This window comes from Streptomyces sp. NPDC008137 (assembly GCF_042957035.1).
Taxonomy (GTDB): domain Bacteria; phylum Actinomycetota; class Actinomycetes; order Streptomycetales; family Streptomycetaceae; genus Streptomyces.
Genome location: NZ_JBIBHN010000007.1, coordinates 227,824 through 284,765, shown reverse-complemented (window position 1 = coordinate 284,765; position 56,942 = coordinate 227,824). Strand labels below are relative to the sequence as shown.

The window sequence follows — 56,942 nt, the reverse complement described above, 5'->3', positions numbered from 1 at the left end:
TCGCGTAGCCGACCTTCTCGGAGCCGGTGAAGGAGATGACGGGCAGGCGCTCGTCCTGGACGAGGGCCGGCATCTTGTCGTTGGCGACGGGCAGGACGCTCCAGGAACCGGCCGGCAGCTCGGTCTCGGCCAGCAGGTCGCCGATGATCAGGCCGGACAGCGGGGTGGCCGGGGCCGGCTTCAGGATGATCGGCGCGCCGGCGGCGATGGCCGGGGCGATCTTGTGGGCGCAGAGGTTGAGCGGGAAGTTGAAGGGCGCGATGCCGAGCACGACGCCCTTCGGGAAGCGCCGGGTGAGGGCGAGCCGCCCCTGGCCGCCGAGGTCGGTGTCGAGGCGCTGGGCCTCGCCGCCGTTGAAGCGCCGGGCCTCCTCGGCGGCGAACCGGAAGACGGACACGGCCCGTCCGACCTCGCCGCGCGCCCACTTCAGGGGCTTGCCGTTCTCGGCCGAGATCAGCCGCGCGATCTCCTCGGTGCGCTCGACGAGGCGCTTGCTGACGTGGTCGAGGGCGGCGGCCCGTACGTGGGCGGGGGTGGCGGCGAACTCGTCGCGCACGGCGTACGCGGCGGCCACGGCCTCCTCGACCTGCGCGTCCGTCGGCACGCTCACCTTGCCGACGAGCCGCCCGTCCCACGGGGAGCTGACGTCGAAGGTGTCCTCGCCGGTGGCCTGGCGGCCGGCGAGCCAGAAGGCGTGGGTGGAAGTCATGTCTGTATTCCGGCCCTTCGGCGTCGGGGGTGGTCCTGTACTGCGGGTTCCCACGGTAGGGGCGGGGTGGCCGAACGGTGTTTGTACGGGGTGTAGCAGTGCGGGCCGCGAACACTACGGTTTGGCGGGCGGGGCCGGTTCCGTGGTCGTCGCCTTGAGAGCCAGCCAGAGTTCCATCCGGGCGTCCGCGTCGTCCAGGGAGCGGCCGAGGATCTCCTCGACGCGCCGCATGCGGTAGCGCAGGGTGTGCCGGTGGACGCCGAGGTCGGCCGCCGCCGCGTCCCACTGGCCGTGCCGGGACAGCCAGGCGCGCAGGGAGGCGACGAGGTCGCCGCGGCCCGTGGCGTCGTGCTCGTACAGCGGTCGCAGCATCCCGTCGGCGAAGGCCCGTACCGCGTCGTCCGCCAGCAGCGGCAGCACCGATCCGGCCGCCATCTGCTCGTGCTCCACCAGGACGCGTCCACGCCGCCGCGCCACCGACAGGGCCTGCTCGGCCTGCTTGTACGCGGAGGAGGCGGCGATGGGCCCGGCCGGTGCCGACAGGCCCACGACCAGCTCGGCCTCATCCCCGCCCGGCACCTTCTCGCGCCCGCCCGCCCGGGCGGTCTCCAGGGCTGCCGCGTACTCCCCGCAGGCAGCGGCGGCGGCACCGCGGTCCGCGGCCAGCACCACCAGCCGCTCCCCCTCGGGCACCACCAGGACGGCCTCGCCGGCCCGGGCCGCCGCGGACTCCATGACGTCGGCGAGCGCCGCGAGGGGGTCGCCGCCGGTGTCGGCCGCCGCGAGCGCGGCGGCGGAGGGCCGGTCGACGGCCGGGACGCCCGCCCAGGTCTCCGCACGGGTCAGCGCGGCCGACGCCGACACCGGTACCCGCTCCGCGACCAGCATCCGGAACGGCGCGTCCAGCAGCCCGCCGTACAGGCTTCCGGCGACCGTGCGCGCGTGATCCGGCTCCCCAGCCAGCAGCATGCGCAGCACCGCCGCGCCGACCCGCTGCTCGGCGGCCTGGAGGGACCGGGAGCGTTCCGTGGTCAGGGTCAGCAGGGCTATGGCCGAGTGGACCGCGTAGCGCTCGGCGGTGCCGAGGGCGGCGGCCGTGCCGACCGCGAGGGCCGCGCGAGGGCGCCGGCCCGTGCCGATGGTGTGCAGTTCGACCCGGTCCTCGTTCTCCGGCCCGCCGGCCACCGAGGAGGCGGGCGCGGGGCGTTCCCGCAGCCGCTCGATGTCGCCGGTGAGCCGCGCGGCCCGCCGTCCGGCCCACTCCGGTGCCGTGGCGACGACGGCGCCCGAGGCGTCGTACAGCGCCGCCCACCCGTCGACCTGCGAGGCCAGCGCGGACAGCAGCCCTTCCGGCCCGCCGGTCTGCGCCTGCCGGGTCAGCTCGCGCTGGGCGGCGAACCCTGCCGTGACGGCCCGGTACTGGTCGGCGGCGATGGCGGCGGACACGGCCTTGCTGATGGCGAGGAACGGGGTGCGGCGCGGCACCTCCAGCAGCGGCAGGCCCTCTTCCCCGGCCGCGTCGACGAGCGCCTTGGGCGTCTCCTCGTAGTTGACGCCTATGGCGAAGCCGAGCCCGACCACTCCGGCCCCGGCCAGCCGCCGCACGTAACGGCGCATGGCCTCCGGGTCCTCGGCGTCCAGCTTGAGCGCGGTGATCAGCAGCAGTTCCCCGCCCTCCATGTAGGGCACGGGGTCGGCCAGCTCGCTGACGTGTGCCCAGCGCACTGGCACGTCGAGGCGGTCTTCGCCCGCCCGCACGGTCAGTTTCAGCGCGGAGTGGTGGACGAGAGAGGCGAGCGTCGGGGGCATGAGGCCTTCATGTCTGCGTCAGGGCTGTGTGGTGCTGTGTGATCTTTGTGCTCTTTTGGCCTTCACGTATGAACGACCTGTGACGATTCTGCCTCACCGTACGGTCCCCGCGTACCGCACCAGCCCATAGAGGTCAGCCCCGAAGGTCCACCAGCAGCGGCGGCGCGTGCTCGCCCTTCACATCGGTCAGCGACAGCACCGCGTGCCCCGCCGGTACGCCGTGCGCCAGTTCGGACGCGGACCAGCGCTCCCGCTCGACCTGCCGCACGGTCACCGCACGCGCGGTCGGCGCCTTGCCGGTGATGACCCGGCGCAGCATGTGCACGGCCTTGCCCGCCGGGGTCTCGGCGATGATCTGCCGGTCGGTGACGTCCCGGGCCTCGATCCACTCCTTGCCCCACACCTCGGCGAAGTCCTGCCCGTCCCAGGGCGTGACCCCGGACAGCGCCATCCGGCAGCCGGTGGCCCCGAGCAGCGGTCCGCGCAGCGGCCGGGCCACGTCGTCCAGCGTCCGCAGGGTGAGCACGACACCGGCGTTGCCGGACCGCAACCGCTGGATGCCGCGCACGGCCTCCGGCGTCACCACACCGGTCGCGTCGTCCAGCACCAGGCAGGCGAACAGCGAACGGTCCTCGCGCACAGCGACACTCGCCGAGAACTGCGCGAGCACCAGCCGCGCCAGCATCCGGGAGGCGTCGGCGTGCCCGCGCTCGGGCAGGTCGATCCGCACCCGCACGGGGTGGTCGAGGGCCTTGAGGGTGAAGGGCCGGGTGGCCCCGGACGTGTCGAAGAACGAGGCGAAGGCGGGCCGGTCCAGCAGCGCGACCCGGTCCGCGAGCACCCCGCCGACGTCTCCCGGCTGCCCCATCTGCCGCTCCCGGGCGTCGAGTTCCCGCAGCAGCGACTCCTGCCCGCCGTCCTGCAGCCCCTGCCGCAGCGCGGCGAACGGCCCGGGCGAGCCGTCCAGGAGCTGCCGCAGCTCCGGTACGGAGGGAAAACGCCCGTGCACGGCCCGGAAAGGGCCGAGCAGCTGGGCGAGGACGGTCGTGGAGCGCCGGGTGTCACTGCCCGGGTGCGGATCGGCGAGGTCCCCGACGAGCGCCTCGGCGAGCACGGCGGCGGCCTCGTCCGGGTCGGCGGTCCCGCCGTACAGGTCGAGGTCGTACTCGGAGTCCTGGTTCCCGATCCGTACGACGACGTCGTACGCGTCGGCCGGCCCGAGCCCCGCGCCCGCCCCGCCGACCACGACGACCGCCGCCCGCCCGGCCAGCGCGTGCAGACACAGCGACTCGGCGAGGGGGCGGACGACGGTACCGGTCTTGCCGGACCCCGCGGGGCCGACGGCCACCAGCGAGGTACCGAGCAGGTCGGGCCCGAGGGCGAGCCCGGCCCCGCGGTAGGCGTAGGGGTTGCGGGAGTCGTCCACGGTGGTCCCGAGCCGCACCTGGCCGGTGAACAGGTCGTGCCGGGCGAGGCGCGCCGGCAGGTCCCGCTCCCCGGAGGGGTGGAGGCAGGCGGCCGCGCCGTCCCGCAGGACGGTGGAGCTGAAGGTGGCGAGGCTGTGCCGTCCGGTGCGCACGCCCTGCCAGGCCCGGACGATCCGGGCGTGGTCGACGTCCTTCATGAGCCCGGAGCGGGCCTCGGCGGCGAGGCGGTCGGCGGCGTCGACGGCTCCGGCGGCGCGGAGCTCGTTCCACTGGGCCGGGTCGTCCTGCGGATCCCGATCGGCCGCCTGGGGCTCCGGGCGGCGGAAGCGGGAGACGACGAAGCGGCGCCACACCTCGCCCCAGCGGCCGAGCCGGGCCACCCCGACCATGATCGCCAGGGCGACGAGCAGTTCGTACCCCTGGTACACGATGAACGTCCCGGTCTCACCGAGATCGCTGTCGCCGCCGCGCCAGGCATCGGGAATGATCAGGTCGAACGGCACCCACCACCAGTTGCCGAGGTATCCGTTCTGCAGCAGCGACCAGATCAGCCACCCCACCAGGAAGGCGATCAGCGCCCCGCTCAGCAACTGCCGGGTGGGGATCTCCTCGGGCTCCTCGGCGGGCCGCGGCCGGTGCCCGAACCGCCAGACGCCGGGTGCCGCGTCGGGCCGGGGCGTGCGCAGCCAGGTCAGGAAGGACGAGCCGTCGGGCACCGGCGACGTCCCGGGCGCCCGCGTGGGCCGGGGCGGCACGGCCGGTCCGTCCGGGGGCGCGCTCCGGCCGCCCGGTGGCTCGCCGGGGCCGTTCGGTGGCACCGAGGGCACCTCCGGCGCCCCCGCCGGACGCGGTACGGGACTCGCATGCGTACCCCGCGCCTCCTGCGTCCCGTCGCTGTCCATCGCCCTTTCCCCCTGACCAGCCGCTCCGTCCACCATCAGCGAGCCAATCTAACGCCCTCCCCGGGGGAGTTCACCGCTTACACGGCCGGGTCGTGGGCAGCAGCCCACCAGAGCGCCATGTCCACCCCGGACAAGCCGCCCCGCCGACAACGCCCACATGGAGCATGCCCACCCCCGTTTCCCCGCCCTAGCCTGCGAGAAAAGAAGCCAAGCGTCCGCAGAATCCCCTTCGCACCACCCAGGAGCCCCGCATGACCTCACTTCCGCAGGAGCGCCGCGTCGTCACCGCCATCCCCGGGCCGAAGTCGCAGGAACTGCAGGCCCGCCGCACCGCCGCGGTCGCGCAGGGCGTGGGCTCCGTACTGCCCGTGTTCACGGCGCGCGCGGGCGGCGGGATCATCGAGGACGTCGACGGCAACCGGCTCATCGACTTCGGCTCGGGCATCGCCGTGACGTCCGTCGGCGCCTCCGCCGAGGCCGTGGTCCGCCGGGCCTCCGCCCAGCTCGCCGACTTCACCCACACCTGTTTCATGGTCACGCCGTACGAGGGGTATGTCGAGGTCGCCGAGGCGCTCGCCGAGCTGACCCCCGGTGACCACGCCAAGAAGAGCGCCCTGTTCAACTCCGGCGCCGAGGCCGTCGAGAACGCCGTCAAGATCGCGCGTGCGTACACCAAGCGGCAGGCCGTGGTGGTGTTCGACCACGGCTACCACGGGCGTACCAACCTGACCATGGCGCTGACCTCGAAGAACATGCCGTACAAGCACGGCTTCGGGCCGTTCGCGCCCGAGGTCTACCGAGTGCCGGTGGCGTACGGCTACCGCTGGCCGACCGGCCCGGAGAACGCCGGCCCCGAGGCCGCCGCTCAGGCCATCGACCAGATCAGCAAGCAGGTCGGTGCCGAGAACGTCGCCGCCGTCATCATCGAGCCGGTGCTCGGCGAGGGCGGTTTCATCGAGCCGGCCGAGGGCTTCCTGCCGGCGATCCGCCAGTTCGCCTCGGACAACGGCATCGTCTTCGTCGCCGACGAGATCCAGTCCGGCTTCTGCCGTACGGGTCAGTGGTTCGCGTGTGAGGACGAGGGCATCGTCCCGGACCTGATCACCACCGCCAAGGGCATCGCCGGCGGTCTGCCGCTGGCCGCCGTGACGGGCCGCGCCGAGATCATGGACGCCGCGCACGCGGGCGGCCTGGGCGGCACCTACGGCGGCAACCCCGTCGCCTGCGCCGGTGCGCTCGGCTCCATCGAGACGATGAAGGAGCTCGACCTCAACACCCGGGCGAAGCACATCGAGGCGGTCATGAAGGCCCGCCTCACCGCCATGGCCGAGAAGTTCGACATCGTCGGCGACATCCGCGGGCGTGGCGCCATGATCGCCATCGAGCTGGTCAAGGACCGTGCCACCAAGGAGCCGAACCCGGAGGCGACCGCCGCGCTCGCCAAGGCCTGCCACGCCGAGGGCCTGCTGGTCCTGACCTGTGGCACCTACGGCAACGTGCTCCGCTTCCTGCCCCCGCTGGTGATCGGCGAGGACCTGCTGAACGAGGGCCTCGACATCATCGAGCAGGCGTTCGCCCGTATCTGACACGGCAGTTGCGCATCCGAGCCGCCGCCTGGGCGAGGGAGCCGTTCCGGTTCCGCTCCGGCGGCGGCGAGCGGCAGAGCGTGTGAAGAAGGTGTGCGAGGTGGATGACAGGCGGCCCTACGGCCTGTCCTCCGCCCCGCCCCTGTCGTAGGTTCTAACCAGATGAGAGATACACCCCCGCCCGCAGGGGACTGTGGGTGACATCAGGCCGGGGCCTCCCCAGCTTCGACCTGGTCGTGCCCTCGCGCACACAACCGGAGCCTGTGGCTCTGGATCTCCTCACCGATCGGACAGTCGCCCGCCCCAAACCCCCCGGGGCGCGCGACGTTCCGGTCCGGACGGCCGCCTCGGAACCACCCCCCCTGTTCCGGGGCGGCCGACCTCCCTCCTCTCGCTCACCGGCCATCGGCCTCCCGCGCCACGCGCTCCAGCCGCCGCCGGTGCTTCTCCCACCACTCCTGATCGCCTTCCGGCAGGTTGTCGCCGCTCTTCGTCAGCCCGGCACTGCCGTCGATGAGTTCCCGCACGATGTCGGCATGGCCCGCGTGCCGCTGCGTGTCGGCGATCACCCGCACCAGGACGTGGTGCAGTGTCACCTCCCGGCGCTCCTCGGGCCACCACGGGACGTGCCCGGTCGCGTCCAGTGCCAGCGCCTCGATCGTGCGGTCGGAGTGCCCCCACGCCGCGCGATAGAGCCCGGCGATCTGCTCGCGCGACTCGGCGGCGGTGGCCCACATGTCCGCGTTGGGTTCGGCGTCCCGCGTGTACCACCAGGGCGGGGGCGGCTCCTCGACGAAGTACGGCCGCCCGAACGTGTCGCCGAAATACCCCAGCTCCACCCCGGCGACGTGCTTCACCAGGCCCAGCAGGTTGGTCCCGGTCGGGGTGAGCGGGCGGCGGACGTCGTACTCGGAGAGCCCCTCGAGCTTCCAGAGCAGGGCGTCGCGGGCGTCCTGGAGGTAACGGAGCAGGTCGGCTTTCGGGCTGGGTCCGGTCATGCCGGGAGTCTGGCACCCGGCACTGATAACACGGCGGCCGTCCGCGCGGCGAAGGGCGTCCGTGCCCGTGCCAAGCTGTGCCCATGCCGATCTCCGGGAACCAGGTCCGCGACGAGCCCACCGTGCCGTACTCGCGCTTGCCGGCCCTCCTGCTCAGCCTCCCGGCCCTGCTCTTCGTCCTGATCACCTGGCAGGTCGTCGCCGACGGCCCGCTCATCCGCCTCGACGAGCGCGCCAGCGCCGAGCTCGTCCACCCGGACCGCTACTCCGAGCTCCTCGCCGACCTCGGCAACGTCCAGGTCGCGGTCCCGGTCCTCGCCGTCGCCCTCGGATACGTCGCCCTGCGGACCCGCCGTACGCGGCGCTGGTGGCTGCCGGTCACCGCGGCGGCCCTCCTCATGGCCCTGGTCCCGGCGCTGATCATCCCCCTCAAGGACCTCACGGACCGACCGGGCACCCCGGCCGTCCCGCCGGGCACCGGCTACTACCCCTCCGGCCACACCGCCACGGCCGCCATCGCCTACGGCTGCGCCACCCTGCTCCTGTTCCCCCGGCTCCGCACGCCCCTCGCCCGCGGCGCCCTGGTCATCGCCTGCGCCGCCCTCGTACTCGGCGCGAGCTACGGCCTGGTCCGCCGTGGCTACCACTGGCCACTGGACGTGGCGGCCAGCTGGTGTCTGTGCGCGGTGCTGCTCTCCTCGCTGTGGCTGTTCCTCAGGCGGGGGACGGCCGGACAGCCGCGGTGAGTCCCGGCCACCGGTCGCATGCTCTAGTCCTCCCGTTCCGTGGCCAGCCGCGCCGCCGCCTCGTGCATCGCCAGTTCCAGCAGCGCCGGGTCCGTCAGCATGCCCGAGCCGTCCGGCGGGATCAGCCAGCGGACGCCGCCGGGTGAGGAGCGGCCCGGGTACGGCACGACGATCCAGGTGCCGGCGCCCGCGGTCCTGATGCCCGTGCCCAGCCAGCGGGCCGCGGTGCCCGGCGGCACGAAGAACCCGATGCGCTCGTCGCCGAAGTCGACGAGCACGGGCCCCGGCCGGTCGAGCACGCGGCTGAGCACGTCCAGCGTGGCGTAGCCGAGGTCGCCGGGCAGGATGAGCACGTCCCAGGCGCCGCCGGCCGGCAGCAGCGCGACCCCGAGCGGGTTGCGCTCCCACTCCCAGCGGCAGGCCTCGGGGTCGGGCGCGGCGGATGCGAGCCACTCGGCCGCCGTCTTCGCACCGGTCATGAGGAGACCCCCTGTTCTCTCGTGAAGCTCGTGGATCTCGGGGGCGCGCGGCGCGTCCCGAGGGCGTCACGAGGGAGAAGGGGGTCTCCGTAGGTCATTACGCGGGTTTCGCATCCTCGTTGGAGTGAACCGGATCGCACCCGCCCGGTCAGCTGTCGAAGCCCAGCCCCAGCCGGTCCATCGTGCGCAGCCACAGGTTGCGGCGGCCGCCCTGGGCGTCCGCGCGGGCCAGGGACCACCTGGTGAGGGCGATGCCCGTCCAGGCGAAGGGCTCCGGGGGGAAGGGCAGGGGCTTCCGGCGGACCATCTCCAGTTCCGTGCGTTCCGTGCGCTCACCGGCCAGCAGGTCCAGCATCACCTCGGCGCCGAAGCGGGTGGAGCCGACGCCCAGGCCCGTGTAGCCGGCCGCGTAGGCGACCTTCTTCTGGTGGGCGGTGCCGAAGAACGCCGAGAAGCGGGAGCAGGTGTCGATCGCGCCGCCCCAGGCGTGACTGAAGCGGACACCCTCCAGCTGCGGGAAGCAGGTGAAGAAGTGCCCGGCGAGCTTGGCGTAGGTCTCCGGGCGGTCGTCGTACTCGGCACGGACGCGGCCGCCGTAGGGGTAGATCGCGTCGTAGCCGCCCCACAGGATCCGGTTGTCGGCGGAGAGGCGGAAGTAGTGGAACTGGTTGGCGCTGTCGCCGAGTCCCTGGCGGTTCTTCCAGCCGATCGAGTCGAGCTGCTCGGGGGTGAGCGGCTCGGTCATCAGGGCGTAGTCGTAGACCGGGACGGTGTACGAGCGGACGCGTCTGACCAGGTTCGGGAAGATGTTCGTGCCGAGGGCGACCTGGCGGGCGCGGATCCGGCCGTAGGGGGTGCGTACGGCCATGCCGGGGCCGTACGGCTTCAGGGTCAGGGCGGGGGTGTGCTCGTAGACCCGGACGCCGAGTTCCACGCACGCCCGCTTCAGGCCCCAGGCGAGCTTCGCCGGGTTCAGCATGGCCACGCCCCTGCGGTCCCACAGGCCCGCCTGGAAGGTGGGTGAGTCCACCTGCTCCCGTACGGCGTCCGCGTCCAGGAACTCGACGCCCTCGGCGAGGCCCCGGCGGGCCGTCTCCTCGTGCCAGTCGCGCAGTTCTGCCGCCTGGTACGGCTCGGTCGCGACGTCGATCTCGCCGGTGCGTTCGAAGTCGCAGTCGATGGAGTGCCGGGCGACCGCGGCCTCGATCTCGTCGAGGTTGCGGCTGCCGAGCTCCTGGAGCTTGTGGATCTCCTCGGGCCAGCGGGCGAGGCCGTTGGGCAGGCCGTGGGTGAGGGAGGCGGCGCAGAAGCCGCCGTTGCGGCCGGAGGCGGCCCAGCCCACCTCGCGGCCCTCCACCAGCACCACGTCACGTGCCGGGTCGCGTTCCTTGGCGATCAGCGCCGTCCACAGTCCGCTGTAGCCGCCGCCGACGACCAGCAGGTCGCAGGTCTCGGAGGTGGTGAGGGCGGGTTCCGGACGGGGCCGGCCGGGGTCGTCCAGCCAGTACGGGACCGGCTGGACGTCGGAAAGCGAATGTGTCCACTGATTCATGGCGCTCGGGGCCATGATTTCAACTCCCTACGGCTATGCCTTTTGCTTGTTCCGGCGGTTTCCGACCGCCATGGAAACCAGGACGAACAGTACGGCGACAATGAACATGGCCGTGCCGATGACATTGATCTGAACGGGCGTTCCGCGCTGCGCCGAGCCCCAGACGAACATGGGGAAGGTGACGGTGGATCCCGCGTTGAAATTGGTGATGATGAAATCGTCGAAGGACAACGCGAAGGCGAGCAGCGCGCCCGCCGCGATACCCGGAGCCGCGATCGGCAGGGTGACCCGGACGAAGGTCTGGAACGGGCCCGCGTAGAGGTCCCGTGCCGCCTCCTCCAGTTTGGGGTCCATCGACATCACGCGCGCCTTGACGGCCGTGACCACGAAACTCAGGCAGAACATGATGTGCGCGATGAGAATCGTCCAGAAGCCCAGCTGGGCGCCCATGTTGAGGAACAGGGTGAGCAGCGAGGCGGCCATGACGACCTCGGGCATCGCCATCGGCAGGAAGATCAGCGAGTTCACGGCGGAGCGGGCCCGGAACCGGTAACGGACCAGCGCGAAGGCGATCAGGGTGCCGAGGAGGGTGGCGCCGAGCGTGGCCCAGACGGCGATCTGGAGGCTGAGCGACAGCGAGCCGCACAGATCGGAGACCCCGCACGGGTCCTTCCAGGCGTCCAGCGAGAACCGCTGCCATTCGTAGTTGAAGCGCCCCTTCGGTTTGTTGAAGGAGAACACCGTCACGATGACGTTCGGCAGCAGGAGATAGCAGAGTGTCAGGAGTCCCGCGATGACCACGAGATTCCTCTTGAGCCAGTTGACGAAGGGCATTTAGACCAGATCCTCCGTCCCGGACCTGCGGATGTAGAGGGTGACCATGAGCAGAATGGCCGCCATGAGAATGAAGGAGAGTGCGGCCGCCGTCGGATAGTCCAGCACCCTCAGGAACTGCGTCTGGATGACGTTTCCGACCATGCGGGTGTCCGTGGAGCCGAGGAGGTCGGCGTTGACGTAGTCGCCGGTCGCCGGGATGAAGGTGAGCAGCGTGCCGGAGACGACTCCCGGCATCGACAGCGGGAAGGTGACCTTGCGGAAGGTCGTCCAGGGCTTGGCGTACAGATCGCCCGCGGCCTCGTGCAGCCGGCCGTCGATGCGCTCCAGCGAGGTGTAGAGCGGCAGGATCATGAACGGCAGGAAGTTGTACGTCAGACCGCAGACCACCGCGAGCGGCGTGGCCAGGACGCGGTCGCCGGCGGTCCAGCCGAGCCAGTTGGTGACGTCCAGGACGTGCAGCGTGTCGAGCGCGCCGACCAGCGGGCCGCCGTCCGCGAGGATCGTCTTCCAGGCGAGGGTGCGGATCAGGAAGCTGGTGAAGAACGGCGCGATCACCAGGATCATGATCAGGTTCCGCCAGCGGCCCGCGCGGAAGGCGATCAGATACGCGAGCGGGTAGCCGAGCAGCAGGCACAGGACCGTGGCGGTGCCCGCGTAGAGCACCGACCTGATGAACTGCGGCCAGTACGCGGACAGGGCGTCCCAGTACGTCGCGACGTGCCAGGTGACCTTGTAGCCCTCCTCCAGGGAGCCCGTCTGCACGGACGTGGAGGCCTGGTAGATCATCGGCAGCGCGAAGAAGACCAGCAGCCAGAGGATGCCGGGCAGCAGCAGCCAGTACGGCGTCCAGCGGCCCCTGCGCTTCGAGGGTTTCGGTTCGGGAGCTTCCGGTGCGAGGGGCGGTGGCGCCTCGGTGAGTGTGGACATCAGGCCGCCTCTTCCACTCCGGCGTCGGCGTCCTGCGCCGCGTCCAGACCGAAGGTGTGGGCCGGATTCCAGTGCAGGACGACCTCGGCGCCGGGCACCAGGCGGGGGTCGCGGTCGATGTTCTGGGCGTAGACCTCGAAGTCGGCACAGACCGGGCTGTCGACGACGTACTGCGTCGAGACGCCGATGAAGCTGGAGTCGGCGATCCGGCCCGTGATGCGGTTGCGGCCCTCCGGTATCTCCCCGGCGTCGTCCGCGTGGGTCAGGGATATCTTCTCGGGGCGGACCCCGACCAGCACCTTTCCGCCGGTCGTGGTGGGCGCGCCGCACCGGGACCCGGGCAGGACGAGCTTGCCGCCGCCCGCCTTCAGCACGATCTCGTCGCCGCTCCTGGAGTCGACCTCGGCCTCGATGAAGTTCGAGGTGCCGAGGAAGTTGGCGACGAACGTGGTGCGCGGGTTCTCGTAGAGGTCGGTGGGCGCGCCCAGCTGCTCCACGCGGCCCGCGTTCATCACGGCGACCGTGTCGGCCATGGTCATGGCCTCCTCCTGGTCGTGCGTGACGTGCACGAAGGTGATGCCGACCTCGGTCTGGATTCGCTTGAGCTCCAGCTGCATCTGACGGCGCAGCTTGAGGTCGAGGGCGCCGAGCGGCTCGTCGAGCAGGAGCACCTTGGGGTGGTTGATCAGCGCGCGGGCCACGGCGACGCGCTGCTGCTGGCCGCCGGAGAGCTGGTGCGGCTTCTTGCGGGCCTGCTCGCCGAGCTGCACGAGGTCGAGCATCTCCCCGACCTGCTTCTTCACCGACTTGATGCCGCGCCGGCGCAGACCGAAGGCGACGTTCTCGAAGATGTCGAGGTGCGGGAAGAGGGCGTACGACTGGAAGACCGTGTTCACCGGCCGCTTGTACGGCGGGAGCGCGGTCACGTCCTGGCCACCCAGTGACACGGTCCCGGCGGAAGGTTCCTCCAGGCCGGCGATCATGCGCAGGGTGGTGGTCTTGCCGCAGCCGGAGGCGCCGAGCAGGGCGAAGAAGGAGCCCTGCGGCACGGTCAGGTCGAGCGGGTGGACGGCGGTGAAGGCGCCGTAGGTCTTGGCTATGCCCTTGAGGCGGACTTCGCCCGTGGCGTCTGTCGTGTTCGTCATGGTGGTCACGCCCCCGTCAGCTTCGCGAACTTCGCTTCGAACTCGGTCTCTTCCTTCGAGCTCAGCGAGCGGAAGGCGTGGGACTTCGCGGCCATGGCCTTGTCGGGGATGATCAGCGGGTTGTTCGCCGCGTCCTTGTCGATCTTCTCCAACTCGGCCTTCACCCCGTCGACGGGGCACACGTAGTTGATGTACGCGGCGAGTTCGGCGGCCGGCTTCGGCTCGTAGTAGAAGTCGATGAGGCGCTCGGCGTTCGTCTTGTGGCGGGCCTTGTTGGGGATCAGCAGGTTGTCGGTCGACGTCATGTAGCCGCTGTCCGGGATGAGGAAGTCGATGTCGGGGCTGTCGGCCTTGAGCTGGACGACGTCACCGGCCCAGGCGACGCAGGCCGCGAAGTCGCCGCTGGTGAGGTCCGAGGTGTAGTCGTTGCCGGTGAAGCGGCGGATCTGGCCCTTGTCGACGGCCTTCTGGAGGCGGGCGATGGCCGCGTCGTAGTCGTCGGCGGTGAAGTTCGCCGGGTCCTTGCCCATGTCGAGCAGCGTCATGCCGACGCTGTCGCGCATCTCCGACAGGAAGCCGACGCGCCCCTTCAGCTTCGGGTTGTCGAGCAGGTCGGAGAGCGACTTCACCTCGACGCCGTCGAGGGCCTTCTTGTTGTACGCGATGACGGTGGAGATGCCCTGCCAGACGTACGAGTAGGCGCGGCCCGGGTCCCAGTCGGGGCTGCGGAACTGGGCGGAGAGGTTGGCGTAGGCGTGCGGCAGGTTGGCCGGGTCGAGTTTCTGCGCCCAGCCCAGGCGGATGAGCCGTCCGGCCAGCCAGTCGGTGAGGACGATCAGGTCCCGGCCGGTGTCCTGGCCCGCGGCGAGCTGCGGCTTGATCTTGCCGAAGAAGTCGTTGTTGTCGTTGATGTCCTCGGTGTACTTGACCTTGACGCCGGTGCGTTTCGTGAACTGCTCCAGCGTCGGGTGGTGCTTGCCGCTGTCGTCGACGTCCATGTACTCGGTCCAGTTGGAGAAGGCGACCGTCTTCTCCTTCGCCGAGTGGTCCTCCGCCGAGACGCCGCCCTGCGATGTGCCCGCCGCGGGGATGCCGCAGGCGCTCAGCGTCCCGAGTCCGCCGGCCGCGAGCGCCCCGCCCGCGGAGGCGCGCAGCAGGGACCGCCGGGTGAGGGCGGCCCTGCCGTTCCTGAAGCTGCGCCGCACGGCGGCCACTTGGGCCGGGGACAGGCGGTCGGGCTCGTACTGCTCCATGCGCGTGGTGCCCTTTCGGAGGGTGGGCGGCCGCGGGTCGGGCGGCCTGACTTCCTGCTATCGGTCCCCGAAGACGGTGCGGTGCCAGTCCTTCGCGGCCACCGCGGTGTTGTCGAACATGACGTGCTTGATCTGGGTGTACTCCTCGAACGAGTACACGGACATGTCCTTGCCGTAGCCGGAGGCCTTGTGACCGCCGTGCGGCATCTCGCTGATGATCGGGATGTGGTCGTTGACCCAGACGCAGCCCGCCTTGATCTCGCGCGTGGCCCGGTTGGCCCGGTACACGTCCCGGCTCCAGGCGGAGGCCGCCAGCCCGTACGGCGTGTCGTTGGCGAGCGCGATGCCCTCGTCGTCGGTGTCGAAGGGCAGCACCACCAGGACCGGCCCGAAGATCTCCGCCTGGACGACCTCGCTGTCCTGGGCGGCGTCGGCGATGAGGGTGGGCCGGTAGTAGGCGCCCTTGGCCAGTTCGCCCTCCGGTGCCTCTCCGCCGGTCACCACGCGCGCGTAGGCACGCGCCCGGTCGACGAATCCGGCGACCCGGTCCCGCTGGACGTGCGAGATCAGCGGTCCGAGGTCGGTGCCGGGGGCGAAGGGATCGCCGAGCCGGACGCTCTCCATGAGCGCGGCGGTCCGCTGCACGAAGGCCTCGTACAGCGGCCGCTGCACGTACGCGCGCGTGGCGGCCGTGCAGTCCTGCCCGGTGTTGATGAGCGCGCCCGCGACCGCGCCGTGGGCGGCGGCCTCCGGGTCCGCGTCGTCGAAGACCACGAAGGGCGCCTTGCCGCCCAGCTCCAGATGGAGGCGCTTGACGGTGGCGGTGGCGATCTCCGCGACGCGCTTGCCGACGGCGGTGGAGCCGGTGAAGGAGGTCATGGCCACGTCCGGGTGCCCGACGAGATGCTCGCCGACCTCCTTGCCGGTGCCGGTGACGATGTTGACGACACCGTCCGGAATCCCGGCGTCCGTCGCCGCCTGGGCGAAGAGCAGCGAGGTCAGCGGGGTGAGCTCGGCGGGCTTCAGGACGATGGTGTTGCCCGCCGCGATCGCCGGGAGGACCTTCCAGGCGGCCATCTGGAGGGGATAGTTCCAGGGCGCGATCGACCCGACCACACCGATGGGCTCACGCCGGACGTACGACGTGTGGTCGCCGGAGTACTCACCGGCCGACTGTCCTTGGAGATGCCGTGCGGCGCCGGCGAAGAAGGCGGTGTTGTCGATGGACCCCGGGACGTCGAACTCGCGGGACAGCTTCAGCGGCTTGCCGCACTGCAGCGACTCGGCGCGGGCGAAGTCCTCGGCCCGGTCGGCCAGGACCGCGGCGAACCGGTGCAGGGCGTCGGAACGCTCGCCGGGGGTGGCCCCCGCCCAGCCGGGGAAGGCCTCGCGGGCGGCGGCGACGGCCCGGTCGACGTCGGCCGTGCCGGCCAGTTCGTAGCGGAGGGCCTCCTCGCCCGACGCCGGGTCGACGACCGCGTGGGTACGGCCGGAGGTGCCCCTGGTCAGGCGGCCCGCGATGAACTGCGCGCCCTCCGCGAAGCGCTCCGCGGCCGGAAATCGGTCCGGGGTGGCGTTGCCCGGGTTGTGCATGTGGCTCTCCTCCGTGTCCCCTGGCGGGGGCCGGCGTGGCTCAGGCTCGATTTGAGTGCCGATCCTGGCAGAGCAATGACACTCCAACAAGGGATTCCGTTGTTGATTTTTGGTTACGCGACGGAATCTGTCGACCAGGTGTCGAGTTCGCCGCGAAAAGGCAGGACGGTGTGTCAGTGGTGCGTGCCAGACTCGCGTGCATGGAGAAGATCACGGGGGCGATCGATTCCCGGGAGGCCCTGATCAGGGCGTCCCGGGACGGGGCGAGGATCAGGTATCTGCACTTCTGGGGGCACCGGCCACGGCCGGACGGCCGTGTCGGACCGAGCTGTCTGAGCCAGTGGTGGCCGGCGCCGTTCACGGTGGCCGGCGTGGAGTACGCGACGGCCGAGCACTGGATGATGGCCGGCAAGGCCCGGCTGTTCGAGGACGCGGCGGCCGAGCGGGCCGTGCTGGCCGCCGCCCATCCCGCCGAGGCGAAGAAGGCCGGGCGGCTGGTGCGCGGCTTCGACGAGGCGATGTGGGAGCGGGAGCGGTTCCGGATCGTCGTGGCGGGCAGCGTCCACAAGTTCGCCGCGTATCCGAGGCTGCGGGAGTTCCTGCTGAGCACCGGCGAGAGAGTGCTGGTCGAGGCCAGCCCCGTGGACCGGGTGTGGGGCATCGGGCTGGCAGCGGACGACGAGGCGGCGTCGGACCCGGAGCGGTGGCGGGGGCCGAACCTGCTGGGGTTCGCGCTGATGGCGGCGCGGGAGCGGCTGCGCGGGGTCTGAGCGCAGGTCATGGGCAGGGCATGAGTGAGGGGCCGGTCCCTGCGGACCGGCCCCCGGTGAGCGTCGGTTTCAGCTCGCCGCGCCGAGCCCGCCCATGATGCTGGCGAAGAGCAGGAACCCCAGCAGCGGCAGGATCACGGTCGCGATGATGCCGCAGACCAGGCCGGCGGTCGCCGCGCCCTTGTTGGTGGCCTCGCCGCGGGTGGCCCTGCCGCGGCCGATGGCGCCGAAGATGATCGCGAGGATGCCCAGGATCACGCCGAAGAACCACATGATGAAGGTCACGCTGCACACCACGCCGATGATGCCCAGCACCAGTCCCGTGGTTCCCATGCCGTTGCTCGGTTGCGCGGGCATTCCGTAGCCGGGCGCCTGCGGGTAGGCGGCGGGCGGCGCGGCCGGGTAGCCGGGGGACTGCGCGGCCGGGTAGCCGGGGCTGCCCTGGGGGTAGCCGTAGCCGGGGGCGGACTGCTGCGGATAGCCGTATCCGGGGGCCGGCTGCTGCGGCGGCTGGGACGGCGGACCGAACCCACCGGGTGTGGGGTTGGTGTTGGACATGGACGATCTCCCCTCGTTGTCAGACCAAGGCATCGTAGTGGCCAACTCCGCCGAGGAGGACGGGTGTTTCAGTGGTGGGACGGGGCGGTGGCCACGGGGCCCCGGGCGCCGTAGTACGGGTCGTCGTCGGACGAGGTGTCGCTGTTGATCGCGGCCGTGATGCCGACAGCGATCAGCACGATCACGGTGATGCCGAGGATGATCCCGATGATGCCCATGATCAGGCCCGCCTGGGCCTGGCCGTGGTTGGTGGCGACTCCGGCCTCGGCGCGCTTGCGGCCCTTGATGCCGAAGACGACGGCGAGGATGCCGGTGACCAGGGAGACCACGCCGTACAGGCAGAAGAGAGTGCAGGAGACGATGCCGAGCACCATCGCCGCTATGCCCATGCCGTTCTGGGGGGCCGGGGGCATACCGGGCCAGCCGTAGCCGCCGCTTTGCGGGTAGCCGGAGCCCGTCTGGGGGTAGCCGGGGTAGCCGTAGCCGCCGGGGGCGGTGGGAGCGGCGGGCGGTGGAGGTACGGCGCCGGTGCCGGAGGTGTCGTACTGGGGCGTGCCGGTCGGCGGGGTGAAGCCCGGCATCGAGGTGACCGTGGCCTGGTCGTGCACGGACGGTGGCGGTGGCGTCTGGTTCTTGTCGAGTGAGGTCTTGTGCTCCGGAGGCGCCCACGGGTCGTGGCTGCCGCCGTCGGGTTGCGTCGCGTCCGTCATCTTGTATCCCCCCGGGATCGTTCGTGCCGTCATGCTACGGGGCGGTGCGGTGCGTGCCATCGTGCGGGTGCGCGGGGTTGATCGCGCCCACGCGGCGGAGCCGCATATCGATACAGCCCCGCGCCCCCGGAAAACGGCGCCGCACCACCGCATACGATGCATCCGAGTCACCGATCAGCCGATCACCCGCGCCCCGCCCGCCTCGTGCCGGCAGGGGCGCCGTTCCGGGGAGGAACCCTTGACCCAGCATCTCGTCGCCCCCCATGCCCCGCGCGACCTCACGGCGTTCATCGCGGAACTGCCCAAGGCCGAACTGCATGTGCACCACGTGGGTTCCGCCTCCCCCCGGATCGTGTCCGAGCTGGCCGCCCGGCACCCCGACTCCAAGGTGCCGGCCGACCCCGCCGCCCTGGTCGACTACTTCACCTTCACCGACTTCGCCCACTTCATCGAGGTGTACCTGTCGGTCGTCGATCTGATCCGCACCCCGGAGGACGTCCGGCTGCTCACCTACGAGGTGGCCCGTGACCTGGCCCGGCAGCAGGTGCGGTACGCCGAGCTGACCATCACGCCGTTCTCCTCCACCCGGCGCGGCATCGACGAGCGTGCCTTCATGGACGCGATCGAGGACGCCCGCAAGGCCGCCGAGGCCGAGTTCGGGACGGTGCTGCGCTGGTGCTTCGACATCCCCGGCGAGGCGGGTCTGGAGGCCGCCGAGGAGACGACCCGGCTCGCCACCGACGACCGGCTGCGCCCGGAGGGCCTGGTCTCCTTCGGCCTGGGCGGGCCCGAAGTCGGCGTGCCGCGTCCGCAGTTCAAGCCGTACTTCGACCGTGCGATCGCGGCCGGGCTGCACTCCGTACCGCACGCGGGCGAGACCACGGGACCGGAGACGGTCTGGGACGCCCTCACGCATCTGCGGGCCGAGCGCATAGGCCACGGCACCAGCTCCGCGCGGGACCCGAAGCTCCTCGCGCACCTCGCCGAGCACCGGATCGCGCTGGAGGTGTGCCCGACCTCCAACATCGCCACGCGCGCGGTCCGCACCCTCGACGAGCACCCGATCAAGGAGTTCGTCGAGGCCGGGGTCGTCGTCATGATCAACTCCGACGACCCGCCGATGTTCGGCACCGACCTCGACAACGAGTACGCGGTGGCCGCCCGGCTGCTCGGCCTCGGCGAGCGGGGCCTCGCCGAACTGGCGAAGAACGCCGTCGACGTGTCCTTCCTGGACGCGGCGGGCAAGGCCCGGATCAAGGGCGAGATCGACACGTACACCGCGGGGTGGCTCGACCGGTGACCCCTGTTCCCCTCGCCGTCGGCCACCGCGGCGACCCCTACCGGCACCGTGAGAACACCGTCGCCTCGCTGCGCTCCGCGCTGCGACGGGGCGCGGACGCGGTGGAGATCGACGTACGCCTCACCCGGGACGGCGTGCCGGTGCTGCTGCACGACGACACGCTGAAGCGGCTGTGGGAGCAGGAGCGGCCGGTGCGCGCGCTGTCCTTCGAGGAGGTGCGCGGGCTGACCGGCGGCGGGGTGCCGTCCCTGACGGAGGCGCTGGCCGCGACCGACGGGCACCGGGTGATGATCGACCTGCCCGGCTCGCCCGGGGTGCGGGCGGTGCGCCGGGTCATGGACGCCGTAGGGGAGGCCGGGGCGGCGGACCGCGCGTACTACTGCGCGGGCGCCGACGCCATGCTCGCCGTGCGCGCGGCGGACCCGGACGCGGAGATCGCCCTCACCTGGACGTCCCTGGCCCCGCCCCGGCCGGTGCTGCTGGAGGCGATCCGCCCGCGCTGGCTCAACTACCGGTTCTCCCTGGTGGACCGGCCGCTCGCCGAGCGGGTGCGCCGCGACGGGTATCTGCTGTCCGTGTGGACGCCCGACACCCGCCGCTCCATGCGACGGCTGCTGGACGCCGGGGTGGACTCGATCACGACCAACCGCGTCGACGTGCTGTGCGCTACACGCGCGAGCGCTGCGGCACCGTCGCCGGATCGGCCGGGGTCGAGCGGGTGACGTACTGCGGCACCGGCGCGCTGTCCGTGCCGGTGTCGCGGACGAGGCCGTAGCGGATGGCGCCCCGGTCGGGGCCGGCGTTGATGTCCTCCTCCACGGCCTGCCGGTTCGAGGGGAAGACGGTCAGGCCGTAGTCGCAGCCCCGTTCGTTCTGGGTGAGGGTGACGGTGCCGTCGACGTAGAAGTACTCGTTCTGCCACATCTGCTGGGTGCCCGAGGGCAGTTCGGCGTAGCCGATGGCGGGCCCGCCCATGCCGGTGGCGTAGCCGTCGGGGGCGCCGGGCAGCGGGTCGTCCATCCGGCGCCAGCCGCCGGACGCCACGTGGAAGAGCCTGCCCTTCAGGCCGGTCCAGGAGGGCATGACCAGCGCGCCGGGCCGGGACTTGGGCGAGATCTGCCAGCGGACCAGGACATAGCCCCGGCCGCTCAGCGTCACGCTGTCGCCCCGGTGCTGCATGACGGCCTTGAGGCCCCCGGTGCTGGTGATGCCGGACTCGGGGCGGCGCGGCAGGGCGGCGGGCCGGGCGTTCGGGTCGGGGGCGCGGTCGACGGCGTCGACGACCGTGCCGTAGAGGTCGGCCTTCTTCGTCGGGAAGGGCTTCGGGGCGGGCGGGGCGGAGGGCGGCGGGGGCTCGGAGCCGGAGGTGGTGGCCGTCGCCGACGGGGTGACCACGGCCCGGGGCGGCGGGGCGTCCGGCGGCTGGGTGACGACGTAGGCGCCGCCCGCGACGATGGTCGCGCCGGCGGTCATCGCGACGGCCGGCTTGGTGAGGGCGCCGAGCAGCTTGGCCGACCAGCCGACCGAGCCGGCCGAGCCGACCGCCACCGCCGTCTTGCCGCCGAAGGCGAGCGACAGGGTGAACCCGACGGGCAGCGGGACGAGCGCGATGCCGACCAGGAGGCGTTCCGCCGGTACGAGGGACTCAGCAGTGTCGCCGCAGTAGCCGCAGCCGCGGATGTGCCGGGCCAGCCGTTTGCGCCACACCGAGTCGGGCCGGCCGTTCCAGCGGCCGGTCAGCTCGCGCAGGTCGGCGCAGGCGCCGTCCAGGGCGCGGACGATGCCGCGCGAGGTCTCCAGGCGCTCCTTCATCCGCTGGACGCGCACGGCGGCGTGCTGCCGGGTGATGCCGACGGCGGCGGCCAGTTCGCGCCGGGTCAGTTCGCCCGCGACCTCCAGCCACCACAGCGACAGCAGGTGACGGTCGTCGTCGTCCAGCCAGCGCGCCGCCTCGGCGACCTCGCGCCGCTGTCCCTCCAACTGGAGCCGCAGCACAGTCAGTTCGGCGAAGTCGGAGGACTCCGTCTCCTCCAGCCGGTCCGGGGTCCCGCGGCGTGCGCGGTCCCGTATCTGCCGCATGGCGATCGCCACCAGCCAGGACCGGAAGCTGTCCGGGTCGCGCAGGGAGCCGAGGTTGCCGACCGCGCGCAGCATGGTCTCCTGGACGACGTCGTCGACGTCGGCGTGGCCGTTCAGGGCCCGGCCCACGATGTTGTAGACCAGCGGCAGCCAGCCCGCGACCAGCTCGTCCAGCGCCCGCCGGTCGCCGTCCTGCGCCGCCGTGACGGTGGCGCGCCAGTGCTGACTGTCCACGGTGGCCTCTCGACGCCTGGGATCGCTGATGTCCGGATCGCCGATGCCCGGATCGCCGATGCCCGGATCACTGATGTTCCGCACGCACCCTCTCAGCCGGTCCCGGGGTCCCCGTATGCCGGGGATCACAAGGTGGAGACGGCGTGGAGGGCCGGGCGATAACACTTTTCTAGGGCCGGTCCACGCTCAGCGCCTGCCCCAGCTCCCCCCTCCGCCGTATGCCCAGCTTCTTGTACGTGCTGGTCAGATGGGTCTCCACGGTGCGCCGGGCGAGGTGGAGGAGGTCGGCGATCTCGGCGTTCGTCCGGCCTCCGGCCGCCAGCCGTGCGATGCGCAGCTCGCTTCCGGTGAGGGCGCCGGAGCCGGTGCGGGCGGTGGCGGCGCGGCGGGCACCGCCCTCACGCAGGGCCTCCTCCGCCAGGGTCCGCAGCCGGACCGCGCCCAGGCGTTCGGCGCGTTCGGCGGCGCTCCGCAGGCAGTCCCGGGCGCGGGCGCGTTCGCCGGCGGCGGTCAGCTGCCGGCCCTGCGCGAGGAGCGCGGCCACCAGCTCCCCCTCCGTGGCGGCCGGCGCGTCCGTGAGGAGGGCCACGGCCTCCTCGGCCAGGGCGAGGCCCCGGCGGCCGCCGGTGACCGTGCCGAGCACCCTGAGGGCGCGGCCGACGGTGCGGGGTGTGCCCCACACCCGGGCCAGGCGCAACTCCTCCTCGGCCAGGGCGAGCGCCTCCTGGGGGCTGCCGAGGGCCAGCCGGCATTCGGCGGCGGCGGAGCGCCACGGGGTGACGACGGGGCTGACCACGTCGCGGGCGGTCTGGCGGCGGCCGCACTCCAGGAAGTCGTGCAGGGCGCCGGCCGTGTCGCCCGCGTCGGCGCGCTGCACGCCCCGCGCGTACAGGAAGCGGTTCAGCTCCCAGTTGTCGGGCGCCTCGCGCAGGTCGAAGCCGTCCGCGAGCCGCCGGGCCTCGGCGGTGCGGCCGGTCTCCACGAGTGCGATCAGGGTGGTGGCGTGCACGTTGGACGGGCCCTGGCCGCGGGTGGGCGGTTCGGCGGGCAGTAGGGTGTACTCGCCGCGCGCGGCGGCGATGTCGGCCCGGGTGTTGAGCAGCGCCGCGTGCATGGGGTGCAGCAGGTCCGGGCGCTGTCCGGCCAGGCCCCGGTCCACCAGGCGGTCGGCCTCGTCCAGTTCGTCGGCCCACTGCGCGACGGCGGCGGACGTGCCCAGCAGGAAGGGCTCGGTCAGCGGATGGGCCGGCTCGGCGAGCAGTTCGCGCACCTGCCGCATCGCGTCGCCCGCCGAGGCCAGGGCGGCGCTGGACGCGTACCGGACGAGCAGGGCCCGGGTCGCGGGTACCACGAGTTCCGGTGAGCGCTCGGCGGCCTCGCACAGCCGGCGGTACACGTCGCTGCGGACCGTCTGGTCCTGGTCGGACAGCAGGGCGGACGCGGTCTGCAGGGCGTTTCCCAGGTCGGGGTGTCCGGTGAGCTGGCCGTCCACGGTGCGCAGGACCTCCACGGCGGCGCGGGCCCGGCCGCGTCCGGCCAGCGCGGTGCCGAGGGCCACGGCGGCACGCACCCGGTCCTGCGGTGTGCCGTGCAGGCCCAGTGCCTCGGTGAGCCGGGGGATGCCGGCCGAGGAGTCCTGGCCCGCGTACTCCAGGGAGCCCAGCTCGGTCAGGACCCGCTGCCGGTGGTCGTCGGGCAGCGGCTCCTCCAGGGCTCTGCGCAGGAACGCGACGGCGTCGTCGGAGCGGCCGTCGCGCAGCGCGAGGGAGGCGGCGTCCCGCAGCACGGCCGGGGCCCAGGAGGTGCCCACGGGGTCGGAGCGCAGCAGGTGCCGTGCCACGGCCGCGGTGGGGGCGCCGGACCGCAGCAGCGCCTCGGCGGCGGTCCGGTGCACCGCGTGCCGCCGGGCCGCGGGGACGCCGGTGAGCACGGCGTCCCTCAGCAGCGGATGGGCGTAGCGGGGCAGGCCGTCCGGGCCGGTGCGCAGCGGGCCGAGCCCGGTCATCGCGGTGAGCCAGCCCGCCACCCGGGCGGGATCGGCACCGGTGAGTTCGGCGAGCAGGCCGGCCGGCGCCTCGTCCCCGCCCGCTTCCCCTTCGGCCCGCCCCCAGCCCTCCTCCAGCACCGCGAGAGCCCGGGCCACCTCCGCCGTGCCGTCCCCGGCACTGTCCAGCCACCACCGCACGGCGGCCACGTAGGAGCCCTGGTAGAGGGCGGCGGAGGTCTCGGGAAGGGCGGGGTACGGGAGCGGGACGTCGGCCGTGTACCCGCCGGAGGCGCCGAGGTCGTCCAGGAGGGCCCTCAGCAGCAGGGGGCTGCCCGCGCCGGCCCGGACACAGCTCGCGACCCATGCCCTGGGGGCGTCCGGGTGCTCCGCGCGCACCAGGTCGGTCGCCGAGTCCGGGGTGAGCGGGGGCAGGGTGTGGATGTCGACGAGGGCGGGCGAGAGGGTGTGGGTGAAGCCCGGGGACGGCGGATCGATGTCGTACTGGCCGCGTTCGGTGACGGCCAGCAGGACCGGCAGAGGTAATCGGTCCACGTGCCGGGCGGCCTCCACCAGCCAGCGGTAGGAGGGGCCGTCGGCGAGGTGGACGTCGTCCACGGCGAGCAGCAGCGGGGACTCGGCGGCGTACGAGCGCAGCGCGTGCCGGAACAGGGCGCCCAACTCGCGTTCGCCGCCGGCCGGGTCGGACCGCCCCGGGTCCGGTACGGGTCCGAGGAGCTGGAGCACGGCGGCGAAGGGCCCGCCCGCATATCCCGGCGAGCAACGGGCACGCATCACCCGCACGCCTTGTGCGGTGGCGGCCTCCGCGGCTGCCTCCAGGACGCTGGTCCGGCCGGTGCCGGTCGCTCCGCGCACCAGCACGAGGCCGCCCGTCCCGGTCCGGGCGCGTGCGATCCCGGCCGACAGCAGGGCGGCGGCCTCCCGGTGTTCGGCCGGCTGCGCGGGACGGGACCGCTCGGGCTGAGGATCGGGCATTCCTGCCTCCCTGGTCGGACGTGGCGTCTTCCCCCGTCGAGGACGCCGTGCGCCCGGGGCGGGTGCCGTGACGAGGGCCACGGCGGCGAGTTCCGGCCCCGGCGGAACCGGACGGGCCGTCACCGCACGGCCGTCCTGCGGCCGGCTGCGGTCTCGTGGTCGGCTCGGGGCCGATCTCGTGGTGTGTCTCGTGGTGATCCACGATTGCGGCCGGACCGTCCGCCCCAGAAGGGTGAGGAGTGCACATCCGCCACCGGCCCCACCGAGGTGGCGCGTACGCGGACATAGGGGAAACGGTTGCTCAGCTCATCGCGGACCACACGCCCCGGCACGGCCGAATCCGCGTCCCGGATACCCGTGGCGGTGCACGCCACTGATCCGATATCGCGGGAGGGAGCGCTCAGCCAGCTGCGCCGGTTCCCGGAGATCGAGCTTCGGGAGGAGACCGAGTCGGGTCCCGGGACGGTGGCCCTGCTCATCGACGACATCCTCGACGACACGGCCCTGACCCGGCTGCGCCGGCTGGTGCGCAGCGAGGGCGCGCGGGCGGTGCTCGTGGTGTCAGCGCTGCGGGAGACGGAGCTGCTCGACGTGATCGAGTGCGGGGTCGGTGCCATCGTGTGGCGCCGCGAGGCCACCGCGACCCGGCTGGTGCAGGCCGTGCTCGCGGCCGCCCGGGGCGACGGGGACCTGCCCGCCGATCTGCTCGGCCGGCTGATCAGCCAGGTGGGCACCCTGCATCGCGGCGCCGCCGGCCGTACCGGCGCTCCGGCCTCGGGGATGACACCCCGTGAGGTGGACGTACTGCGGCTGGTGTCCGAGGGACTCGACACCGGTGAGATCGCCAGCAAGCTGTCCTACTCCGAACGCACCGTCAAGAACGTGATGCACGGGCTGACCACCCGACTGCACCTGCGTAACCGGGCCCATGCCGTGGCCCATGCCCTGCGGGAAGGCTACATCTGACCGAACGGGCATCCGAAGTCGCCCTCGCGGGCAGCGCTTTCTGCCCCGCCGCCGTCCCCGGCGTCCCTGCGGGCCGGGGCAGGGCGCAGGGCAGGATCGGCTACGGCGGCGCACAGCACGGCAGGGCGAACACGGCAGGGCGGGAACGGGAGCACATCGGTGATCCACGAAGTGGACGAGGTTCTCAAGAACCTGCTCAGCGGCGGCGCACTGGCCGGTTCCGGCATCGACGTCGCGCTCGACGCGCCGACCCGTGACTGGGCCGCCCGCCGCAACGCGCCCACGATCAACGCCTATCTGTACGACATCCGGGAGGACGTCGCCCGACGCCAGCGGGGCCATCTCCCGATCCACGACGAACGGGACATCGTCGTCAAGCACCGGCAGCCGCCCCGCTGGTTCCGGCTGTCGTACCTGGTCACGGCGTGGACGAAGCAGCCCCAGGACGAACACCGGCTGCTGTCCGCGGTGCTGGCCACGCTGATCCCGCGCGAGCTGATCGGGCCCTCCGAACTTCCGGGCTCCCTGGGCGCGTTGGGCATGACGATCCCGATGTCCGTGGCCGGCACCCAGACCGAGTCGCGCTCCCTCGCGGAGATCTGGTCCGCGCTCGGCGGCGAACTCAAGCCGTCCCTCGACCTGGTGATCACCGCTCCCTTCCCGGCCTACCCCGAGTACGACGCCGGTCCGCCCGTCACCGAGGGCGTGGCGGTCCGGGTCCGCACCGTGGACGACACGCAGCCGCGGACCGAGGAACGCGCGCACAGCGCACGGCAGGTGGCGGCGGCCCAAGAGGCCCGGGAGGCCAGGAAGGCCGCGCGAGGGAACCGGGGACTGAACCGCACGACATGACCACGCAGACGTCCGGCATCCCCGCCCCCGCACTCCTCTCCCGCCTCGCCGAGCTGCGGGACCGGGTCGCCCTGCTGGTGGAGCACCGGTCCGCCGACGACCCCACGGCCGGCGACCCGCTGCGCGGCCTGTACCTGTCGGAGGAGGCCGTACGGCATCTGCTGCGCCCGGCCGAGCCGTTGCCGCTCGACCGCCCCGGGCCCGGCGTGCGACCCGATGACCGTCTGGCCCGCCTCTCCGCCCGGCTCCGCCTGACCGAGCTCGACACCGCCCTGCTCCTCATCGCCCTCGCCCCTGACCTGGACCGCGGCTTCGAGCCGCTGTACGGCTATCTCAACGACGACGTCAGCCGCCGGCGGGCCACCGTCGCCCTCGCCCTCGACCTGTGCGGCGTTCCCGTCCACCTGCCCGGGGGACGGGCCCGGCTGCATCCCACGGCCCCGCTGTCCGCGCTCGGCCTGCTCAGCGTGGAGGAGCCCGAACGCCCCTTTCTCAGCCGCGCGTTGCGCGTACCGGACCGTGTCGTGTCCCACCTGCTCGGGGACGACACTCCCGACGTGTCACTCGCCGGGCAGCTGCGGATACTGCCCGCACCGGAACCGGATACGGACCTCCCCGGCCCGGACGACGAAGCCGCCCGGATCGCCCGGCGGCTGGCCGACCGGCTGGGCTCCGGTCCCCCGCCCACCGTGTATCTGCGCGAGCGCCGAGAGGGCGACGGGCTGCCCTGTGTCACCGCCGCCCTGCGCGCGGCGGGCGTGGCGGCCGTGCGGTTCACGGGCCCCGAGGACCGCGTCCCGGACCTGCTGCGGGAGGCCCGGCTGAGTGACCGGGCGGTCGTCGTCACGGGGCTGCCGGAGCAACCGGAGGCGCTGTTCCGGGAGTTGGCCGAGGCGGTCGACGTCACCGTGCTGGTGACCGGGTCCCGGCCGTACGACCCCCAGTGGTGCGACCAGGATCCCCTCGTCCTGGAGGCGCCCGCACGGCGCGCGGGCGCGGTGGACGCCTGGTCGGCCGCCCTCGGCGGGGAACCCGGCTTCGACCTGGCCGCCACCGTCGCCCCGTACCACCTGGCCGGTGACCACATCACCCGTGCCGCTCGCGCGGCCCGGAGCCTCGCCGAGTTCGACGGGGCCCCGCTCTCCCCCGCCCATCTGCGCCTCGCCGCCCGGCAGCAGTCCGCCTCCGGCCTGGAGCAGCACGCCCGCCGGATCCGGCCCGACGTGGACTGGCGGGACCTCGTCCTGCCCGACGGGCCCCTGACCCAGCTGCGGGAGCTCGCCCTGCGTGCCCGCCATCGCGACCGGGTCCTCGGCGACTGGCGGCTCAGCGCGGGCGGCGGCCGGGGCCGGGGCGTCCTCGGACTGTTCGCCGGCGAGTCCGGCACCGGCAAGACTCTCTCGGCGGAGGTCGTCGCGGCCGACCTCGGGCTCGATCTCTACGTCGTCCAGCTGTCGTCCGTCGTCGACAAGTACGTCGGCGAGACCGAGAAGAACCTGGAACGCATCTTCACCGAGGCCGACCGCACGGACGCGGTGCTCCTCTTCGACGAGGCCGACGCCGTCTTCGGCAAGCGGTCCGAGGTCAAGGACGCGCACGACCGGTACGCCAACCTGGAGAGCGCCTATCTGCTCCAGCGGCTGGAGTCCTTCGACGGCATCGCGCTCCTCACCACCAACCTGCGCGCCAACATCGACGAGGCGTTCACCCGGCGCCTGGACCTGATCGTCGACTTCCCGTTCCCGGACGCCGGGCAGCGCGTCGCGCTGTGGCGGCACAGCCTCTCGCACGTGCCCGGCGCGGACGGCATCGAACTCGACGCGGTGGCGACCGGCTTCGAACTGGCGGGCGGCTCCATCCGCAGCGCGGTGGTGACCGCCGCGTACCTGGCCGCCGGGCGGGGGGACACGGTGACGGCGGACGACCTCCTGGAGGGCGCCCGCCGTGAGTACCGCAAGGCCGGCCGCTTGGTGCCGGGGGAAGGCACCTGGTAGCGGCCGGCCGGGCCGTCAGCCGTCCGAGGGCTGGACGATCTTCCACTCCTGGTCGTCCGTGTTGGAGCAGTGGAACAGGGTGAGCTTGCTGCCGTCACCGCCGCTGCTGTAGCCGGACACGTCCAGGCACTTGCTGTTGCTGGCGTAGTTGCGGATCCAGTAGGCCCCGCTCTCCTGCTTGTCGATCCACCACAGCTGGTTGTCCTTCATCGTGCCGTCGCAGGGGTACTCGGTGATCCCGGACGGCACGGGGGCCGCCCCGTAGTACGGCAGGTCCACGCAGAGCTGGTCCTTGACGTTGCGGATCTGGAAGAGCGCGTGCCCGCCCGGCCCCTTGTTCTTGTACTTCACCTCGAGGTTCCACCGCTGGTTGTCCTGCCCGGTCTCGTCGCAGGTGAACTGCTTGACCGGTGCGTCGGCCTTGTTCTCGGGGGCGGCCGCGCACTTCTTGGTGGTGGGGTTGTACAGCAGGACGTTCATCGCAGGCACAGCGGGCTTCGGCTTCTTCTTGGCGGGCGGCGGCGGTGCGGCACCCCCGCCGCCCTCCCCCGCACCGGCCTGGGACTCCTGCTCCTCGGGCGTCGGCGACGGGGGCGGCGCCGAGGTCAGGGCCGGGGTGGGGGTCGGGGACGGTTCGAGGGTGGCCCCGGCGCCGACGGGCGACGCGTCGGCCTTGGTGGTGACCGGAGGCTTGTAGGCGAGCCACAGCATGAGGAAGGTGAACGCGAGGGCGAACAGGATCCCGAAGAGGGTCGCCAGCCAGCCCGGCAGGAACCCGCGCTGCACGAACGTCCCCTCCACGGGCATCGCCGTGGCGCCGGACCGCTGCACGGCGAGGGTGTAAGGCCGCTGCTCCTTCGACCCGAACCAGATGATGTTCTTGGGCTTCAGCGTGGTCTTGACGAACGCCGCCCGGCCCGGCTCGATCTGCACGTTGGCCGGGTGGATGTCGTACGACAGCTCGTCGCCGTTGTCGCTGCCGCTCAGGGACGCGGTCAGCTTGGTGTTGCCCACGTTGTCGACGGCGAGCCGGGGCCGCCCCCGGAACCGCCCCTTGACCGTGGGCGGCACCAGCTCCGCCCGCACCTCGGTGAACGGCGTGATGGTCAGGTTCCCCTCGGGGACGGTCGTCGCCTCGGGGTGCTCGGTCGGCGTGATCCGCACCGCGTACGGGTTCGGGCCCGCCGTGGCGTCCGGCGTACGCGGCGGCGCGAACGTCAGCTCCACCGTGCCGGTCGTGCCGGGGTAGAGGCGCAGGGACGCCGGCTCCACGGTCGTCCAGGGGGCGACGGGGCCGACCGGTTCGAAGCGGTACTCGTCGACGACGTCACCGGTGTTGCGCAGGCGCAGGCGCACGCGCGTGCTGCTGCCCGGGTCGACGGTCGCGGAGGCGGGTTCCAGGGATGTCCACAGGCTCACGTCGCGACGCTAGCCGGGCTGTCCACGGCCCGTCAGGAGGCTGAAGGGCAGGATGAGAGGGCCGAACGGGCCACGGCGCGGGCCGTCAGGTCCGGGGTGTCGGAGCGCCGGTCGCCGTCAGGACGAACTGGGCGTAGAAGTCGGCGTTCCTGAGGGCGCGGCGTGCACCAGGGCGCGGCGCTGCACGGAGGGGGTGTGCCCGCGGTGCGCGTCGTGCTCGCGCCGCTCCTCCGCCACGGCCTGGGCCACGGCCGCGTTCCCGGCCATGCGCTGGAGCGCCGGCATCGGGTGCGCCGGCACACCGGGCGCCTTCGCGCCGCGGTCGGGCGGCCCGCCTGCCCCCTGTTCCGTGTGCGTGCACGGCGTTCCCTTCGGCACTCGACTCGTCACCGGACGGCTGACCCGTCAGTCTCACCCGCCGTGGAGGTGAAACGGGAAGGCCACGAGGGCAGAGATACGGGCAGGGCCCGCGTGACGAGGGCCGGGGCACCTCGGTGACTGCCCTTGCGGGCAAAGGGATTGCCCGCGCTTCGGCACCGGGGGCCGTTCCCGCGCCGGTCCGGCGCGCGCGAGGGTGAGGGCTGTTCGTGTCTCGTACCCCGAGGAGAGCAGAGCATGCCGTCCTACCTGTCGCCCGGCGTCTACGTCGAGGAGGTGGCCAGCGGCTCGCGCCCGATCGAGGGGGTGGGCACGTCGGTGGCGGCCTTCGTCGGACTCGCGCCGACCGGACCGCTGAACGAGCCGACACTGGTGACCAACTGGACGCAGTACGTGGCGGCCTTCGGTGAGTTCACCGACGGGTACTACCTCGCGCACTCCGTCTACGGCTTCTTCAACAACGGCGGTTCCGCCGCCTACGTCGTCCGCGTGGGAGGCTCCGCGGAGGGCGCTCCTCCCGCCGAGTCCGGCCAGGGCCCCGCCGCCGTCACCGGCCGTGCCGGCAACGCCCCCGCCGCGCTGCCCGCGGGCGAGCCGAGGCAGCTCGGCGCCTTCGCCGTCACCGCGGTGGCGCAGGGCGATCTGAGCGTCGAGGTCGCGGACCCCGAGGGCGAGGGTCCCGCCGAGCGGTTCAAGCTGATCGTCAAGGACGGCGACAAGCCGGTCGAGACGTTCGACGTGACCGCCAAGAAGGGCGGCCGCAACTACGTCGTCACGCAGGTCAAGGAGCGCTCCAAGCTCATCACGGTCACCGAGGCCGCGCCGGCCGCGCAGCTGGCCCGCCCGGACAACCAGACGGTGGCCCTCGCGGCCCCGGCGCCCGCGCCCGCCGCCGCTCCCGACAACCACCCGGACGCCGCGCACCCGGGTCCGGCCCAGTACCTCGGCGACTCCGCCGACCGCACCGGCTTCGGCGGCCTGGAGGCCGTCGACGAGGTGTCCATGGTCGCCGTCCCCGACCTGATGGCCGCCTACCAGCGCGGCGCGATCGGCCTGGAGGCCGTCAAGGCGGTCCAGCTCGGGCTGATCGCGCACTGCGAGCTGATGGGCGACCGGGTCGCCGTGATCGACCCGCCGCCGGGCATGAACGCCCGCCAGATCCGGGTCTGGCGCCAGGAGACCGCCGGCTACGACTCCAAGTACGCCGCCCTGTACTACCCCTGGATCAAGACCTTCGACCCGGCCACCGGTCACTCCCGGCTGGTGCCGCCGAGCGGCCACGTCGCCGGCATCTGGGCCCGCAACGACTCCGAGCGCGGCGTGCACAAGGCCCCCGCCAACGAGGTCGTACGCGGCGCCGTCGACCTCGAACTGCAAATCACCCGAGGCGAGCAGGACCTGCTCAACCCGATCGGCGTCAACTGCATCCGCGCCTTCCCCGGCCGCGGCATCCGCGTCTGGGGCGCCCGCACCCTCTCCTCCGACCCGGCCTGGCGCTACCTCAACATCCGCCGGTACTTCAACTACCTGGAGGAGTCGATCCTGATCGGCACCCAGTGGGTGGTGTTCGAGCCGAACGACCACAACCTGTGGGCCCGGATCCGGCGCAACATCTCGGCGTTCCTGGTCAACGAGTGGCGCGACGGCGCCCTGTTCGGCCAGCGCCCCGAGGAGGCGTACTACGTCAAGTGCGACGACGAGACGAACCCGCCGGAGTCGGTCGACGTCGGCCGCGTGGTCTGCGAGATCGGCATCGCCCCGGTCAAGCCCGCCGAGTTCGTGATCTTCAGGCTGGCCCAGTTCTCCAGCGGCGGCGGTGAGCTGGAGGAGTAGCCCGGCCGCACACCCGCCATCCACCAAGACCCCCTAGAAGGACTGCGAACAGCACATGAGCCTTTCGCCGGGTGACTCCCTCACCTCACACAATTTCGGGCTGCAGATCGACGGCGTCATGGTCGAGTACCTCGCCGAGGTCAGCGGCCTGTCCATGGAGCAGGACGTCATCACGTACCAGCAGAACACCCAGAACGGCCAGAACAAGGTCGTGAACCTGCCGGGCGTGAAGAAGAACGGGACCTGCACGGTCGTCCGCGGTATGACCCAGTCGGCCGCGTTCACCGAGTGGATCAACCAGTCGATCACCGGCCAGATGAGCACGGCCCGCAAGAACGCGTCCATCATCATGATGGACTACCAGAGCAACCCGGTGAAGCGCTACAACATGCGCAACGCGTGGTGCAGCAAGATCGACACGAGCACCGTGAAGGCGGGCGAGGCGTCGGCGCTCACCGAGACCGTGACCATCGTGTTCGAAGAACTGGACATCGAGTAATGCGGCGTACGGCTGCCAGGGCCGGTGGCGCCGAGGTGGCGGCGCCGGCCCCCGCCACGGATGCGGGGGCGGAGGCGGTACCCGGCCCGGCCCCTGTGCGGCAACAGCACGAACTGCGCACCGAGTTCCCCTTCCAGCTGCCGCGCGGGTACGTCGACGAGACGGGCACCGTCCACCGCGACGGTGTGATGCGCCTGTCGACGGCCCGGGACGAACTGGTGCCGCTGCGGGACGTACGGGTGCAGGAGAACCCGGCGTTCCTGTCGGTGGTGCTGCTGGGCCGGGTCATCACCCGGCTCGGCACGCTGCCGAACGTGCACGACGGGACCGTGGAGAACATGTTCGCCTCGGACCTCGCCTTCCTCCAGGACTTCTACCGCCAGATCAACGCGGAGGGCCACACCCGCGCGGCCGTGGAGTGCCCGCACTGCGCGGAGCCCTTCGAGGTGGAACTCGGCGGGAGCCGCCTGGGGGAATCGTGACGTACGCGACCGACCGGCTGCACGAGGAGATCGCGTACGTCGCCTACCACTTCCACTGGAGCATGGACGAGATCCTGGACCTGGAACACCGCGACCGCCGCCGCTACACGGCCGAGATCGCGTCCCTGGTCACGCGGGCCGGGGCGGAGGACTGAGGCATGGGGTTCCTGGACCGGTTGCGGGGACGGCGGGACGACGGCGGCGCTGCCGCGGAGGCGGCGCCGGTGGAGGGTGGTTCCGCGAATACGGGTGCGGGTGCCGGGCCTGCGGGAGCCGGGCCTGCGGGAGCCGGGCCTGCGGGTGCCGGGCCTGTGGTGAGCGCCGCCTGGTCGAGGCTGCCGTCGATCCAGCGGGCCCTGGCCCCGGGGCGGGAGGCCGGGGTCGCGGACAGGGGGTTCGGTGGACGCCTGCCGACCTGGCAGAACCCGTCGTTCGCGGGCACGGTGTCGCCCGCGGTCCTCGACGGCCAGTCGCACACCCTGCTCGGCGACCGCTCCCACCCGACAGCGGGCCGACCGGTGTTCGGCCTCGAACGCCCCACGGGAACGCTGCCGTTGACCGGCCCGGAGCCGGTGGCGCAGCGGGCACCGGCTGTGCCCTTGCGGGAGATTCCGGGGAGGGCGGTTGGGGTCGGCGGGGCCGCCCTTGCTGGTGCGGGTGCCGGTGACGGTGGCGTGGCCGGGCCGGTTGGAAGTACCGGTGGCGGTGCCAGTGGCGTGGCTGGTGCTGGTGCTCGTGGCATCGACGGTCCCGGTCCCCGTTCCGGCGCCCGTGGTATCGCCGGTTCCGGTGGCCGTACCGGTGCCGGTACCGCCAGGGCCGGGGGCGTCGCCGGAGTTTCGGGAGGCTCGGAGGTGCTCGGGGGCTCGGAGGGTGCCGGGGCTTCGGAGAGTGCCGGCGGTTCGGAGGGTGCTGGCGGTTCGATGGCTTCCGGGGGCTCGGGAACTCCTGGGGCTCCGAGGGGTGCCCGAGGGGCTCAGGCTCCCGGAATGGCAGGACTTCCCAGGGCTCCGAAGAGTGCCGGGGACTCGAAGGTTCCCGGAACCTCAGGGACAGCCAGGGCCTCGAAGAACGCCGGGGCCTCGGAGGTTCCCGGGGCCACGAGGGGCGTCGCGGTCTCGAAGACTGTCCAGGCCTCATGGACTTCCACCGCGTCGAAGAACGCCGAGACCTCGGAGATTCCCCGGGCTTCGAAGGGCACCGGAGGATCAAGGATTCCCCCGGCCTCAGGAACTCCCGGGGCCTCGCAGAATGCTGGGGCGTCGAAGGGCGCCGGTGCGTCCGAGGACCTTGAGGGCTCGGAGCGGGCCGGCGGTGCGGCGGAAGCCGGCATGACGCCGGGGCGTGCCGCAGGTGTGGAAGCCGGCAGGGTCGCGAAAGCTGCCCGGGCGCACGCGCCGGTGGTGCAGCGGCTGGGTACGAGCAACTCCACACCTTCGCGCGGCGGGTCGCTGCCGGCTCCGGAAGCCGCACGTACCGCGACCGCCCGTACGACAGCTCCCGTCACTCCGTCTGCTCCGGCTGCTCCGGCTGCTCCGGCCGTGGCCGTGGTGTCCCCGATACCGCCGGCCGTCCGGGAGGAGTTCGCCGCACCGCTCCCGGTTCCCGGCATCGAAGTGAAGCCCGTACCGGCGAGCAGCCGGCCGTCCCGGACCCACTCCCTGACGAGGACGCAGGCAGGAGCGGCACCGGTACAGCGCCGGACACTCCCGGCGACGCGGCGGACCGCGAGCTCCGAGAGGCCTTCAACGAGCATCAGCAAGCCGGAAGTTGAAGCACCTGCCGCCGCAGCCCCGGACACCGCCGCACAAAGCGACCATCTCCCGTCGATCCCAGCCGTCGCGGGCCGTACGACGACCAGCCCTGCTGCGGATGCAGCACTCACACAGCCCCGGCCGGGTGCGGTGACCCCGCCGTCAAGACCGGCCGGGGCGCAAGGACCCACCGGCACTCCGTCGATGCCGAGCAAGTCCCCGCGCAACACGGTCGCAGCCGCAGCCGCACCGACTCCGTCCGTCCAGCGAAGCCCGGCCGCCTCCACCCGGCCGCAGCCCCCGACCGCCCCCAGGGGCACCGGTCCGTCTCACCCCCCGACCGCCCCCACCCGCACACCACAACGCCCGCCCATGGGCAACGCCGCCACGCCGTCACCCACCGGCAACGCCGCCACGACGTCCCCCACCGGCAACTCCACACCGGCTCCCGGCCGCGACAGCCACCCGACAGGCACCCCCGCCCCACGCCCCCAGCCCGGCGACAGCACCACCACACCCACCGGCGAGACCACCCCCGCCCCCGCCACACCCACCAGCGGTCCCACACCGCCGACAGCCGATCCCGTCCCAGCCCGACCGCCTCGCCCCCAGCCCGGCAACGGTGCCGCAACACCCACCACCCCCACACCACCGCCGGGCACCCCCGCCGTACCCCCACGCACACAGCCAGGCAGCGCCACCACAACGACACCCTCCGGCGGCACCACTCCCCACCGCACCGCCACCACACCGACGCCAGGCACCCCCGCGCCACCCCGCCCCGCACCTGCCCGCACCAGCACCAGCACCAGCACCAGCACCAGCACCAGCACCAGCACCAGCACCAGCACCAGCCTGGCCCCAACGGTCCAACGCCAACAGACCGCACCAGCCCCAGCCCCGGCCCACAACAGCCCGGCCAACTCCCCCACCACACCGCCCCGGCCGCCCGCCGACAGGCCTGCCGCCACACTCACCGGCGTCACCCCATCCCCCACGAGGCCCGAACCACAGCCGCCCCACACCACCCAAACCACACCACCTGCACCAGCAGCCGCACCCACACCCGCACCACCCACCACCAAGGCAACCGTCACCCCACCCTCACCACCCACCGTTCTGCGAGCGGCACTACCTCCCACCACAGCACCCGGCCCCACACAGCCCCCCGTCACCACTCACCACACCCCCCGCCTCGGCATCGGCGCCCCGATCACCCCTCAGCCGGCCCCACCCCTCCCTGCCACCCCCACCACGCCCCGCCGCTCCCCACTCGGCGCCCCGGCAAGCACAACCCCGGCGCCCCCGGCCGCCAACGCCCCCGCCGCTCCATCCGCCACCGCCCCCCTCCCCGTAGTCCAGCGCTTCTGGAAGAAGCCGAAGACGACCACCAAGAACGCCCCGAAGAACACCACCGGCGCCCTCGCATCCGCCGCGGCCGCCACCATCGCCCACACCCTCACCCCCGGCACCACCCAGGCCAACACTCAGACCACCGCACCGCCCCCGTACACACCTCCGTACACACCTCCGTCACCACCCCAGAACCCCCCACCCCCGTACTCCGAATCCGCCCCACCCCCCTACACAGAGATCCCGAACGGCGGCTTCGACCCCCGTGAGCTCACCGACTTCCAGCTCGACGAACTGGTCCACCGCCTCATCGGCCGCATCACCCGGCTGATCCGCGCGGAACTCCGCATGGACCGCGAGCGGATCGGCAGACTCCGCGACCCCCGCCACTGACACAGAAAGGCCCTCGATGTCCCGCCAGGACCCGGGCTCCACCATCTGGTTCACCCTCAGCATCGACGGTGAGAGCCTCGGCTACTTCAACGGATGCGAGGGGCTGTCGTCCCAGGTGGAGGTCGAGCAGCGCCAGGAGGGCGGCAACAACGGGTTCGTCTGGCAGCTGCCCACCCGTGTCACCTTCTCCACCATCCGGCTGACCCGCCCCCTCACCCCGGACACCACCAAGGTCGCCAAGTGGATCTCGTCCGTGCAGACAGGGATCAAGCGGCCCACCGCCCAGATCGCGGCACTGCGCGCGGACGGTTCGGAGGTGGCCCGCTGGGGGCTGATCGACGTACTGCCGGTGAGCTGGAGCGGTCCCAGCCTGGACCCCGCCAACCCGGCCGTGGCGACCGAGGTCCTGGAGATCACCCACCACGGGTTCACGGACTGAAGGGGCGGGACGAAAGCATGGCACGAGCAAGCAGCAAGGGCGCCGGGAAGAGCCTCGTCAGGGCGACGCTCGCGATCCACGAACCGCCCGTCGGCAAGAGCACCACGCCCGGCGGGATCATCAAGACCTTCGGCTTCGACTTCAACCCCGCGCAGCTCTCCCTGACCCGCCGAGCCCAGTGGAAGTCGACGCCCGCGCAGATCGAACGGGACGGCTCCCTGCCGGAGTTCATGGGCGCCGAGGCGCGGGAGATGAGCGTGGAGATCTTCCTCGACTCCTCCGCCAAGCCGACCGGCAACACCGTGCTGAAGAAGGTGGAGTCGCTGCTCGCCTGTTGCGAGGTGACGAACGCCAGCATCGCCGCGAAGCAGCCGTCGCCGCCCTGGGTGGTGTTCCAGTGGGGGTCGTTCTCCACGGCCCGGTTCACGGCGTATGTGAGCTCGGTGGAGGCGACGTACTCCCTCTTCGGCACGACCGGGGTGCCCATCCGGGCCACCTGCCGGCTTCAGCTGCACGAGATCCCCAGCAAGACCAAGAGGCAGAACCCGACGTCGGGCGCGCTCACCGCGCAGCGCGTGCACCGGGTCGTGGCGGGCGACTCGCTGCAGTCGCTGGCCTGGCGGGAGTACGGCAACGCCGCCGCCTGGCGCTCGATCGCCGAGGCCAACGGCATCGACGACCCGTCCCGGCTGCCCGCCGGTGCGGAACTGGTGCTGCCCGCCGCCGAGGAGGTACGTCCCTAATGGTGCAGTCCGCGTTCTCCAACGTCGTCGAGGTGAAGCTCGGGGGCGCCAAGCTGCCGCCCGACTTCGCCCGGGCGCTGGTCGACAGCCACGTCGACCAGGGCGCCGGGGTACCCGCCGCGTTCCGGCTGACGTTCCGGGACCCGTACCGGATCCTCCTGCGCGATCTGAAGGTCACCTTCGGCACGCCGGTGGTCATCACGCCGGTGTCCGACGGCCAGGGCGCCGCCGACCCGCTGCTGACCGGCGAGGTCACCGGTCTGGAGGCCGACTACGACGGCACGGGCACCTTCACCGTGATCCGCGGCTACGACCTCGGGCACCGGCTGCTGCGGCGCCGCCGGGTGGCCGCCTACCGCAACCAGAGCGCGTCCGACATCGCACGCAAGCTCGCCGCTCAGGGCGGGGTGCCGGTGGGGCGGGTGCAGTCGACGAAGACGGTGTACGAGTTCATCAGCCAGTCGAACGTCACCGACTGGGACTTCCTCGCCCGGCTCGCCGACGAGAACGAGATGGTGATGTCCCTCGACGCGGACGGCAAGTTCCAGTTCGTGAAGCCGAAGCCGTCGTCCGGGGCGCCCTCGCCGCAGACCGACGGCGACAAGAGCCCGTTCGTGCTGCAGGCCGGGCACGACATCCTGCGGCTGCGGTCCGCGGTCACCGCCGCCGACCAGGTCGGCAAGGTCGAGTCGCGGGGCTGGGACGTCACGACGAAGAAGAAGCTGACGGCGACCGCACCCGCCACCGACAACCCGGGCATCGGCATCGGCACGACACCCGGCGCGGCGGCCGGCAAGTTCAAGCCGGCCAAGCTGGTCGAGACGAGCACGCCGTACGACCGGCAGAACGAGGTGAAGTTCGCCGCCGACGCCCTCGCCGACGACCTCACCTCCTCGTTCGCCGAGCTGGAGGTCGTCGCGCGCGGAAATCCCAAGCTGCGCCCGGGGGTTCCGGTCACGCTCTCGGACGTCGGGCAGCCCTTCGAGGGCAAGTACACGGCCACGTCCGTACGGCATGTCTTCGGCGACGGCAGGCACTACGAGGCCTGGGTGACGGTCAGCGGACGGCAGTGGCGGTCGCTGTACGGGCTCGCCTCCGGCGGCACCGAGAGCGCGCCGCGGCTGCCGAGCGTGGCCAACGCCCTGGTCACCGACGTGAACGACCCGCTCAAGCAGGGGCGGGTCCGGTTGCGGTTCCCCTGGCTGGACGACAGCTATGTCAGCGACTGGACGCGGACCGTGCAGTGGGGCGGCCTCGGCGGCGGCGGCATCTTCCCCATGGACGTCAACGACGAGGTGCTCGTCGCGTTCGACCGGGGAGCCCTCGACCACCCCTTCGTCATCGGCGGGCTCTACAACGGCAAGGACAAGCCGACGCCCGTGAACGACGTACCGCTGCACGACACCGTGCGCAAGAAGGCGAGCCGGCACACCGTCTCGGACCGGGACGGCAACCGGATGGACCTGCTCAGCCAGAAGACCGGCCTGCGCAAGCAGGGCGTCCGGCTGGCCTCCGGCGACAAGCAACTGGTCATCAACCTGGACCGGACCAAGACCGAGATCGTCGTGGACAGCAAGGGGTCGGTGACGATCAAGGGCAGCCGGTCGGTGTCGGTCGAGGCCGGCACCGATCTCACGCTGAGCGCGAGGCGGTCCGTGAACATCAAGAGCGGCGGGTTGGTCAACATCCAGGGCCGCGGGCTGGTCAATCTCAAGTCGCTCGGCGGTGCGGTCACCGTGGACGCGATGGGCGCACTCAATCTCAAGGCGCTCGGCGCCGCGACGTTCACCGCGGGCGGCACGGTCCAGGTCAACACCATTGCGAATGTCGGCATCCGGGCGATCACCATCGCGCTGCAGGGCGCGGTGCTGGTCAACAGCAAGCCCTATCCGCTGCCGTGACGACCGTCGCGCTCTTCAAGATCGTCAGGATGAGGATGAGGCAGGTGGCCCACTGATGGCCGAGCAGTTCGTCGGCTCCGGCTGGTCGTTCCCGCTGCGCATCGGGCCGACCGGCGGGATCGCGCTGGTCAGCGGGGAGCGGGAGATCGAGGAGGCGATCCGGCTGGTCCTGTCGACCGCTCCCGGCGAGCGGCCGATGCGGCCGGACTTCGGCTGCGCGATCCACGACCTGGTGTTCGCGCCCGTCAACGAGCAGACCGCGGGCCGTATCCAGCACGAGGTGTACGCCAGCCTGGACCGCTGGGAGCCGCGCATCGAGGTCGACGACGTCGAGGTCACCGCCGGCACCGACCAGAGCGTCCTCTACATCGACGTCCGGTACTCGATCCGCGGCACCAACAACCCGCGCAGCCTGGTCTTCCCCTTCTACGTCATTCCGTCCCACGACGAGCCCGACGCCCCCGAAAGCGACCGCTGATGGCATTGCCCTCCCCCAACCTCGACGACCGCCGCTTCCAGCAGTTCGTCGACGACGCCAAGCGCTACATCCAGCAGCGCGCCCCGGAGTGGACGGACCACAACGTCTCCGACCCCGGCGTCACCCTCGTCGAGACGGTCGCGCACATGGCCGACCAGATCGTCTACCGGCTCAACCGGGTGCCGGAGAAGAACCACCTGGCGTTCCTGGACCTCGTCGGGATCACCCTGTTCCCGCCGTCCGCGGCCCGCACCGAGGTGACGTTCTGGCTGTCGGCTCCGCAGGAGGAGGCGGTGTGGGTGCCGGTGGGCACGGAGGTCGCCACGCTGCGCACCGAGAGCGAGGAGGCCGTCGTCTTCGCCACCGAGCGCGAACTGTCGGTGGTGCCCTGCGCGTTGCGTCATCTGCTGGTGCAGCACCGGGGTGAGCCGATGGCCGACCGGACATCCGACCTCGCCGAGGAGGACAAGGACCTGCTGTGCTTCGCCGAGTCGCCCGAGCCCGGTGACGCCGTGCTGTTCGGCCTGACCGCCGCGGTCCCGCACTGCGCGGTCGCCCTGGACCTGGACAGCCGGGTGGACGGCGTCGGCGTGGACCCGCGCCAGCCGCCGCTGGTGTGGGAGGCGTGGACCGCGGACGGCTGGCAGCCCTGTGAGGTCGACCGGGACGGCACGGGCGGCCTGAACCGGCCCGGCGAGGTCGTCCTGCACATCCCCGGCGGGCATGTGCTGTCCCGCAACGCCGGCCAGGAGGCCGGCTGGCTGCGCTGCCGGGTGACCGACCCACGGCCTAACCAGCCCTTCTACACCACCTCGCCCACCGTGCGGGCCGCCGAGGCCTTCACGATCGGCGGCACGACCGCCGCCGTGCACGCCGAGACGGTGCACGACGAGGCGCTCGGCGAGTCCACCGGGCTGCCGGGGCAGCGGCTGCGGCTGGCGCACGCGCCCGTGGTCGGCGACGACCCGCCGGTGCTGCTGCAGACCGCCGAGCACGACGGCTGGACGGACTGGGGGGTCGTCCCGAGCTTCGCGGGCTCCGGGCCGTACGACCGGCACGTCACCCTCGACGCCACGACCGGCGAGATCGCCTTCGGCCCGGCCGTGCGCGAACCCGACGGGTCCCTGCGGCAGTACGGGATGGTCGCCCCCAAGGGAGCACCCGTCCGGGCCCGCCGCTACCGCACGGGCGGCGGGCGCGCGGGCAACGTGGCGCGCGGTGCCGTTCAGGTCCTGCGCACCTCCATCCCGTACGTCTCCGAGGTCGTCAACCGCGAGGCGGCGCGCGGCGGTGTGGACGGGGAGACGGTGGAGGAGGCGAAGGTCCGGGCCCCGATCACCCTGCGCGCCCAGGAGCGTGCCGTGACGCTGCGCGACTACGAGGAACTGGCCCGCCGCGCCGCCCCGGAGACGGCTCGCATCACCTGCCTGGAGGGCGAGGAGGGCGAGCACGGGTCCTACGCGGTACGGGTGCTGGTCGTGCCGCAGGCCGTGCCGGACCCCGGCGGCCGGCTGCGCTTCGAGCAACTCGTGCCCGGTGACGCGCTGCTGGACCGCATCACCCGGCATCTGGACGAACGGCGCCTGATCGGGACCCGGTTGGCGGTGGGCCCGCCGTACTACCAGGGCGTCACCGTGGTGGCCACGGTGCATGCCTTCCGGGGTGTCGACACCGACCGGGTGCGCCGGGAGGCGCACGACGCCCTCTACCGGCACCTCGATCCGCTGACCGGCGGCGCGGACGGCACCGGCTGGCCGTTCGGGCGGCCCGTGCAGGCCGGGGAGGTGTTCGCGGTGCTGCAACGCGTACCGGGGGTGGAGCTGGTCGACGAGGTGGTCCTGCACCCCGCGGACCCGCTCACCGGCAAACGCGGCGAGCCCACGAACCGGATCGATCTGTCCGCGCCGTCGCTGGTGTTCTCGTTCGACCACCGCGTCCGGGTGATCGGAGACGGTTCGTGAAGGGTGATCTGATGGGGGGCGGCGTATGAGGGGCTCGATCGACGGCCTCGGATCCTCCTCGCCGATCGGCACGATGCTGCCGGCGGTGTTCGCCGACGACGACCTGGCCCAGCGGTTCGTCGGCGGGCTCGACGACGTGATCGCCCCGATCCTGAGCGTGCTGGACTGTCTCGACACCTACTTCCGCCCGTCCCTCACCCCGCTCGACTTCACCCAGTGGCTGGGGAGCTGGGTCGGCGCGGAGACCGCCGGCGACGAGCCCGAGGCACGGCTGCGGGCGGCCGTGGCCGCCGCCGCGTATCTGCACCGCATCCGCGGCACCCGGCGCGGGCTGTCCGAGGCGGTCCGGCTCGCGTTCGGCGTGGAGCCAGAGATCACCGAGAGCGGTGGCGCCGCGTGGAGCGCCCGGCCGCTCGGCCCGTTCCCCGGCACGCCCCGCCCCCGTCTGCACGTCCACCTCCGACTTCCCGCCCCGACCCCCGCGGACCGCTACCGCCTGGAGACCCTCGTGTCCGCCGCCCGTCCCGCTCATATGCCGTACACGGTCCAGGTGACCGCCAGTGCCCCCGCCGAAAGGACCCGGGAGACATGACAACCCCCCAGAACTGCGCCGACTGCGGCACCCGCGCGGAACCGGGCCAGTCTTTCTGCGACGCCTGCGGGGCGGTACTGAGCTGGACGGACCGCCCGGCGGGCAGCACCGGCCCCCGGGCCGGGGCGTCCGGGCCGCCCGCTCCGGGCCGGGCCGCTGAGCGTTCCGGCCCCTCCCGGGCCTCGGAGACTGCCGGCGAGCCCGGGTCCACCGGGCCGGCCAGGGCGTCCGAGCCCGCCGGGGGCTCCGGAACCACCGGACCCGCCGGAGGTTCCAGGGCTTCGGCGCCCACCGCCCACGCGAGGCCCGACGGTGAGCCGGGCGGTGCCTCCTCGCGCTCGCCCGAGCCCGGCTGGGACGCCTTCGCCCGGCCGGACGGCGGGGCGGGCCTGGCCCGCACACCCCGCGACCGGCTCGGCACCGGCACGGCGACGCACCAGGGCGCCACCCGCACCGCCGCCACGACCCCCCGCGCATCCGACCCTGCCTCCGACGAAGGCGCGGTCTCCTCCCGGCGCGGCGACCACCCCGGTACACCCGGCACCCCCGGCGCCACCGTGCCGAGCCCCGGCCCTCACGCCCGCCCCGACGCCACCGCTCACCCGGACACGACCACCGGTCCCGGAACCACCCCTCACCCCGAGACCAACGGCCCCGGCGCTCCCTCCCCGGCCGACCGCTTCCCGGACGAGACCGCCCCCACCGAGCCCGTCCCCCCGGCCACCCAGCCCCCGCACCACCCCGCCGACGCCGACTCCGGCTCCGACTCCGGCCCCGACACGCACGGCATGACCGACCGCGCCCGCAGCCTCCTCATCCCGGTCGGCGACCCCGAACCCCGGCCCGACCCGCACCCCTCCGTCACCCCGGTCCTGCCCGGCCGCCCCGAGCCGCAGCGCCCGGGGGCCGTACGCGCCCCCGGTCAGGAGCACGGCATGGACGGCGGCGCCCCCTGCCCCTGGTGTGCCACCCGCAACCGGCCCGAGCGGCACTTCTGCGCCCGGTGCGCGATGCCCATGGCCGGCGACGGACCGGCCGGCCCGATCCGGCTCCCCTGGTGGCGACGGCTCGGCCCGTTCGGCAGCCAGGAGGCCCCGTGGGCGGGCGACCGCCCCCGGCTGCGCCGTGCCTTCGACCGGGTCCTGTTCTGGCTGGGCCTCGCGATCGTGCTGTCCCTGCTGATCGTTCTGGTGATCAACATCCCGCAGGGCATCCAGGCCACCCGAGACCACTTCACCAAGCGCGCCGAGGTGTCCCCGGACCGCTACGCCGCGTCCCGCTACTTCCCGGGCCACAAGCCGGACCTGGCCTTCGACAAGCTCAACGACACCTGGTGGGGCCCGGGCGTCTCCGAGTCGGGCAAGGGCCAGTGGGTGGAGGCCCGTTTCGACCGGCCGACCCGGCTCCTGGACCTGATCATCACGCCGGGCGTCTCCATCCGCCCCGACAAGCTCCGCGAGTCGGCGCTCCCGCACCGCGTGGAGGCCACGATCACCGGGGCCGACGGCAAGAAGACGACTCGTCAGATCACCCTCGACCAGGGCGCGGGCCCCCAGCGGCGTGCCTTCCGGGTGGGCGAGGTCACCGCCGTCCGCTTCACCATCGAGTCCGCCCACGGCATCTCGGCGAAGAAGCAGGTCGCCATCGCGGAGATCGAGTTCTTCGGCCCGTCGAGCGCGAACAACTCCTGAGCACGCGGCGGCCCCGGACGGAAACCGACCGTCCGGGGCCGCCGCGCCTGACCGGTGACTACGCGTCCAGCGACGTCATCACGTGCTTGATCCGCGTGTAGTCGTCGAAGCCGTACGACGAGAGGTCCTTGCCGTAGCCGGACTTCTTGAAGCCGCCGTGCGGCATCTCGGCGACCAGCGGGATGTGGGTGTTGATCCACACACAGCCGAAGTCCAGCTTCTTGGACATGCGCATCGCGCGGCCGTGGTCCTTGGTCCACACGGAGGAGGCCAGCGCGTACTCGACGCCGTTGGCCCACGTCACGGCCTGCTCCTCGTCGGAGAAGGACTGGACGGTGATGACCGGGCCGAAGACCTCGTTCTGGATGATCTCGTCGTCCTGCTTCAGGCCGGAGACGACGGTCGGCGCGTAGAAGTAGCCCTTGTCGCCGACCCGCTTGCCGCCGGCCTCCACGCGCGCGTGCGCGGGCAGCCGGTCGATGAAGCCCTCGACCTGCTTGAGCTGGTTGGGGTTGTTGAGCGGGCCGAACAGCACGTCCTCGTCGTCCGGCTGCCCGGTCTTCGTCTCGGACGCGGCCTTGGCCAGCGCGGAGACGAACTCGTCGTGGATGGACTCGTGGACGAGCACGCGCGTGGCGGCGGTGCAGTCCTGGCCGGCGTTGAAGTAGCCCGCGACCGAGATGTCCTCGACGGCCTTGGCGATGTCGGTGTCCTCGAAGACCACGACGGGAGCCTTGCCGCCCAGCTCCAGGTGGACGCGCTTGACGTCCTTGGAGGCGGACTCGGCGACCTGGATGCCGGCGCGGACGGAGCCGGTGATGGAGGCCATCGCCGGGGTGTCGTGCTCGACCATCATGCGGCCGGTGTCGCGGTCGCCGCAGATGACGTTGAAGACGCCCTTGGGGACGATCGAGCCGATGATCTCGGCCATGAGGACCGTCGAGGCCGGAGTGGTGTCCGACGGCTTCAGGACGACGGTGTTGCCCGCCGCGAGCGCCGGGGCGAACTTCCACACGGCCATCATCATCGGATAGTTCCACGGCGCGACCTGCGCGCAGACGCCGACCGGCTCACGGCGGACGATGGAGGTCAGGCCCTCCATGTACTCGCCGGCCGAGCGGCCCTCCAGCATCCGTGCCGCGCCCGCGAAGAAGCGGATCTGGTCGACCATCGGCGGGATCTCCTCGGAGCGGGTCAGCCCGATGGGCTTGCCCGTGTTCTCCACCTCGGCCGCGATCAGCTCCTCGGCGCGCTCCTCGAAGGCGTCCGCGATCTTCAGCAGGGCCTTCTGGCGCTCGGCGGGCGTGGTGTCGCGCCAGCCGGGAAAGGCCTCGGCGGCCGCCGCCATCGCGGCGTCCACGTCCGCCTGCCCGGACAGCGGAGCGGTCGCGTACGCCTCGCCCGTCGCGGGATTGACCACCTCGGTGGTCCGTCCGTCGGCGGCGTCCTTGAACTCACCGCCGATGTAGTTGCGCAGACGACGCAGCTCGGTGCTCACTGCCGGCCCTCCAGTTCGGATGTCCAGTACTTGAGACACCCACCCTAGTCGGCCGACCCACGTTTTCAACACCCCCGCTCCCTTCGATCGTGCGGAATTCGCAGGAGTAGGGGACTCAAACAACGAATTTCATCGATCCAGGCTTGCGGAAGTGTCGAGACCTCGTGCACAGTGACCTCGTGGCCAGTCGAAGCGCAGACCAGAAGGGCTCGCGGGAACTCCGCGAGTCCTCCCGCGAGTCCAGGAACGGCAGCTCGCCCCAGCTGGACGCCGTCTCCCTCGCCATCATCGAACAGCTCCAGGAGGACGGCCGCCGGCCGTACGCCGCCATCGGCAAGGCCGTCGGCCTGTCCGAGGCGGCCGTGCGCCAGCGCGTCCAGAAGCTGCTCGACCAGGGCGTGATGCAGATCGTCGCCGTCACGGACCCGCTCACCGTGGGCTTCCGCAGACAGGCGATGGTCGGCGTCAACGTCGAGGGCGACGTGGAGTCGGTCGCGGACGCGCTGTCGGCCATGTCCGAGTGCGAGTACGTGGTGATGACCGCGGGCTCCTTCGACCTGATGGTGGAGATCGTCTGCGAGGACGACGACCACCTGCTCGAGGTCATCAACAAACGCATACGGGCGGTGCCCGGAGTGCGCTCCACCGAGAGCTTCGTTTACCTGAAGCTCAAGAAGCAGACCTACATGTGGGGAACCCGATAACCGTGAGGACCCGATAGCCGTGAGCAAGGACCTCTCCCAGTCCGCGTACGACCACCTGTGGATGCACTTCACGCGCATGTCGTCGTACGAGAAGGCCCCCGTACCCACCATCGTCCGTGGCGAGGGCACCTACATCTACGACGACCAGGGCAAGCGCTACCTGGACGGTCTCGCCGGACTGTTCGTGGTGCAGGCCGGGCACGGCCGTGTCGAGCTCGCCGAGACGGCCTTCAAGCAGGCGCAGGAGCTGGCGTTCTTCCCGGTGTGGTCCTACGCCCACCCCAAGGCCGTCGAGCTGGCCGAGCGGCTCGCGCACCACGCCCCGGGCGACCTGAACAAGGTCTTCTTCACCACCGGCGGCGGCGAGGCGGTCGAGACCGCCTGGAAGCTCGCCAAGCAGTACTTCAAGCTGGTCGGCAAGCCCACCAAGCACAAGGTCATCTCCCGCGCGGTCGCCTACCACGGCACCCCCCAGGGCGCCCTGTCCATCACCGGCCTGCCGGGCCTGAAGGCCCCGTTCGAGCCGCTGGTGCCGGGCGCGCACAAGGTCCCGAACACCAACATCTACCGCGCCCCGCTCTTCGGCGACGACCCGGAGGCCTTCGGCCGCTGGGCCGCCGACCAGATCGAGCAGCAGATCCTCTTCGAGGGCCCGGACACGGTCGCCGCGGTCTTCCTGGAGCCGGTGCAGAACGCGGGCGGCTGCTTCCCGCCCCCGCCCGGCTACTTCCAGCGCGTGCGCGAGATCTGCGACCGGTACGACGTACTGCTCGTGTCCGACGAGGTCATCTGCGCCTTCGGCCGGCTCGGAACGATCTTCGCCTGCGACAAGTTCGACTACGTCCCGGACATGATCACCTGCGCCAAGGGCATGACCTCGGGCTACTCCCCGATCGGCGCCTGCATCATCTCGGACCGCCTGGCCGAGCCGTTCTACAAGGGCGACAACACCTTCCTGCACGGCTACACCTTCGGCGGCCACCCGGTCTCCGCGGCCGTGGGCCTCGCCAACCTCGACCTGTTCGAGCGCGAGAACCTCACCCAGCACGTCCTCGACAACGAGGGCGCGTTCCGCTCCACCCTGGAGAAGCTGCACGACCTGCCGATCGTCGGCGACGTCCGCGGCAACGGCTTCTTCTACGGCATCGAGCTGGTCAAGGACAAGAACACCAAGGAGTCCTTCGACGACGAGGAGACGGAGCGCGTCCTGTACGGCTTCCTCTCCAAGGCGCTGTACGACAACGGCCTGTACTGCCGCGCCGACGACCGCGGCGACCCGGTCGTCCAGCTCGCCCCGCCGCTGATCTCCGACCAGTCGACGTTCGACGAGATCGAGCAGATCCTCCGGGCCACCCTCTCGGAGGCGTGGACGAAGCTCTGAGCGTCGCCGGTCCGATGGTCTGACCGGATGATCAACACCAGCCCCGGTGTCGCCCGTTCGAGTGAGAAACGGCGGCCCGGGGCCGCGTGCTGTCCGGCGTCCCGCCTCCCGCTGCCTAGCGTGCGCAGTGACTGATCGGCCCCGCCTTCGTTCCCCCGCACGGGGGATGGCACGGGAACTACGGATCTGAACCGAGGTGTACGCCCATGGAGGCCCCGCCGGACAACGACGTGCTCTGGGCACGCGCCCTGCACTTCCAGCACCACGACGGCTCGCCCGCGCTCTGCGGCGTCTCCCTCGGTGTCCGGGAGAGCGAGATCCTCGCCGTCAGCGGCCCCCGCGGCAGCGGCAAGACGACCCTGCTGCGGTGCCTGTCCGGCCTGGAGCCCGTCCGGCGCGGCGAGGTCTGGTTCAACAGCGTGCCCGTGCACACCATGGGCGCCCTCACCCGCGAGCGGCTGCGCCGCGACCGCTTCGGCTGGATCGACCCGGTCCCCTCGCTCGTCCCGGAACTCAACGCCTGGGAGAACGCCGCCCTGCCACTGATGCTGCGCGGCACCAGCAGGCGCCGCGCCAAGCGAGCGGCTCTGGAGTGGCTGGAGCGCCTGGATGTCGGCGACGGCGCCCGCAAGCGCCCGCACCAGCTGAAGCAGGCCGAGCGTCAGCGGGTGTGCATCGCCCGCGCCCTCGCCCCGGCGCCCTCGGTCCTGTTCGCCGACGAGCCGACGGCGCCCCTGCACCGCGCCGACCGCGCCCACGCGCTGCGCACCCTCACCACGGCCGCCCGCTCGCACGGCATCACGGTCGTCCTGGCCACCCACGACCCGGACACCGCGGCCCTCGCCGACCGCACGGTCTTCCTGCTCGACGGGCGGCGCGTGCGGACCGTGCACCTGCCGCCGGTCGCCGAGACCACCGAGCCGGAAGGCCGGGCGGCGTGCTCGCTCTCCGTCTGACCCGCGCCGCCCACCCCGCCGTCCAGCTGCGCCGCCTCCTGGTCGCGGCGGCCTCGGCGGGCACGGGCTTCCTGCTGCTCTGCGCCCTGGGCTACGCGCTGGGCCACCCCGGCGACCCCGGTGCCGCCCTGCTGCGCCTGGCCTGGTGCGCGGCTCCCTTCGCCGCCACGGTGTACTTCGCCCTCGCGGTGGCCCGCACCGACCCCGGTACCAAGCCCCGCACCGGCCTCTCGGCGATCGGCCTCGGCCCGCTGCGCCTGATGGCCGTCTCGGCGACGACGACGGCCCTGTCCTGCACCCTGGGCTCGATGCTGGCCCTGCTGCTCTTCCTGCACCTTCGGGGCGACCTGACGGGTATGCCGTTCGACGGCGCGGCGGCCGAGGCCCTCGCGGCGGACCGGCCCCTGCCGCTGCCGGGGGCCCTGACGCTGCTGGCGCTCGTGCCCGCGGGCGCCTCGCTCGCGGTGGTGCTGGCGCTGCGGCCCAAGGAGCAGAAGGCGGCCGCGGCGGCCAGAGTGGTGTACGGCCGCTTCGGCGCGTACCGGCGCACCAGCCCGCTCGACACCTTCGGGGCGTACGGCCGCTTCGGCCGGCAGATCACCCGGCCCGGGGGCGCTCCTGCCGGGCCGCAGGGCACGCCTCCGCCGACGGCCGTCACGGACACCGCGATCGCGGTGAGCGCGGTGAGCGCGGTGAGCACGATCGAGGCCCCCGCTCGGCCCGCCGCCCAGCACGCCACGGCACCGACCGACGCCCCGGCCTCCGCGGCGACGTTGCTGCCGGACGCCGTCACGGCCGACGGCGCCTCCACTGCCGCCCCCTCCGGTCTCCCCTGGGGCATCACCGTCCTGGCCGCGGGGCTCGCCGTGGAGACCTACGCGAGCCGCACCGCCCCCAAGGCGCCCGACCTCACGTTCTCGGGCGCCTCCCCCGGCGTCATGGCGGGCTGGACGCTGGCCGCCGTCGGCCTGGCCCTGGCCGGTCCCGGCCTGACCCACCTGTGCGGCCGGCTGCTCCAGTCGGCCCGCCCCGGCGCCCTGCGGCTGCTGGCCGGCCGCATCCTGATGACGGAGGCCACCCGCATCGGCCGCCCCCTGGGCGTGGTCTGCGCGGTGCTGTCGGCCACGTACGCGATGGTGCTGCTGCACGCCCCGGACGGACTGTCGCTCGGTCCGCTCACCCTCCTCGGCGTGCTCCTGGTGACCGGCTGCACCGTGGCGACGCTGCTGACGGCCGCCGTCGAGGCCCGGCAGGCCCGCGCCGACACCACCTCCGCGCTGCTGCGGCTGGGCGCCCCCGCGACCATGCTGCGCAGCGCCGCGGCCCTGCGCGCGGGTGCCCTGCTCGCCCTGTTCGCCCCGCTCACCCTGACGGTCGCGGAGCTGGCGGCGCTGCCGCTGGCGCGCTGAAAACTCGTACGAAAAAAGATCTCAGAACCGCGATGAGTTCCGCGGGGACCCCCGGTCTATCCCCGCGTAACGACACAGCGCCCGTTGGGAGAGACCTCGCATGTACCAGCAGATGATCTTCGTGAACCTGTGCACCGGCGACCTCGGAGCGTCCAAGAAGTTCTTCACGGAGCTGGGCTTCACGATCAACGAGCAGTTCAGCGACGACACCACCGCCTCCGTCGTGATCAGCGAGACCATCGTCGTGATGGTGCACACCAAGGAGAAGTACTCCCAGTTCACCAAGAAGGAGATCGCGGACTCCAGGAAGAGCAGCGAGGTGCTGATCGCGCTGAGCTCGGAGAGCCGCGAGAAGGTCGACGAGCTCGTGGAGAAGGCGGTCGCGGCCGGCGGCTCCGTCTCCGGCGAGACCCAGGACCACGGTTTCATGTACGGCCGGGCCTTCGACGACCCGGACGGCCACACCTTCGAGGTCGTGTGGATGGACCCGGCGGCCGTCCAGGGCTGAGACGCGCTGTGCCAGCATGGGCGGGTGCAGACGATGCCCGCCCATGCGGCCCACCATGACGACCGTGAGATCGAGACGCTCGAGGAGTTCGACGCCACCGTCGCGGCGCGCGGCACACTCGCCGGTCACCGTGTCCAGGCCGTCGACCTGACGGACCGTACGCGCGAACTGCTCACCACGGACACGGCGGGCGCGGTCTTCCTCGGCTGCGCGATGCGCGAGGACGCCGACGCGAAGATACGCGCGGACGGCGCCCTGGTCTTCCCGCCGGTCCCGGACCTGCCCTTCGACCCGTACCGCGGCCTGGTCTACTCACCGGACGAGCTGTTCGCCTCCCTGCCGGACGGCTACGAGGCCACGCCCGACGCCCGCGCCTACGCCTGGTTCCAGCGCACGAAGGCCGACCGGGACATCTACGCGTCGATGCTGCGCGCGGTCCACGACGACTCCGTCTCGGACGCCCTCGACGAACTCCTGTCCGGCGTCCGGGTCGTGGGCGTGATGGGCGGCCACGCGATGGCCCGGGGCACCGCGGAGTACGCGGGGGCGGCGCGGCTCGGCCGCGAACTGGCCCGCGCCGGTCTCACGGTCGCCACCGGCGGCGGCCCGGGCGCGATGGAGGCGGCGAACCTCGGCGCGTACGCGGCCCCGTTCGACGACGAGATGCTCACCGAGTCGCTCGAACTGCTCGGCAAGGCACCGCACTTCACGCCGTCGATCACCCACTGGGCGTCGGCCGCCTTCGAGGTACGCACCCGCTGGCCGCAGGGCGGCCGCTCCGTCGGCATCCCGACCTGGTTCTACGGCCACGAGCCCCCGAACGCGTTCGCCTCGCACATCGCCAAGTACTTCGCCAACGCCACCCGCGAGGACGGCCTGCTGGCCCGGTCGACCGCGGGCGTGGTGTTCCTGCCGGGCGCCGCCGGCACCGTCCAGGAGATCTTCGACAACGCGACGCCGAACTACTACGAGTCGCGCGGCGAGCCGACGCCCATGGTGCTCGTGAACCGCGCGCACTGGACGGAGAGGCTGCCGACGTGGCCGCTGCTCCAGTCGCTGGCCAGGGGGCGTTCGATGGAGGCGCGGATCGCGCTGGTCGAGCGGATCGAGGAGGCGCCGGAGGCGTTGAAACGTCTCGGCGGTTAATAAGCAGGCAAAGCAAGTGCTTGCAAGCAGCATATGCGTTGACACTACTTATGCGGCGCTTATAAACCTGTGAGTCTCCCGGTAGTGCTGATGCCCAGTCACCACTGCCTCAGCCCCCCGCATTACGCATCCTGTAAAGGACAAACGTGGCAGTTCTGTCCGTATCCCGCCGCGCACGTGCCGTGCGCATCCTCGGTGTCGTCTCGGCGTCGGCCGCGCTCGCGCTCGGTGCCTCCGGCAACGCGCTCGCCTGCAACATCAACGAGTTCTCCGCCGAGGCGGAGTGTGACGGCGACAAGGGCGTCATCACCGTCACCGACGTGGACCCCGCCGGCATCGCGGCGACGGTCTCCGTGTACCTGCAGAACAACGGCGCCGACGCCAAGAAGGTCGGCGAGCAGGTGGTCAAGGGCTCGCGCGAAGGCACCACCATCACCTTCACCGAGAACTGGAAGCCGAACGCCGAGTACCGCATCCACGTGAAGGCCGCTCCGTACGTCGACGAGGACATCAAGCCGAACCTCGTCACCCCGGCCACGGCCTGCAAGAAGGAGGAGGAGCCCCCGGCTTCGACTCCCCCGGCCACGCCGACCCCCTCCACCCCGTCGGCCTCCCCCTCGAAGCCGGCCGAGGAGACCGACACCCCGGCTCCGACGCCGTCGGAGAGCGAGAGCACCACGCCGGCGGGCAACGCGCCCGGCCCGGCCGGTGACTCCAACCTCGCCGAGACCGGCGCCAACTCCAACACCGGCATCATCGCCGGGATCGCGGCGGTCCTGGTCGTCGTGGGTGGTGGCGCGGTGTTCTTCGGCATGCGCCGTCGTGGGGCGAACAGCGACAGCTGACACCCGCGCGACACCGTGAAGTGGCCCGTCCCGTGACCCCCGGGGCGGGCCGTGGGCGTCTCACCCGAACGTCGCCCGCTCCAGCCAGAACTCCAGCAACTGCCGCTCCCCCAGCACCTCCAGCTCCGGAGCGTCCAGCGGCAACCGCCGGTAGAACGCGAGCAGGACGGAGGTCAGCGGCCCGCGCAGGGCGACCGTGGCCTTCTCGTGGCCCCGGCGCCAGGTGACACCGTCCTCGGTGAGCACGATCAGCCTCCCCCACCCTTCGGGCGGGGGGACCCTCATCTCGCCTCGCTCGGCGTTCACCTCCGGCCCGGTGTCCGTGGCGTGCAGGTGGATGCTGCGGCCCGGACCGCGCAGTTCCCTCGCCGCCTCGTCGTCGGGGTCCGTCCGCTGGACGTATTCCACGATCCGCAGCCACTCGTCGATCGCGTCGGCGGCGATGTCGGGCGCGACCTCGTAGGGCAGTCCGGCGGCGAGGGTGGCGTCCGCGCGGTGCACGGTGACCTCGTGCGTCATCCGGCGGGCCCAGAACCCGGCGTTGTGGATCCCCGCCCAGCCCCACACCTTCGCGTCCGGCCCGGCCTCCCGCAGCGCGGCGACGACCTGCTCGCCCGCCTCCCCCAGCCACGCGTCCAGCGCGGCGGCGTCCCCCCGGGCCTCGGGCCCCTCGCCACCCGGCACCTCCTCCTCGGGCACCTCCTCCCGGGCCCGGGTCCGCACCATGAGCTCCACCCAGCGCAGAGCGCCGCCAGTGTGCCGGACCAGCTCCTCCAGCGACCAGTCCGGGCAGGTCGGCACGGTGGCGGACAGGTCGGCCCCGGAGGTCACCACCGACCTCAACAGGCCGACCTGGTGGGCGATTTCGGCGCAGTAACGCTCGTGCGCGAGGAGTGTCATGCCCGCACCGTAAGCGGCCGGCGATCAGTCGAGCACGGCGATTTCCGCCGCGTCGAACTCCACTCCGACCTCGTCCCCGACCGCGGGCGCCGCCCGCAGCGCGCAGGCCGCCTCCAGGCGCGGGGCAGCCTCGGGCTGGAGCCGGACGGCGACATGGGTGCCCTTGAAGGTACGGGCGGTCACCGTGCAGCGCAGACCCTCACCGGCGGGCACCAGGCGTACGCCGGCGGGCCGCACCAAGAGGGTCCGCGTGCCCTGCGGTGCGCCCTCCGGCACCGGCACCTTGCCCCACGGCGTGTCAGCGGCCTCCGCACCCACCGTCGCCTCGACCACGTTCTCGAAACCGAGGAAGCGGGCCACGAACGCGTCAGCCGGCCGTTGCCACACCTCGAGCGGCGTACCGGACTGGGCGATCCGCCCGTCCCGCATCACCACGACCCGGTCGGCCAGCGCGAAGGCCTCCCCCTGGTCGTGCGTCACGGCGAGCACGGTCGTGCCCAACCGGCCGAACAACTCGCGCAGTTCCGCGACCAGCCGCTCCCTCAGCGACCGGTCGAGCTGCCCCAGCGGCTCGTCCAGCATCAGCAGCCTGGGGCTCGGCGCCAGGGCCCGGGCCAGCGCCACCCGCTGCTGCTCCCCGCCGGACAGCGCGGCGACGGCCCGGCGGTCCGCGCCCGGCAGGCCGACGAGGTCCAGCAACTCCCGCACCCGCTCTGCCTGTTGCCACTTCGACGCCCCGTGCATCCGCAGCCCGAAGGCGACGTTGCCGCCCACGTCCCGCTGCGGGAACAACTGGTGGTCCTGGAACATCAGCCCGACCCCGCGCCGGTGCGCGGGCACGCCCGCCTGGTCGCGCCCGTCGAGCGCCACCCGCCCGGAGTCGAGCGGCTGCAGTCCGGCCACGGCCCGCAGCAGCGTCGACTTGCCGCTGCCGCTGGGCCCGAGCACACACACGATCTCGTGCTCGGCCACCTCCAGATCGACAGCGTCCAGCACGGCCCGCCCGCCGAAACGGACCGTCGCGCCCTCCAGCGCCAGCAGCATCAGAACTCCCCTGTCCGGTCGGCGGTCCTGAGCCTCTCCAGCACCAGCAGGGCCACGGCGCACACCACCATCAGAATCGTCGAAAGGGCCATCGCCTGGCCATAGTTGAGGTCCCCGGGCCGACCCAGCAGCCGCGCCACGGCCACCGGCAGCGTCGGGTTGTCGGGCCGCGCGATGAACACGGTCGCCCCGAACTCCCCGAGCGACACCGCGAAAGCGAACCCGGCCGCGATCAGCAGCGCCCGCCGCACCATCGGCAGGTCCACCTCCCGCCACACCCGCCAGGGCGAGGCCCCCAGCACCGAGGCCGCCTCCCGCAGCCGCACGTCCACCGCCCGCAGCACCGGCAGCATGGTCCGCACGACGAACGGCACCCCGACCAGCGCCTGCGCGAGCGGCACCAGGATCCATGAGGACCTCAGGTCCAGCGGCGGCTCGTCGAGGGCGATCAGGAACCCGAAGCCGACGGTCACGGCGGACACCCCGAGCGGCAGCATCAGCAACGCGTCGAAGCCGCGCACGAACCGCCCGGCGTCCCGGCGGGTGAGCGCGACGGCGGCGAGACCGCCGATCACCACGGCGATCACGGTGGCGGCGACGGCGTACTCCAGGGAGTTGCCGATCGCCTCGATCGGCGGCACCAGGAACACCCCGCCGTCGGCCCTGGTCAGCGCCCGGTAGTAGCCGAACCCGGGCGCGTCCAGCGACCGCTGCACGAGCACGGCGAGCGGCAGCAGAAGCAGTACGACGACGGTCACGAGCACCCCGCCGAGCAGCGCCCACTGCCCGGCGCCGCGCGGCCGGCGGGAGGTCACCGACGCGTCCACCAGCCGCAGCGCGGTCTCCCGCCGCCGTACGGTCCAGGCGTGCAGGGCGAGGATCGCGCCCACGGCGACGAACTGGATCAGCGTCAGCACGGCCGCCGTGGACAGGTCGAAGATCTCCGAGGTCTGCCGGTAGATCTCCACTTCCAGGGTGGAGAAGGTGGGCCCGCCGAGGATCTGGACGACACCGAAGGAGGTGAAGGTGAACAGGAAGACCATGAGCGCGGCGGCGGCCACGGCCGGGGCGAGGGCCGGCAGGGTCACCTGCCGCCAGGCCTTCAGCCGGGACGCCCCGAGCATCCGCGCGGCCTCCTCCTGCCGCGGATCCAGCTGCGCCCAGAGCCCGCCCACGGTCCGTACGACGACCGCGTAGTTGAAGAAGACGTGCGCGAGCAGGATCGCCCACACGGTGGTGTCGAGCCGTACGCCCCACAGCTCGTCGAGCAGCCCGCCCCGCCCGACCAGCGCCAGGAACGCCGTACCGACGACGACCGTGGGCAGCACGAACGGGACGGTCACGACAGCCCGCAGCACCTGCTTGCCCCGGAAGTCGAAGCGCGCGAAGACGTACGCGCCGGGGAGCGCGATCAGCAGGGTGAGCGCGGTGGAGACGAACGCCTGCCAGGTGGTGAACCACAGGACGTGCCGCACGTCGGACTGCGCCAGCACCTCCCCGATCCGCCCGAACCCCCAGACCCCCTCGACCTTCAGGCCGCGCGCGACGATCGCGGCGACCGGGTAGGCGAAGAACGCGGCGAAGAACGCGACGGGCAGGGCGATGAGCCCGAACCGCGCCGCCGCGCCCCGCTTCCGGCCGGCTACTTGAGTACGAGTGAGGTCCACGACTTGACCCACTGATCACGGTTCTCGGCGATCTTCGCCGGGTCCAGGGTCTCGGGATCCTTCGCCTGCGGCCCGAACTTCTCGAACTCCGGCGGTACCTGGGCGCCCTCGCGCACCGGGTACACGAACATGTTGAGCGGCATGTCCTCCTGGAACCGCTCGGAGACCAGGAAGTCGAGCAGCGCCTTGCCGCCCTTGGTGTTCTTGGCGTTGCTCAGCAGCCCGGCGTACTCGACCTGCCGGAAGCAGGTGCCCTCGGCGACCCCGGTCGGGGCGCTGCTCGGCTTGGGCTCGGCGTAGAGAACCTCAGCGGGCGGCGAGGACGCGTACGACACGACGAGCGGCCGATCGCCCTTGGCCTTCTTCCCGCCGGCCGAGCCGGAGAACTCCTGGTTGTAGGCCTGCTCCCAGCCGTCGACGACCTTCACGCCATTGGCCTTGAGCTTCTTCCAGTACCCCTCCCACCCGTCGTCGCCGTACTTCGCGGCGGTGCCGAGCAGGAACCCGAGGCCGGGCGAGGAGGCGGAGGCGTTCTCGGTCACGAGCAGGTTCTTGTACTGCG

The 56,942-nt window shown here is 72.3% G+C and carries 50 protein-coding genes (2 of these 50 only partly in view); 27 read left to right on the top strand and 23 right to left on the bottom strand.

Features of this window, described 5'->3' with window-relative positions; all coding sequences use genetic code 11:
* From ACFZBT_RS14800 to ACFZBT_RS14790, 3 genes are all read right to left on the bottom strand, one after another.
* Nucleotides 1-709, bottom strand: the beginning of a protein-coding gene (locus ACFZBT_RS14800) for an aldehyde dehydrogenase family protein (protein WP_391102845.1). Its footprint begins 737 nt before the window's first position; only the first 709 of its 1,446 coding nucleotides appear in the window; the start codon lies at nt 707-709; its stop codon lies beyond the left edge, outside the window.
* A 114-nt stretch (nt 710-823) separates the two neighbouring features.
* Nucleotides 824-2,518 carry a PucR family transcriptional regulator ligand-binding domain-containing protein gene (locus ACFZBT_RS14795; protein WP_391102843.1) on the bottom strand — a complete coding sequence of 565 codons (1,695 nt, stop codon included), beginning with the start codon at nt 2,516-2,518 and terminating at the stop codon, nt 824-826.
* 133 nt (nt 2,519-2,651) lie between these two features.
* The gene (locus ACFZBT_RS14790; RefSeq protein WP_391102840.1) at nt 2,652-4,847 is read right to left on the bottom strand and encodes an ATP-binding protein; all 2,196 of its coding nucleotides are present in this window, start codon (nt 4,845-4,847) and stop codon (nt 2,652-2,654) included.
* A gap of 251 nt (nt 4,848-5,098) precedes the next feature.
* On the opposite strand from ACFZBT_RS14790, the gene gabT reads away from it, so the two are divergent.
* The gene (gene gabT, locus ACFZBT_RS14785; RefSeq protein WP_391102838.1) at nt 5,099-6,433 is read left to right on the top strand and encodes a 4-aminobutyrate--2-oxoglutarate transaminase; all 1,335 of its coding nucleotides are present in this window, start codon (nt 5,099-5,101) and stop codon (nt 6,431-6,433) included.
* 395 nt (nt 6,434-6,828) lie between these two features.
* Here the strand turns inward: gabT and ACFZBT_RS14780 are convergent, their stop codons facing one another.
* Nucleotides 6,829-7,431, bottom strand: a complete 603-nt coding sequence (locus ACFZBT_RS14780) for a DUF664 domain-containing protein (protein WP_391102836.1) — start codon at nt 7,429-7,431, stop codon at nt 6,829-6,831.
* A gap of 83 nt (nt 7,432-7,514) precedes the next feature.
* On the opposite strand from ACFZBT_RS14780, the gene ACFZBT_RS14775 reads away from it, so the two are divergent.
* Nucleotides 7,515-8,177, top strand: coding sequence for a phosphatase PAP2 family protein (locus tag ACFZBT_RS14775; protein ID WP_391102834.1), 663 nt, complete (start codon nt 7,515-7,517; stop codon nt 8,175-8,177).
* Between the two features lie 23 nt (nt 8,178-8,200).
* On the opposite strand, the gene ACFZBT_RS14770 is transcribed toward ACFZBT_RS14775, so the two are convergent.
* From ACFZBT_RS14770 to ACFZBT_RS14740, 7 genes are all read right to left on the bottom strand, one after another.
* Nucleotides 8,201-8,656 (bottom strand): hypothetical protein, encoded by a 456-nt coding sequence (locus tag ACFZBT_RS14770; RefSeq protein ID WP_391102832.1) that lies wholly within the window; start codon nt 8,654-8,656, stop codon nt 8,201-8,203.
* Between the two features lie 148 nt (nt 8,657-8,804).
* Entirely contained in the window at nt 8,805-10,223 is a 1,419-nt protein-coding gene (locus ACFZBT_RS14765; protein WP_391102830.1) for an FAD-dependent oxidoreductase, read from the bottom strand.
* An 18-nt stretch (nt 10,224-10,241) separates the two neighbouring features.
* Complete coding sequence (locus ACFZBT_RS14760) at nt 10,242-11,042, bottom strand: ABC transporter permease subunit (RefSeq protein ID WP_391102828.1); 801 nt, start codon at nt 11,040-11,042, stop codon at nt 10,242-10,244.
* Nucleotides 11,043-11,972, bottom strand: a complete 930-nt coding sequence (locus tag ACFZBT_RS14755) for an ABC transporter permease subunit (protein WP_391102825.1) — start codon at nt 11,970-11,972, stop codon at nt 11,043-11,045.
* Nucleotides 11,972-13,117 carry a polyamine ABC transporter ATP-binding protein gene (locus tag ACFZBT_RS14750; RefSeq protein ID WP_391102823.1) on the bottom strand — a complete coding sequence of 382 codons (1,146 nt, stop codon included), beginning with the start codon at nt 13,115-13,117 and terminating at the stop codon, nt 11,972-11,974. Before ACFZBT_RS14750 ends, ACFZBT_RS14755 begins: the two co-directional genes overlap by 1 nt.
* A 5-nt stretch (nt 13,118-13,122) precedes the next feature.
* A complete protein-coding gene (locus ACFZBT_RS14745; protein WP_391102820.1) occupies nt 13,123-14,370 on the bottom strand; it encodes an extracellular solute-binding protein in 1,248 nt (415 codons plus the stop codon).
* Nucleotides 14,371-14,427: 57 nt separating this feature from the next.
* A complete protein-coding gene (locus tag ACFZBT_RS14740) occupies nt 14,428-15,963 on the bottom strand; it encodes an aminobutyraldehyde dehydrogenase (RefSeq protein ID WP_391102817.1) in 1,536 nt (511 codons plus the stop codon).
* Nucleotides 15,964-16,163: 200 nt separating this feature from the next.
* On the opposite strand from ACFZBT_RS14740, the gene ACFZBT_RS14735 reads away from it, so the two are divergent.
* Nucleotides 16,164-16,733, top strand: a complete 570-nt coding sequence (locus ACFZBT_RS14735) for an NADAR domain-containing protein (RefSeq protein ID WP_391102814.1) — start codon at nt 16,164-16,166, stop codon at nt 16,731-16,733.
* A 69-nt stretch (nt 16,734-16,802) separates the two neighbouring features.
* On the opposite strand, the gene ACFZBT_RS14730 is transcribed toward ACFZBT_RS14735, so the two are convergent.
* Nucleotides 16,803-17,291, bottom strand: a complete 489-nt coding sequence (locus ACFZBT_RS14730; protein WP_391102812.1) for a DUF4190 domain-containing protein — start codon at nt 17,289-17,291, stop codon at nt 16,803-16,805.
* Between the two features lie 68 nt (nt 17,292-17,359).
* On the bottom strand, nt 17,360-18,001 hold the full coding sequence (locus ACFZBT_RS14725) for a DUF4190 domain-containing protein (RefSeq protein ID WP_391102809.1): 642 nt from the start codon (nt 17,999-18,001) through the stop codon (nt 17,360-17,362).
* A 181-nt stretch (nt 18,002-18,182) separates the two neighbouring features.
* On the opposite strand from ACFZBT_RS14725, the gene ACFZBT_RS14720 reads away from it, so the two are divergent.
* Nucleotides 18,183-19,301 carry an adenosine deaminase gene (locus ACFZBT_RS14720; protein WP_391102965.1) on the top strand — a complete coding sequence of 373 codons (1,119 nt, stop codon included), beginning with the start codon at nt 18,183-18,185 and terminating at the stop codon, nt 19,299-19,301.
* Nucleotides 19,298-20,023: a glycerophosphodiester phosphodiesterase family protein gene (locus ACFZBT_RS14715; protein WP_391102807.1), complete on the top strand. Its 726-nt coding sequence runs from the start codon at nt 19,298-19,300 to the stop codon at nt 20,021-20,023. Before ACFZBT_RS14720 ends, ACFZBT_RS14715 begins: the two co-directional genes overlap by 4 nt.
* On the opposite strand, the gene ACFZBT_RS14710 is transcribed toward ACFZBT_RS14715, so the two are convergent.
* On the bottom strand, nt 19,968-21,614 hold the full coding sequence (locus ACFZBT_RS14710; protein WP_391102962.1) for a sigma-70 family RNA polymerase sigma factor: 1,647 nt from the start codon (nt 21,612-21,614) through the stop codon (nt 19,968-19,970). The two genes, ACFZBT_RS14715 and ACFZBT_RS14710, sit on opposite strands and share 56 nt — an antisense overlap.
* A 169-nt stretch (nt 21,615-21,783) precedes the next feature.
* A complete protein-coding gene (locus ACFZBT_RS14705) occupies nt 21,784-24,594 on the bottom strand; it encodes an AAA family ATPase (RefSeq protein WP_391102804.1) in 2,811 nt (936 codons plus the stop codon).
* A gap of 297 nt (nt 24,595-24,891) precedes the next feature.
* Between ACFZBT_RS14705 and ACFZBT_RS14700 the strand changes: the two genes are divergently transcribed.
* The 3 genes from ACFZBT_RS14700 (at nt 24,892) to ACFZBT_RS14690 (ending at nt 28,406) form a co-directional block, all read left to right on the top strand.
* Nucleotides 24,892-25,560, top strand: a complete 669-nt coding sequence (locus ACFZBT_RS14700) for a LuxR C-terminal-related transcriptional regulator (protein WP_391102802.1) — start codon at nt 24,892-24,894, stop codon at nt 25,558-25,560.
* A 159-nt stretch (nt 25,561-25,719) separates the two neighbouring features.
* Complete coding sequence (locus ACFZBT_RS14695; protein ID WP_391102799.1) at nt 25,720-26,412, top strand: Pvc16 family protein; 693 nt, start codon at nt 25,720-25,722, stop codon at nt 26,410-26,412.
* Complete coding sequence (locus tag ACFZBT_RS14690; RefSeq protein ID WP_391102797.1) at nt 26,409-28,406, top strand: AAA family ATPase; 1,998 nt, start codon at nt 26,409-26,411, stop codon at nt 28,404-28,406. Before ACFZBT_RS14695 ends, ACFZBT_RS14690 begins: the two co-directional genes overlap by 4 nt.
* Before the next feature lie 15 nt (nt 28,407-28,421).
* On the opposite strand, the gene ACFZBT_RS14685 is transcribed toward ACFZBT_RS14690, so the two are convergent.
* Nucleotides 28,422-29,825 (bottom strand): RICIN domain-containing protein, encoded by a 1,404-nt coding sequence (locus tag ACFZBT_RS14685; protein WP_391102794.1) that lies wholly within the window; start codon nt 29,823-29,825, stop codon nt 28,422-28,424.
* A 117-nt stretch (nt 29,826-29,942) separates the two neighbouring features.
* Nucleotides 29,943-30,125 (bottom strand): hypothetical protein, encoded by a 183-nt coding sequence (locus tag ACFZBT_RS14680; RefSeq protein ID WP_391102792.1) that lies wholly within the window; start codon nt 30,123-30,125, stop codon nt 29,943-29,945.
* A gap of 315 nt (nt 30,126-30,440) precedes the next feature.
* On the opposite strand from ACFZBT_RS14680, the gene ACFZBT_RS14675 reads away from it, so the two are divergent.
* From ACFZBT_RS14675 to ACFZBT_RS14660, 4 genes are read left to right on the top strand one after another with little or no spacing between them, the layout of a single operon-like run.
* Nucleotides 30,441-32,036 carry a phage tail sheath subtilisin-like domain-containing protein gene (locus ACFZBT_RS14675; RefSeq protein ID WP_391102789.1) on the top strand — a complete coding sequence of 532 codons (1,596 nt, stop codon included), beginning with the start codon at nt 30,441-30,443 and terminating at the stop codon, nt 32,034-32,036.
* 55 nt (nt 32,037-32,091) lie between these two features.
* Nucleotides 32,092-32,535: a phage tail protein gene (locus ACFZBT_RS14670; protein ID WP_189728071.1), complete on the top strand. Its 444-nt coding sequence runs from the start codon at nt 32,092-32,094 to the stop codon at nt 32,533-32,535.
* On the top strand, nt 32,535-33,017 hold the full coding sequence (locus tag ACFZBT_RS14665; protein WP_391102787.1) for a hypothetical protein: 483 nt from the start codon (nt 32,535-32,537) through the stop codon (nt 33,015-33,017). The genes ACFZBT_RS14670 and ACFZBT_RS14665 overlap by 1 nt, the downstream gene beginning before the upstream one ends.
* Complete coding sequence (locus tag ACFZBT_RS14660; RefSeq protein WP_382496829.1) at nt 33,014-33,172, top strand: DUF6760 family protein; 159 nt, start codon at nt 33,014-33,016, stop codon at nt 33,170-33,172. The genes ACFZBT_RS14665 and ACFZBT_RS14660 overlap by 4 nt, the downstream gene beginning before the upstream one ends.
* An 821-nt stretch (nt 33,173-33,993) precedes the next feature.
* On the opposite strand, the gene ACFZBT_RS14655 is transcribed toward ACFZBT_RS14660, so the two are convergent.
* Nucleotides 33,994-34,218 (bottom strand): hypothetical protein, encoded by a 225-nt coding sequence (locus ACFZBT_RS14655; RefSeq protein WP_391102784.1) that lies wholly within the window; start codon nt 34,216-34,218, stop codon nt 33,994-33,996.
* Nucleotides 34,219-35,143: 925 nt separating this feature from the next.
* Here ACFZBT_RS14655 and ACFZBT_RS14650 point away from each other — a divergent pair.
* Genes ACFZBT_RS14650 through ACFZBT_RS14615 form a run of 8 tightly spaced genes read left to right on the top strand, consistent with a single transcriptional unit; the run spans nt 35,144 to nt 44,322 of the window.
* Nucleotides 35,144-36,517, top strand: a complete 1,374-nt coding sequence (locus ACFZBT_RS14650; protein WP_391102782.1) for a hypothetical protein — start codon at nt 35,144-35,146, stop codon at nt 36,515-36,517.
* A 16-nt stretch (nt 36,518-36,533) separates the two neighbouring features.
* Nucleotides 36,534-36,956 carry a phage tail protein gene (locus ACFZBT_RS14645; RefSeq protein ID WP_215118260.1) on the top strand — a complete coding sequence of 141 codons (423 nt, stop codon included), beginning with the start codon at nt 36,534-36,536 and terminating at the stop codon, nt 36,954-36,956.
* Between the two features lie 17 nt (nt 36,957-36,973).
* The gene (locus ACFZBT_RS14640; RefSeq protein ID WP_391102779.1) at nt 36,974-37,699 is read left to right on the top strand and encodes a LysM peptidoglycan-binding domain-containing protein; all 726 of its coding nucleotides are present in this window, start codon (nt 36,974-36,976) and stop codon (nt 37,697-37,699) included.
* A complete protein-coding gene (locus ACFZBT_RS14635; protein WP_391102777.1) occupies nt 37,699-39,600 on the top strand; it encodes a VgrG-related protein in 1,902 nt (633 codons plus the stop codon). Before ACFZBT_RS14640 ends, ACFZBT_RS14635 begins: the two co-directional genes overlap by 1 nt.
* A gap of 55 nt (nt 39,601-39,655) precedes the next feature.
* Nucleotides 39,656-40,078 carry a GPW/gp25 family protein gene (locus ACFZBT_RS14630; protein WP_184598462.1) on the top strand — a complete coding sequence of 141 codons (423 nt, stop codon included), beginning with the start codon at nt 39,656-39,658 and terminating at the stop codon, nt 40,076-40,078.
* Nucleotides 40,078-42,039, top strand: a complete 1,962-nt coding sequence (locus ACFZBT_RS14625) for a putative baseplate assembly protein (RefSeq protein WP_391102773.1) — start codon at nt 40,078-40,080, stop codon at nt 42,037-42,039. Before ACFZBT_RS14630 ends, ACFZBT_RS14625 begins: the two co-directional genes overlap by 1 nt.
* A 25-nt stretch (nt 42,040-42,064) precedes the next feature.
* Nucleotides 42,065-42,631: a phage tail protein gene (locus ACFZBT_RS14620; protein WP_391102771.1), complete on the top strand. Its 567-nt coding sequence runs from the start codon at nt 42,065-42,067 to the stop codon at nt 42,629-42,631.
* Nucleotides 42,628-44,322: an NADase-type glycan-binding domain-containing protein gene (locus ACFZBT_RS14615; RefSeq protein ID WP_391102768.1), complete on the top strand. Its 1,695-nt coding sequence runs from the start codon at nt 42,628-42,630 to the stop codon at nt 44,320-44,322. Before ACFZBT_RS14620 ends, ACFZBT_RS14615 begins: the two co-directional genes overlap by 4 nt.
* Before the next feature lie 58 nt (nt 44,323-44,380).
* On the opposite strand, the gene ACFZBT_RS14610 is transcribed toward ACFZBT_RS14615, so the two are convergent.
* Complete coding sequence (locus tag ACFZBT_RS14610) at nt 44,381-45,820, bottom strand: aminobutyraldehyde dehydrogenase (RefSeq protein WP_391102766.1); 1,440 nt, start codon at nt 45,818-45,820, stop codon at nt 44,381-44,383.
* A 164-nt stretch (nt 45,821-45,984) separates the two neighbouring features.
* Between ACFZBT_RS14610 and ACFZBT_RS14605 the strand changes: the two genes are divergently transcribed.
* The 7 genes from ACFZBT_RS14605 (at nt 45,985) to ACFZBT_RS14575 (ending at nt 52,769) form a co-directional block, all read left to right on the top strand.
* Nucleotides 45,985-46,524, top strand: coding sequence for an Lrp/AsnC ligand binding domain-containing protein (locus tag ACFZBT_RS14605; RefSeq protein WP_391102763.1), 540 nt, complete (start codon nt 45,985-45,987; stop codon nt 46,522-46,524).
* 13 nt (nt 46,525-46,537) lie between these two features.
* Entirely contained in the window at nt 46,538-47,905 is a 1,368-nt protein-coding gene (locus tag ACFZBT_RS14600) for an aspartate aminotransferase family protein (RefSeq protein WP_391102960.1), read from the top strand.
* A gap of 206 nt (nt 47,906-48,111) precedes the next feature.
* Nucleotides 48,112-48,861, top strand: a complete 750-nt coding sequence (locus ACFZBT_RS14595) for an ATP-binding cassette domain-containing protein (protein ID WP_391102760.1) — start codon at nt 48,112-48,114, stop codon at nt 48,859-48,861.
* Nucleotides 48,843-50,270, top strand: coding sequence for a hypothetical protein (locus ACFZBT_RS14590; protein ID WP_391102758.1), 1,428 nt, complete (start codon nt 48,843-48,845; stop codon nt 50,268-50,270). Before ACFZBT_RS14595 ends, ACFZBT_RS14590 begins: the two co-directional genes overlap by 19 nt.
* Before the next feature lie 100 nt (nt 50,271-50,370).
* Nucleotides 50,371-50,778: a VOC family protein gene (locus tag ACFZBT_RS14585; protein WP_391102756.1), complete on the top strand. Its 408-nt coding sequence runs from the start codon at nt 50,371-50,373 to the stop codon at nt 50,776-50,778.
* A 24-nt stretch (nt 50,779-50,802) separates the two neighbouring features.
* A complete protein-coding gene (locus ACFZBT_RS14580; RefSeq protein ID WP_391102753.1) occupies nt 50,803-51,924 on the top strand; it encodes an LOG family protein in 1,122 nt (373 codons plus the stop codon).
* A 146-nt stretch (nt 51,925-52,070) separates the two neighbouring features.
* On the top strand, nt 52,071-52,769 hold the full coding sequence (locus ACFZBT_RS14575) for an LAETG motif-containing sortase-dependent surface protein (RefSeq protein ID WP_391102751.1): 699 nt from the start codon (nt 52,071-52,073) through the stop codon (nt 52,767-52,769).
* A 60-nt stretch (nt 52,770-52,829) separates the two neighbouring features.
* Here ACFZBT_RS14575 and ACFZBT_RS14570 read toward each other — a convergent pair whose 3' ends face one another.
* The 4 genes in view from ACFZBT_RS14570 to ACFZBT_RS14555 are tightly spaced (at most 24 nt apart) and all read right to left on the bottom strand, a layout consistent with a single transcriptional unit that may run on beyond the window.
* Nucleotides 52,830-53,669 (bottom strand): maleylpyruvate isomerase family mycothiol-dependent enzyme, encoded by an 840-nt coding sequence (locus tag ACFZBT_RS14570; RefSeq protein WP_391102749.1) that lies wholly within the window; start codon nt 53,667-53,669, stop codon nt 52,830-52,832.
* Between the two features lie 24 nt (nt 53,670-53,693).
* Nucleotides 53,694-54,713 carry an ATP-binding cassette domain-containing protein gene (locus ACFZBT_RS14565; RefSeq protein ID WP_391102746.1) on the bottom strand — a complete coding sequence of 340 codons (1,020 nt, stop codon included), beginning with the start codon at nt 54,711-54,713 and terminating at the stop codon, nt 53,694-53,696.
* Nucleotides 54,713-56,380 (bottom strand): ABC transporter permease subunit, encoded by a 1,668-nt coding sequence (locus tag ACFZBT_RS14560; RefSeq protein ID WP_391102744.1) that lies wholly within the window; start codon nt 56,378-56,380, stop codon nt 54,713-54,715. Before ACFZBT_RS14560 ends, ACFZBT_RS14565 begins: the two co-directional genes overlap by 1 nt.
* A protein-coding gene (locus tag ACFZBT_RS14555) for a thiamine ABC transporter substrate-binding protein (protein WP_391102958.1) crosses the window boundary here: on the bottom strand, nt 56,356-56,942 show its 3' portion. Its footprint extends 451 nt past the window's final position; 587 of the gene's 1,038 nt are visible here — the last part of the coding sequence; the start codon falls outside the window, past its right edge — the gene reads right to left on this strand; it ends in the stop codon at nt 56,356-56,358. Before ACFZBT_RS14555 ends, ACFZBT_RS14560 begins: the two co-directional genes overlap by 25 nt.

Bases quoted from the DNA above. Each gene is read 5' to 3' on its own strand.
- ACFZBT_RS14795 (WP_391102843.1), bottom strand. From the start codon at position 2,518: ATGCCCCCGACGCTCGCCTCTCTCGTCCACCACTCCGCGCTGAAACTG.
- ACFZBT_RS14790 (WP_391102840.1), bottom strand. From the start codon at position 4,847: ATGGACAGCGACGGGACGCAGGAGGCGCGGGGTACGCATGCGAGTCCC.
- gabT (WP_391102838.1), top strand. From the start codon at position 5,099: ATGACCTCACTTCCGCAGGAGCGCCGCGTCGTCACCGCCATCCCCGGG.
- ACFZBT_RS14780 (WP_391102836.1), bottom strand. From the start codon at position 7,431: ATGACCGGACCCAGCCCGAAAGCCGACCTGCTCCGTTACCTCCAGGAC.
- ACFZBT_RS14775 (WP_391102834.1), top strand. From the start codon at position 7,515: ATGCCGATCTCCGGGAACCAGGTCCGCGACGAGCCCACCGTGCCGTAC.
- ACFZBT_RS14770 (WP_391102832.1), bottom strand. From the start codon at position 8,656: ATGACCGGTGCGAAGACGGCGGCCGAGTGGCTCGCATCCGCCGCGCCC.
- ACFZBT_RS14765 (WP_391102830.1), bottom strand. From the start codon at position 10,223: ATGGCCCCGAGCGCCATGAATCAGTGGACACATTCGCTTTCCGACGTC.
- ACFZBT_RS14760 (WP_391102828.1), bottom strand. From the start codon at position 11,042: ATGCCCTTCGTCAACTGGCTCAAGAGGAATCTCGTGGTCATCGCGGGA.
- ACFZBT_RS14755 (WP_391102825.1), bottom strand. From the start codon at position 11,972: ATGTCCACACTCACCGAGGCGCCACCGCCCCTCGCACCGGAAGCTCCC.
- ACFZBT_RS14750 (WP_391102823.1), bottom strand. From the start codon at position 13,117: ATGACGAACACGACAGACGCCACGGGCGAAGTCCGCCTCAAGGGCATA.
- ACFZBT_RS14745 (WP_391102820.1), bottom strand. From the start codon at position 14,370: ATGGAGCAGTACGAGCCCGACCGCCTGTCCCCGGCCCAAGTGGCCGCC.
- ACFZBT_RS14740 (WP_391102817.1), bottom strand. From the start codon at position 15,963: ATGCACAACCCGGGCAACGCCACCCCGGACCGATTTCCGGCCGCGGAG.
- ACFZBT_RS14735 (WP_391102814.1), top strand. From the start codon at position 16,164: ATGGAGAAGATCACGGGGGCGATCGATTCCCGGGAGGCCCTGATCAGG.
- ACFZBT_RS14730 (WP_391102812.1), bottom strand. From the start codon at position 17,291: ATGTCCAACACCAACCCCACACCCGGTGGGTTCGGTCCGCCGTCCCAG.
- ACFZBT_RS14725 (WP_391102809.1), bottom strand. From the start codon at position 18,001: ATGACGGACGCGACGCAACCCGACGGCGGCAGCCACGACCCGTGGGCG.
- ACFZBT_RS14705 (WP_391102804.1), bottom strand. From the start codon at position 24,594: ATGCCCGATCCTCAGCCCGAGCGGTCCCGTCCCGCGCAGCCGGCCGAA.
- ACFZBT_RS14690 (WP_391102797.1), top strand. From the start codon at position 26,409: ATGACCACGCAGACGTCCGGCATCCCCGCCCCCGCACTCCTCTCCCGC.
- ACFZBT_RS14675 (WP_391102789.1), top strand. From the start codon at position 30,441: ATGCCGTCCTACCTGTCGCCCGGCGTCTACGTCGAGGAGGTGGCCAGC.
- ACFZBT_RS14670 (WP_189728071.1), top strand. From the start codon at position 32,092: ATGAGCCTTTCGCCGGGTGACTCCCTCACCTCACACAATTTCGGGCTG.
- ACFZBT_RS14665 (WP_391102787.1), top strand. From the start codon at position 32,535: ATGCGGCGTACGGCTGCCAGGGCCGGTGGCGCCGAGGTGGCGGCGCCG.
- ACFZBT_RS14650 (WP_391102782.1), top strand. From the start codon at position 35,144: ATGGGCAACGCCGCCACGCCGTCACCCACCGGCAACGCCGCCACGACG.
- ACFZBT_RS14645 (WP_215118260.1), top strand. From the start codon at position 36,534: ATGTCCCGCCAGGACCCGGGCTCCACCATCTGGTTCACCCTCAGCATC.
- ACFZBT_RS14640 (WP_391102779.1), top strand. From the start codon at position 36,974: ATGGCACGAGCAAGCAGCAAGGGCGCCGGGAAGAGCCTCGTCAGGGCG.
- ACFZBT_RS14635 (WP_391102777.1), top strand. From the start codon at position 37,699: ATGGTGCAGTCCGCGTTCTCCAACGTCGTCGAGGTGAAGCTCGGGGGC.
- ACFZBT_RS14630 (WP_184598462.1), top strand. From the start codon at position 39,656: ATGGCCGAGCAGTTCGTCGGCTCCGGCTGGTCGTTCCCGCTGCGCATC.
- ACFZBT_RS14625 (WP_391102773.1), top strand. From the start codon at position 40,078: ATGGCATTGCCCTCCCCCAACCTCGACGACCGCCGCTTCCAGCAGTTC.
- ACFZBT_RS14620 (WP_391102771.1), top strand. From the start codon at position 42,065: ATGAGGGGCTCGATCGACGGCCTCGGATCCTCCTCGCCGATCGGCACG.
- ACFZBT_RS14615 (WP_391102768.1), top strand. From the start codon at position 42,628: ATGACAACCCCCCAGAACTGCGCCGACTGCGGCACCCGCGCGGAACCG.
- ACFZBT_RS14595 (WP_391102760.1), top strand. From the start codon at position 48,112: ATGGAGGCCCCGCCGGACAACGACGTGCTCTGGGCACGCGCCCTGCAC.
- ACFZBT_RS14585 (WP_391102756.1), top strand. From the start codon at position 50,371: ATGTACCAGCAGATGATCTTCGTGAACCTGTGCACCGGCGACCTCGGA.
- ACFZBT_RS14570 (WP_391102749.1), bottom strand. From the start codon at position 53,669: ATGACACTCCTCGCGCACGAGCGTTACTGCGCCGAAATCGCCCACCAG.
- ACFZBT_RS14565 (WP_391102746.1), bottom strand. From the start codon at position 54,713: ATGCTGCTGGCGCTGGAGGGCGCGACGGTCCGTTTCGGCGGGCGGGCC.